Source organism: Caulobacter sp. CCUG 60055 (assembly GCF_022750545.1).
Taxonomy (GTDB): domain Bacteria; phylum Pseudomonadota; class Alphaproteobacteria; order Caulobacterales; family Caulobacteraceae; genus PUIC01.
Genome location: NZ_PUIC01000012.1, coordinates 57,672 through 99,278, shown reverse-complemented (window position 1 = coordinate 99,278; position 41,607 = coordinate 57,672). Strand labels below are relative to the sequence as shown.

The following is a 41,607-nucleotide window of genomic DNA, read 5'->3' as shown; positions in this document are numbered from 1 at the left end:
ATTTTCCACGCCGATTCACACACCGACATAGCGGACTGTTCCCGCAAACTGCTGCCCCGGCTGAGAGGGCAGGCGACCTTCGCAGGGGTCCGCACGGGCGGGCGTCGCCATCATTGAGAAAGCAAGGGCGCTGAGGGCGAACGCTACTGGGTTCATGGCGTCGGTGACACTTCGACCAAGAGATAATGAAGCGAAGTCGTACCCTCCGCCCACTGGAACTGGTAGTCGCGGGCTAGCGTGATGGGCGGGCCGAAGTCGCTGCCGGTGTTGTAGCTCAGGGTCTTTCCGGCCTGATATGTCGCTCCGTTGCGAAAGTCGAAGTCGCTAGTCGCTCCGGAATAGGCCTCGTTGCTGACGTAATGCAGATGGTCTGTGCCGACGATCATGAAGCCGACATCCGCGACGTCGCCGCAACTTTCAAGGCGCGCGATGTCCTTGAAAACCTCATAGCGATTGTTGGGTTCGCGGTGATTTTTGCGTTTGAAGAATTTCAGCTCGATCGCGCATCGCCACTGACGACCCTCGTCATCTGTGATCCGGAACCACACATCGATGCGGCCGCGTTTGCCACCTGCGCCGAGCAGGCGCTTTTCCAACTGGACCGAGAAGGTCTCGCGTTCGCTTATAATTTCGAGGTCGGCGGCCGTGGCGATGATACGCCCGAGGTGGAGCTGGAGGGTCGCTTCGCTCTCGCATTCCACGCGCCCACCCGCGATCTGGCGAAAGAGGGTCTGAACAGACAATTGGACGATATTGCGTAGGCGCTGGACAGACATTGGCTTTAATCCCCGCTCAACGGATGCCGGCTCGGTGTGCGGAGGCCGTCTATTGGTCCTGCCCTTCTAACTTCCGGTGTTTTCTCTGCAAGGGATTGGCAACGCGGCTGGATCGTTGCCGGCGGATTACGTTGACGCGGAGACGAGCCAGGCCTTGCCTGCCATCATCACGCCTTGTCCTTCGACATGATGGTGACCGAACACCGTGAGCAAATCTTCCCGAACGCGGTGCTGAAGACTCTCGTCCTCGTGTTGGACTAGACGGCCCGCAGCCAATGAAGACATGGCGAAGTTAACCGCGACATCCGGCGAGGCACCCACCCCACCAATCGGTTGCAGACCATGGTAGGCGATGATGTCGATATCGGCGAACCCCGCGTTTTCCAGGACGGTTCTTAAGTAATCCGTGTCCTCGAAGGCGAACGGCCCCGGCGCGCGAGGCACAGCCGGCGGCACGTCGATGTGACGTCGCAGTGCGGCCATCATTTCCATCATCCAGGGATTGTCACGAGGCGGACCCCAGACCGCGAGGTCAAGTCGACCGCCCTGCTTGAGGCAGCCGTGCAAATTGGAAAAGGCTTCGACCGGGTGCGGGAAGAACATGCTGCCAAGGCGGGAGACCATCCTGTCGAAGGCCGCCTCCGGCTTATAGGACGCCGCATCGCCGCATTCGAATGTCGCATTGCGAGTGTCGGCGGCTTCGGCCCGTTCGCGAGCTTTGGCGATCAGGTCGGGCGAGATGTCGATGCCGGTGACGGACCCTCCCGGGCCGACCGACTCTGCGATCGTAAGACTGTTCGCCCCGCCACCGCATCCCAGATCGAGGACGTGTTCCCCGGTCTTGAAAGACGCTCTTGCTAGCAGGGCGTCGCCGATCGGCGCGATCATCGATTCAAACTGGTCGATGCCGGCCAACCATCGGGTGCCCATTTCACCCGCCCAGTCCTCGGGCTGAGGGGTCTCGGAGGCGTCGGATTGGGCATTCGTCATGGGCGGCCTCACTTAATTGACAGAATGCAGAATCTAAGCGTTTAGCCAGGTCCTGATAACGAGCGCGACGATACCGAGGGCGGCGACGCTCATGGTCCAGATCGCGAACATCCATAGCAGCCGTTTCCAAAGAGGCACTTCGTCCATCAATGATACCCGTGCGTGCCGACCTTGCCGCGAAAGACCCAATAGGCCCAGGCGGTATAGGCGAGGATTATGGGGACGATGATCACGGTCCCGACCAGCATGAACAACTGGCTCGACGCGGGCGCCGCCGCGTCCCAGATCGTGATCTGGTCGGGCACGATGTAGGGAAAGAGGCTGATCCCAAGGCCCGCGAAGCCAAGCAGGAATAGGCCGAGCGCGATGGCGAAGGGCAGGCGTTCCGACCCCTTGTTCAGGCTGCGGAAGAAGAAGAGCCCCGCGATCACGACCAGGATCGGAACCTGAGCGGTCAGGAGAACCCCCGGCATCTCGAACCAGCGCTCCCAGTAGGCGTAGTCGAGGAAGGGCGTTGCGGCGCTGACGGCGGCCATGCCGCTGAGCGTCGCGACGCCGAGGATGCGCGCCAGCCGCACGGCATGACCTTGGGCCGTGCCCTCGACCTTCCAGATCAGCCAGGTCGCGCCCAAAAGCGCGTAGCCGGCGACCACACCAATGCCGGTCAGCAGGCTGAACGGGGTCAGCCAGTCGAGCCAGGCCCCGGCATACGCCCAGCCCCCGGCCTCGACGCTTTCGACGACGGTGACCCCCTGAAGGATCGCGCCCAAGATCATGCCTTGCGCCATAGCGGCGACGACCGAGCCGACGGTGAACGCGACGTCCCAGAGCGCCCGGTGGCGTGGATCGCGCCACCGGAACTCGAACGCGACGCCGCGAAACACGAGGCCCAGCAGCATCGCGATCATCAGCGGATATGTGGCGGGCAGGATGATGCCGTAGGCGAGCGGAAAGGCCGCGAAGAGCCCGCCGCCGCCCAGCACCAGCCACGTCTCATTGCCGTCCCAAACCGGAGCGATCGAATTCATGGCCTGATCCCGTTCCTCGCCCACGGCGAAGAAGGGAAACAGGATGCCGATCCCGAGATCGAAGCCGTCCATGACGACATAGGCAAACACGGCAAAGGCGATGATGAAGGCCCAGATGACCGTCAGATCGAGTGCATAGGTCATGGCTTACTCCGCCGGTCGGGGTGCGCCATCAAGCGCGGGTGCGGGTGTGATGCCAGCGGACCGAATCGGCGTTTGTGGCGGTTCGGTCTCATGGGCTTGGGGTGTGTGGCCCATCAGCTTCAGCAGATACCAGGCGCCAGCGCCGAACACGAAAAAGTAGACGACCACGAAGGCGATCAACGAAGCCGCAACGGCCGGGGCCGCGAGCGGGGAGTGGGATTGCCCCGTCAGCAGATGACCATAGACGGTATAAGGCTGTCGCCCCACCTCGGTCGTGATCCATCCCGCGATGACCGCCACAAAACCGGTCGGCCCCATCAGGATGGCGAGCCGGTGCAGCAGCGGCCAGTCGTATAGCGATCGACGGGTACGGGCGACGAGGCTGATCACCCCGAGGCCCAGCATCGCGAAGCCGAGGCCGACCATCACGCGGAAGGACCAGAAGACGATGGCGACCGGGGGTTCGCGGTTATCGGGGATCGTGTCCAACCCGGCCAGCGGCGCGTTCGAGTCATGTTTCAGGATCAGGGATGAGGCTTTGGGGATCTCGATGGCGTAGTCGACGCGCTTCTCGGCGCTGTTCGGAATGCCAAACAGGATCAGCGGCGCACCATCGGGATGGCTTTCATAGTGTCCCTCCATCGCCATGACCTTGGCAGGCTGGTGCTCCAGCGTGTTTAGGCCGTGCAGGTCGCCCGCGAAGATCTGGATCGGAGCCACGATGGCCGCCATCCACATGGCCATGGAGAACATCTTGCGGGCATAGGGGTTGTTGCGGTCCTTCAGCAGGTGCCATGCACCGACAGCCCCTACGACGAGCGAGGTTGTCAGGTAGGAGGCGATGAGGGTGTGCAGGAGTCTGTAGGGGAAGCTGGGGTTGAAGATGATCGTGAGCCATGATCCGGCCGGAACGAACTGACCCGCTGCATTGATTTCGAAGCCGGTCGGCGTCTGCATCCAGCTGTTCACGCTGAGAATCCAGGTGGCCGAAATGAAGGTGCCCAGCGCCACCATACAGGTCGCTGCAAAATGCAGCTTCCGGCCCACCTTGCTCATGCCGAACAGCATGACCCCCAGGAACCCCGCTTCAAGGAAGAAGGCGGTCAGGACCTCATAGGCCATGAGGGGGCCGAGCACTGGCCCGGTTTTGACCGAGAAGACCGACCAGTTCGTCCCGAACTGATAGGACATGACGATGCCGGAAACGACACCCATGGCAAAGACCACGGCGAAGATCTTCAGCCAGTATTTGAACAGGTCCAGATAGACGCTTTTGCCAGTCTTCAGCCAAAGCCCCTCGAGGACGGCCAGGTAGCTGGCGAGGCCGATGGAGAAGGAGGGGAAGATGAAGTGAAAGCTGACGGTGAAGGCGAACTGGATGCGCGCCAGTATGACGGGATCGAGATGATCAAACACTGGCGGTTGTCCCGAAAAATGCGCCCGCGCTCTTCCAGAGCATGTAGGCGGCAACAACGAAGATGAGCACTGAGAAGACCGTCGTCAGCAGGCCTGTGGTGCCCGAGAGCTTCTTGGCTGCGAGCGCGCCGCCGAAGCTGCCGACGAGGCCGCCGACGACAAAGATGCCCGCCAGGGGCCAGTCGATCAGGCCGGAGAAGGCGTAGTTGAGCGCCGTTGTCAGGCCGAAGGCCGTCACGGCGACGAGCGATGATCCGATCGCGTTGAGGATCGGCATCCCTGTCGAGGCGACCAGGCCGGGTACAATCAGGAACCCGCCTCCGATCCCAAAGAATCCGGAGAAGACGCCCGTGCCGAGACCATAGCCCAGAACCTTGGGTGCCTTCTCGCGGTTACATTCCGCACCTGGGTTGCCGATGTCGCCGCGGCCTCGCAGCATGAGGACACCCACAACCACCATGACGATCGCGAACAGGAAGAGCAGTTTCTGCCCGTCGAAGGCTTTGCCGACGGTGGAGCCTGCGAAGGCTCCGGCAATGCCGGCACCGGCATACATCAGCGCGCAGCGCCACTTTACGGTGCCGTTGCGCGCATGGTTCATCAGCCCCGCTGCTGCGTTCGCCGCGACTGCGAGTGCGCTGGTGCCGATCGCCACGTGCGGGCTGGGGACGCCGACCAGGTAGACCATCAGAGGGACGGCCAGGATTGATCCGCCTCCCCCCACCAGACCGAGCGTGAAGCCCACGAGACCCCCGGACAAGGCACCGAGGAGGTATTGAATCGGTTCGAGGGTCATGCGGCGTCACGGTGTTGGGGACCGGCCATCCATTCGCGGCCCTTTAGCATCGCATTCCAGTATATCCACGGCAGGCCTTCGGACTTCAGCAGCCAGGACAGGCGCTGCGGCTTCGTGCCCTCGATGATCCAGCTGGGGAAGCTGGGCAGCAGCTTGCCGCCATAGCCGAACTCGGCGAGCAGGATCTTGCCGCGCTCGACCGTCAACGGACAGGAGCCGTAGCCGTCGTAGATGGCGGTCGGAGCTTTGTTGGTGAGGACGGCGATCAGGTTCTCGGCCACGACCGGCGCCTGCTTGCGCGCCGCAGCCACGGTCTTGGCATTCGGGGTCGAACCGCCGTCGCCCAAGCCGAAGACGTTCGCATGACGGACATGCTGGAGGCTGGCCTGGTCGACATCGACATAGCCCGCCTCATTGGCAAGCGGACTACGCGCCACGAAGGCCGGGGCCTTCTGCGGCGGCGTGACATGGATCATGTCGAAGGACTTTGTGACCTCGCCCGCCTTCTCTCTGAAGGTGGCCGTGCGGTCGGAGCCGTTGACGGCGATCAGGGTGGACTCGAACTGAAGGTCGATCCCGTAGCGGCCGATGTATTCCATCAGCGGCGGCACAAACTCCTTCACGCCGAACAGGACGGCGCCCGCGTTGTGGAACTCGACGTCGATGTCCTTGAGCACGCCCGTTCGCAGCCAGTGGTCGCAGGACAGATACATCGCCTTCTGCGGCGCGCCGGCGCATTTGATCGGCATGGGCGGCTGGGTGAACAGGGCGCTGCCATGCTTCAGGGTCTGCACCAGGTCCCAGGTGTAGGGGGCGGTCTCGTAGCTGTAGTTGGAGGTGACGCCGTTCTTGCCGAGCGTCCCGGGCAGGCCGTCGATTGCGGCCCAGTCCAAGGTGTTGCCGGGCGCTACGACCAGGGCGCGGTAGCCGACCGTGCTGCCGTCCTCCAGCGTGACCTGATCGCGCTCCGGTTGGAAGCTGGCGACCGCGCCCTTGATCCAGCGCACACCCGCCGGGATCACCGACGCCTCTGCCCTGCGGGTGTCCTTCACGTCGAACACCCCGCCGCCCACCATGGTCCAGCCTGGCTGATAGTCGTGGGTCTCGCGCGGCTCGATCACCACGATGTTGAGCCTGTGATCGCGTTCCAGAAGCGAGGCGGCCGTGGCCAGACCGGCCGAACCTCCGCCGACAATGACCACATCGGCCTGCTCGGCCTGCGCGCCGATCGGGGCGGTCATCCGGGTTTCCAGCCGGGGACGCAGCGCTGAAAGATCATAGCCCGCTCCGGCAGCGGTCGCGATCAGGACTTCAGCCGGTTGAGCCCCCACCTGGGATAGAGCCCATAGCGTCGTCGAGCGTGTCCCGGTGCGGCAGTAGGCAAGCACGGGGCCATCAAGACGTGAAAGGGCGTGCGCCATCAGGGCGACGTCCTCGTCGCTGATCTTTCCGCCTACCGTTGGCACATGGGCGAAGCCCATGCCATGGGACGCGGCCAAAGCTTGCATCTCGGCCGCGCTCGGCTGACCCGGTTCCTCGCCGTCCGGTCGGTTGTCGATGATCGCGCGAAAGCCGTCGCGGGCCGCCTCGGCGAGGTCCGCTTCGCTGAGCTGTGGCGAAACCGAAAGAGAGGGAGTGAGGGCCTTGAACGGCATGACGATCGTCCTTGAACGGGGATGTTCGGATAATGGCTCAGCGGTGCCGGGGCCGCGTGGACAGGCCGAACGGCATGTAGGCCGGGCAGGTCGCGGTCAGGCTGGTCAGCAAAAGGACGACCGCGAAGGCTCCAAGAATCAGGGCGAGGGTCCCGCTGATGAGCCCCAGGCCATAGGCTCCGATGACGGCGGCGACGGCGGCGAGCCGGATGACCCGGTCGAGCGTTCCCATGTTTTTCACGGTGAGTGTCCTTGCGTTGGAAGCGAGCCGGCGCGTCCGTAGTGACCGCGCCGGCTCCGGGGGTCAGGCTGCGATCGGGCGGGTCGAGAAATACCAGTCAGTGTATTTGAAGCCCTCGCCCTCGCGGGCATTGGCCGCTTCCACGGTCTTCGGTGGCGAGACGATGGCGTCGTCGCCCGGCTGCCATCCCGCAGGTGTGGCGACGCCATTGGCGTCGCTCGTCTGCATGGCGGTGACCAGACGGACGATCTCGGGGATCGAGCGGCCGTTGCTCATCGGATAGTAGAGCATTGCCCGCAGCACGCCTTCGGGATCGATCACGAAGGTGGCGCGCACGGCTGAGGTGTCGCTGGCCCCCTCGTGGATCATGCCGTAGGCGCGGGCCACGTCCATCTTGAGGTCTTCGATGATCGGGAACGGGATTTCGACACCGAACTTCTCGGCGATGTTCCGTGTCCAGGCGATGTGGGAAAAAATGCTGTCGATCGACAGGCCCAGCAGTTCGCAGTTCTTGCCTTTCAGCTCAGCGGCCACTCCAGCGAAGCCGATGAACTCCGTGGTGCAGACGGGCGTGAAATCGGACGGGTGCGAGAACAGCACCAACCATTTGCCCTTGTAGTCGGCCAGCGAACGATCGCCGTGGGTGGTCTTGGCCGAGAAGTTCGGAGCGGGCGCGTTCAGGCGCGGCAGGCCGACGGCGGATTGGGTGTCAGACATTGGATGTCTCCAGGGTTGGCTGCTTCACAGGAGCGGCGGGCAGCAGGCGGTGCAGGATCATCCCGCCCAGCATCGCCACGACGAAGATGGCGGCGGGAACGGGGGCGATGGCGAGGTCGGCAATTGCGGGACCGGGGCAGAGCCCGGCGATGCCCCAGCCGATACCGAACAGGGCGGCCCCGCCGATCAGGCGGGGGTCGAGATCGCGCGCGGTGGGCAGGGCGAACCGATCAGCGGCCATGGGCGAAGTCATCCGCCTCTGGACTCGCCATGCGATGGCCATGGGGATCAGGGCACCGCCCATGACAAAGGCGAGCGTCGGGTCCCAGGCACCGAACAAATCAAGGAAGCCCCGCACGCGCTGCGGATCGGCCATGCCCGACACGGCCAGGCCGGCTCCGAACAGTGCTCCCGCGATCAGGGCGAAGACGATCGGGCGCTTCATTGTCCCAGCCCCATGGCGTTCATGACGGCGACGGTCGCGAAGCCCATGACCATGAATGTCGCCGTCGCCACCAGGGACCGCGCCGAGAGCCGCGACATGCCACAGACGCCGTGTCCGCTGGTGCAGCCGCTGCCGAGCCGGGTGCCGAATCCGACCACCAGGCCACCGATGACGAGAGCGGCCAAACCTTGCTCGAACCGTTCCTCGACGGGTCCAAGGATCAGGGCGACCAGCAGGGCACCCAGAGGGAGGCCGACCACGAAGGCGATTGCCAGCGGACGGGGCGCACCATCGACGGTGATCCCGGTGGCCCGCGCCGCCAGACCGCTGACGCCGGCGATCCGACCCAGGCCTAACAACATGATGGCGGAGGCCGTGCCGATCATCAGGCCGCCGATTAGCCCTTGGACCGGCATGGCGTTGGCGAAAACGTCACCCATCACAAGACATCCAGCGGAATCTTGAGGTAGCGGGTGCCGTTCGATTCCGGCTCGGGGAGATGGCCGCCGCGCATGTTCACCTGGATAGAGGGCAGGATCAGCTTGGGCATGGACAGGGTGGCGTCGCGCGCATCGCGCATGGCCACGAACTCGTCCTCGCCGACGCCTTCATGGACATGGACATTGCCCGCGCGCTGGGCCCCGACGGTGGTCTCCCAGGCGAAGGTGTCGCGTCCGGCGGCCTTGTAGTCATGGCAATGAAACAGGCGCGTGCGCTCGGGCAGCGCCATCAGGCGACGGATCGAGCGATACAGCTGGCGGGAATCGCCGCCGGGGAAGTCGGCGCGCGCCGTGCCGTAGTCGGGCATGAACAGGGTGTCGCCGGTGAACACAGCGTCGCCGATCACATAGGCCAGGTCCGCGGGCGTATGGCCGGGCACGTGAAGCGCGATGGCCTCCAGCCCGCCGATCTGGAACCGGTCACCGTCCTCGAACAGCCGGTCGAACTCCGACCCGTCGCGTGCGAACTCGGTGCCTTCGTTGAAGATCTTTCCGAAGACATTCTGGACGTGGATGATCTCGCGACCGATGGCGAGCGTGCCGCCAAGCTTGTCCTTGAGATACGGCGCAGCCGATAAATGATCGGCGTGAGCGTGCGTTTCCAGCAGCCAAGTTACCGACAGCTTCTCGGCCTGCACATAGGCGATGATGGCATCCGCCGACGCGAACGAAGTGCGACCCGCTGCAGGGTCGTAATCAAGCACGCTGTCTACGACGGCCGCTTCGCGGGTCGCTGGATCGTAGACGACATAGCTGACGGTGTTGGTGGGCTCGTCGAAGAAGCTCTTTACGACGGGGCGCTGACCGGAGCCGCCATGCGCGTCGCCGATGATAGCGGCTGCTTGCTCCAGATGGGGATCGCTCATGAGGTGCTCCGACTCGGAATTTATCAATTACAATATGTGTGTAATCGTGTATCTGAGTTGCGTCAATCCAATTGGGATGCCAACCAGCAATGATGACTGACTCGAATCTTCCCCCTGCAGCGTCCCTCCAGCGTCCCCTTCGCATTGGTGACACTGCGCCTGGGTTTCAGGCGCGCTCGACACTCGGCGAGGTTCGGCTGTCAGACTATCGCGGAAAGTGGCTGGTGTTCTTCTCGCACCCGGCTGATTTCACGCCGGTCTGCACGAGCGAATTCGTCAGCATCACGAGGGCTGCTGAAGCCTTTGCCGCGTTAGACTGCGGATTGCTGGGGCTGTCGGTAGACAGCCTCTATTCGCATCTCGCCTGGGTTCGTGCGATCCGACAGAAGTTCGCCGTCACCATCCCGTTTCCTATCGTCGAGGATCCATCCATGGCGATCGGCCGCGCCTATGGGATGATTGAGCCGCATTCGGACGATTCATCGGCGGTGCGGGCCACCTACTTTATTGATCCCGAAGGCGTGATCCGGGCGATGACGTGGTATCCCCTGAATGTCGGGCGCTCAGTCGACGAAATGCTCCGTATGGTCGCTGCGCTCAAGCGAACGGCTGCTGACGATGTGTTGGCACCCGAAGGCTGGCATCCGGGCGATGACCTGCTTGTCACTCCGCCGCAGGATCAACACGCCGTGCTGGCCGGAGACGACGAACACTGGTTCTATCAGACGACGGCGGACGCGAAGTGACGCTATATTCCTCTCGGTCTGCAGCAGATGTCGCCGCTGAGCGCCTCAAGATTTACGCCCAGCCGCAGCGGCTGATGATCCTGTCGCGGCTGATCGATGGCGAACACACCGTGAGCGAGATCGACGAGGCGACCGGAATCGGCCAGCCTGCGCTCAGCCAGCAGCTCGCCGAACTACGGCGCGCAGATATCGTGAAGACGCGTCGCGCCTCAAAGCAGGTTTACTATCGGCTCGCTGACGAGAACGTGATGGTTTGCGTCAAAGGCATCGAGGCGATGTTTGGTGGTGATGGCAACGCAGCGGGTGCGCTATCGCTTGCGCTGGTTGGTGCAAACCCTGTTCGGCCGGTCTCCCGACCGAAGGGTGCAGCAGCCTTCGCACGGGTGGGGTAGCATGGTCGTCAGGGCTATCGAGAATTCGGCACGCGCGTTAGTCTGTTTGCCACCGAAACAGACAATGGAGTGACGGTATTTTCAGACCGCATCTATGGTGTGGTCTAAGCCTTCCTAGCCGCCGAAAAAGCGACGAACGGGGCGAAAGGTAGCGATTGATCTGGAAATGCGAGTGTCTGGGAGGGGCGTAAAAATCCCAATGAAATCAACAGCCCGACTTTTTGACGGCATGTGCAGCGGCATTCGAAAACTGAAAAAATATTTTGATTAGGAAAATCAAGCAGTTATGGTGTCGGCGCACAATCGAGTGGGAGTAGGGGAGCGTAGAAAAGGGTGGGCGTGGGATCGTTAGGGATAGTGCTGCGAGATGGGATCACTCGATCATCGTCGATAGGCCTCTAACGTTATCCGCACATTTTGAATTTTCGCCGGCGGCTAAGGCCGCTCATGGCGCGGCTGATAAAGTCCGAGCGTGCCTCCCCCAGGGAATTTGATGCGGGTGGGCCGGTCAGGCCTGATCGTCCTCCATTCGGAGGTGGGTGATCGAAGATGGGACCGAGTTCGCCCACATGGTGCTGCACTCGACCTCGCCGTCGCGCTCGAACCAATGCGTCGCCCGGGGGATGAGATCGAAGGGCGCCGATTTTCGGCTCCGCGAGCTTTGTGGATGGATGCGGCAAACGCCCTTGCGCAAAGATCGTAAATTATCTATATAGTTAAATAACGATATAGATGGCTTGCGATGATCAATCTCAGCGACGCTTTTCAAGCTCTGGCCGACCCAACGAGGCGGGCGATACTCGCCCGCTTGTCTCGCGGCGATGCAACGGCCACCGAGCTGGCAAAGCCGTTTGCCTTGGCGCAGCCGACCATTTCGCAGCATCTCAAGGTTCTGACTGAAGCTGGCTTGATTGTCCGATCGGTCGACGGAACGCGTCGCCCGTGCCGCCTGGCGCGCGAGGGCATCGAAGCGGTCGATCAATGGCTGGGTGCGCTACGCGACGCGCTCGACGCCAACTACGACCGCCTCGATGCGGTCCTCGCCGAGATCACCCAACAACCCGAAGAGAAGAACCCATGAGCAAGCTGACGCTGACAACCGAGGGCGATCGCAACATCGTCATTAAGCGCCGCTTCGCTGCACCCCCCGAGGCGGTCTACCGGGCGCACATCGAACCCGCCCTGATCCAAGCGTGGATGCTTGGACCAGATGGCTGGACGATGCCCAAATGCGTCAGTGACCCGCGTCCGGGCGGCCAAATCCGCTACGAATGGTCCGACGGCAAGGGCCACGGCTTTCACCTCACCGGCGAGTTCATCGAACTCTCGCCGTTCCATCGGATCGTTCATGTGGAACGGATGCACCTGCCTGACCCGACGCCCGACAACCACGTGGAGACAACATTCGAGGCGGACGGCGCCGGCACGCTGATGACGGTAAGGATGACGCTGCCCGACGCTGACGTGCGATCGAAGATGCTCGCGACTGGAATGGAGCATGGCATGGAGGTCAGCTACAGTCGCCTCGATGGCGTTGCTTCGCGTTAATGGCGGGCGCCTCACCTCGGCTGCCCGCACCGAGATCGATGGCTTCACGGCCGACGCCAGATTCCGTTGCTGGCGATAGATGGCGAGATCTTGAAATAAAATCTCGCGGAAAAACCGTTGAAAATCAATAGCATAGGTTTTTGACGGCAACACCGGAGGCGTTCTGCTCGGCAGTGAGAATTTTCATGACCTTGTCGACGCCGTCCGGCGATATCCGTGCGCTGTCGACCCCTTCAGGTCCATGAGATCGGCGGCGTCCACCGTCTTGCCGACGGCCTGCGCGCCCGCCGCCGACGTCAGGAGAGCGAGGAGCGCCGCAGCCAGGGCCGCCAGCTTCATATCGACACTGCATGAACGTCGTTATGTTTCGGTCAGGGCTATCACGGCGGCGCCGGAATTCAAGGCGGGCGGCCCGCGTGGGCGGGCGGACCGGCCTCAGGCCGAGGAAAGCGCGGCCTCGCCGCTCAGCCAGTCTCCAAACAGGCGCACGATCGGCTTCACCACTTCGTCCTGCGACGTCACGAAGTAGTAGCTCCATGAGGTCGGGCGCGGCGGGGCGAGCAGCCTGACCTCGCCGCGCGCCAGCTCGGGCTCGATCATGAGGGTGTCGAGGACGCCGACGCCGGCCCCGGCCAGCACGGCTTCCACGACCAGTTCGCGCGTGGACACCGTCCGCGCCCCGGCTCCGGTCGGAAGATCCGCCCAAGCGGCCCATTCATCGACGCGGCCCTGCAGGAGGATGCGCGGCATCGCGCCGGGGTCTTGCCCCCCTCCGACGCGCGCGACCGGCCCCTCGCGCTGCGGCGTCAGCAGCCGCGCGGCGACGTTGGGCCAGCCGCCCGGGCCCAGGCGGATCGCGCAGTCGATGCGCTCGCGGCCAAGCTCGACCAGACGCGGCGTCGTGGAGAGCCGCAGGTCCACGCCGGGCGCGATGGCGTCGAAGCGGTGCAGGCGCGGCATCAGCCACCGCGCCGCGAAGGACGGCTGGACGGTGACGGTCAGGGTCGGCCGCGCGCTGCGAAGGCGGTCCACCGCAACGTCGATGTCGGCGAACGCCTGTTCGAGCTCGGCGGCGAACGCCGCGCCCCGTTCGGTGAGGGCCACGCCCCGTCCATGGCGGCGGAGCAGGGAAAGGCCGATGGCGCCTTCCAGGCCGCGCAGCTGGTGGCTGATCGCCGAGACGGTCAGACCCAGCTCGTCGGCCGCTGCGGTGAGGCCGCCCAGGCGCGCGACCGCCTCGAAGGTGCGCAGCGCCGGCAGCGAAAGCGTCAGGGACGCGCGAGCGGTCATACTTGAGCCTGCCTCAACAATCTGGCCAGCGTTCCGAATTGTCCCACGGGCCGCCGGTCGTCAAGAGCATGGCGCGGATGCCGCGATCCTGTCGGCTTCGTCAGCGCGGGGCGCCCTTCGGTGCAGTCTGGACGTTTGATCTTGTGGGGCGTGGTCGGCCTGCTGTCGTTCGCCGCCGCGCCCGCGCTGGCGCAGCGTGCGTCGGAGAACGCGGTCAAGGCCGCGGAAGACGCCTTCGGCGTCAGCGTCGGCCGCGAGACGGTGGGCCTTTACGATCCCGACAATGTCCGCGGCTTCTCGGCGCTGGACGCCGGCAACGCCCGCCTGGACGGCCTCTACTTCGATCCCGTGTGGCAACCTTCGCCGCGCCTGCAGCGCGCGACCACCATCCGCGTCGGCATCGCCGCTCAGGGCTTTCCGTTCCCGGCGCCCACCGGCGTGGTCGACTATGCGCTGCGGCGCCCCGGGGATGTCTTCAAGGCCAGCGGTTTCGTCTCGGCGGACAGCTACGGGTTCCTGACGGCCGAGTCCGACGCCGAACTCCCGCTGATCGAGGACAAGCTGTCGCTGGGTGCGGGTTTCGCGGGCTACCGCGAGAGCTACTACAACGACACCACCGACCTCACGCGGGCGGAGACGCTGATCCTGCGCTGGCGGCCGGCGGACTCGCTCGAACTGACGCCGTTCTGGAGCCATGCGGACGTCTACGCCTCGCAGGCGCCGCCCCTCTACCTGACGGCCGGCGACTACCTGCCGCCGCATATCGAGCGCCGCCGTTTCAACGGCCCCCTGTGGGCCGAAAGCCGCAGCGAGCGCTACAATTACGGGATTCTGGGCCGCTGGGCGCCCGGCCCGGAATGGCGGGTCGAGGCGGGGGTGTTCCGTTCGGGGCGCGACGATCCGATCGCGTTCGCAAACCTCCTCACCAGCCTCACCCCCGGCGGCCAAGCCGATCAGGTCGTGATCGTCGATCCGCACGCCTACAATGCCTCGACCAGCGGCGAGCTGCGCGTGTCGCGAAGCTTCGCCGGGGAGGCGTGGCGTCACGAGATCGTGCTGACCCTGCGCGGCCGCGACCGCGAGCGGACCTATGGCGGCGGCGACGTGATCGACCTGGGCCCGATCGCGCTGGGCCAGCGCCAGGCGGCGCCTCGGCCGACCTTCGTCTTCTCGGCGCAGAACCGCGACCATATCCGCCAGGGCACGGTCGGTCTCGCCTATGAGGGACGCTGGCGCGGGGTGGGCGAGCTGAGCGTCAGCCTCCAGAAGACCGACTACGCCAAGGATGTCGGCCTCGCCGGCGGAAGCTCGGCCTCGACCCACGCCGACCCCTGGCTCTACAGCCTCGCCGGCGCGGTCCACCTCAACCGGCGCCTCGACCTCTACGCCAGCTACGCCCGCGGCCTGGAGGACAGCGGCGCGGCGCCGAGCAGCGCCGCCAACCGCAACGAGCCCTTGCCCGCCATAAAGACCGAGCAGGCCGATGCGGGGCTCCGCCTTGCGTTGTCGCCGAAGCTTCGTCTCGTCGCCGGGGTGTTCGACCTGAAGAAGCCCTATTTCGAGTTCGACGCCGCCAATCGTTTCACCCTGCTCGGATCGGTGGAGAACCGGGGCGTCGAACTCAGCCTCTCGGGCGCGGCCGCGCCTGGCCTCGACGTCGTGGCGGGCGCGGTGCTGAGCGACCCCAAGGTCGAGGGCGCCGCCGTGCGTCTCGGGCTCGTCGGGACCGATCCGGTCGATAAGCCTCGCGTCCGTCTCGGCCTGAACGTCGAATGGCGCATGCCGTGGATCGCGGGCGTGTCGTTGGACGCGGGCGCGACCTATCTCGGCCGCCGCGCCGCCAGCACCGACGACCGCGTCCACGTTCCGGAGCGCACGCTGGTCGACCTGGGTTCGCGCTACGCCTTCACGATCGCCTCCCACCCCGCGCAGTTGCGGCTGGCGGTGACGAACATCGGCGGCGTCCACGGCTACGACCTTTACGGCGCCGGCGCCTACGACATCATTCCGGGCCGGGTGGCGCAGCTCAGCCTGGGCGTGGACTGGTGACGACGCGGGCGTTCGCCCGGCCCGCCGATGCTCGCCTTCGTCGGTTTCGGTGCTAAGTGTCCCCTCGATAAGCCGGCTTAACGAGGTGATCGAGCGTCCGCATGGGTCGATTCCAGACCTTCAAGGGCTTGGCGCCGTGCGCCGCCCGCCGGGCCTGCGGCGTTGTCCATGACGAGGGGCGCGGGTTTGCGCGGACGGGAGCCTCGAGGCGCCGTAACGTGTGCGGGCCTCGGCGACGGGCTGGCGTCGCAGCCCTGAGGCTGGCGGTCCTCCTCGTGATGCTGGCGGTCGCGGCGGATGCGGCCGCGCCTGGGGCGTCGGCGTCCGAAGCCGGCGCTTCGACGACGGAACGCAAGGTGCAGCTGTTCAACATCCCGGCTCAGCCGTTGGCCGCCGCGTTGCAGACCTATAGCGCGGTGACCGGCAACGAAGTGATCTGCGACAGCCGGCTGGCGGCCGGGCGAAGGTCGGCGCCTGTGGTGGGCCTGTTCACTCCCGAGGCGGCGCTGAGGATGCTCATCGCCGGGGCCGATCTGGCGATCCGTTACACCGGCCCCCAGGACGTCACCCTGCTGGCGGCGAGCACGGCGAACGCGACGGCGGGGGGCGGGGACGACGTCGCCGACCTGGGCGGCGGCCGCGTCGGCGTGATGGTCCTCGACACGCTGCATGTCGACCTGCCGGCGGGCGCCGAGCGCAAGCCGGATTTCAGCGCCTACGGCCATCAGGTCCTGCGCGAGGTCAAGCATGCCCTGGCGCGGGACGAGGAGATCGGCGCGCGGACCTTCGACCTTCAGATCGACATCTGGATCGACGCTGACGGCCGCGTCCGGCAGGCGCAGCTCCTTCGCTCGACAGGGCGGCCGAGGCTCGACGCCGCCATACGCCGCGCGCTGGAGGGGACGACGATCAAGCAGCCGCCGCCGGCGGATATGCCCCAACCAATCCGGATCGCCGTCGTCGCGCTCTGACCGGGCCGGGTTCGAAGGTCGCTCTTCTAGAAAATGTCACGTTTCATGACGCAATCCGTCACGAAAAAGGTCTTTACAAACGGGGACTTGACACTTGGTCGAGCCAGCCCTGTATCCGTGCGACATGCGCTTACTGGACCCTGTCGGAGATCCGCTGGAGCGACCTCGCCGGTCGCCTAAGCGCCCCGTTCTGGCCGGCGCCCTTCTGTCCCTGAGCGTCCATGCCGCCGTTCTCGCGGCGGCCGTCGCCCTGGCGCGAGGCGGCGAGCACGGCGCCAGCACGGCCGAGACGGACACCGCCCCCGCAATCAGCGTGACCCTGGTTTCGGCGCTGCAGCCGGTTTCGTCGACGGCGCCTTCGCGCGGCGCGCGGTCTCCGGACAAGGGGGCCGATGCGACGCCCGCGGCCGAGAGCCGGCCTTCGTCGGGGCCGTCGTCATCGCCGCCCGCTCCGCCCGCCGCCGGCGCCGCAGCAGCGGTTCAGACGGCCGCGCCGTCGCCGGCCACGGCCGTCGATCCGTCGGCGAGCGACGAGTATCGGCGGCGGCTGCTCGACCACATCTCGGCCTATCGGCGCGCGCCGGCGGCTTCCGCCGGGCGGCGCCCGACGGGCGTCGTGCTGATTCGTCTGGCGATCGACCGGCAAGGCGACGTCCTGTCGGTCCAGGTCGCCGGCAGCTCGGGCGCGCCCGAACTGGACGACGAGGCGGTGGCGACCGTCTGGCGCGCCCAGCCCATGCCCGCCATCCCGTCGCCCTTGCCGGAAAGGCTCGCCGTCATCTTGCCCGTCAGCTTCGATCCCGAGCGTTCGATGACGCGCGCGAGGGGCTTCTGACGGTGTCGGAATCGAGCTGGACGGCTCTGCGCCGGATGTTCGTCGACGAGTACGACGAACTCCGCCGACGCCTGGCGGTTCGGCTCGGCTCGGCGGACGCGGCGGGCGACGCCCTGCAGGACACCTTCCTGCAGCTCGCGCGCGAAGGCGGACGCGTGGAGACCATCCACAATCCCAAGGGCTATCTCTTCCGCATGGCGATGAACGTCGCCAACTCGCGGCGCCGCACCGAGCGGCGGCGGCTCAGCATCGTCGAAACCCAGGCCATCGAGGCGGCGCTGGAGACGCCCGACGACCGGCCCGGTCCCGCCGAGGTCGCCGAGGCGCGGTCGGACCTGCAGCTGCTGCGCAAGGTGCTGGACGAGATGCCGCAGCGGCGGCGCGAGATGTTCCTCGCCGCCCTGGTGGACGGGGCGAGCCACCGCGACCTGGCGGAGCGCTACGGTCTATCGATGCGGATGATCCAGATCGAGATGAAGAAGGCCGGCGACCTGATCGCCGAACGGTTCGGCAGGGCGAAGATAATCCATTTCGCTCCCGAGCCTCGTGAGACGTCTAAATCATGAAGGGGAGAGTTTGTTCATGGATGGCGGCGCCGGTGCGGCACGATAGATTCAGGCGGCCATGATCGACCGCGACGACAGCTTCGACCGGCAGGCGCTGGCTCGCGAGGCCTTCTCGTGGGTCTGTCGTCTCCGCTCGGGCGAAATGACCTCGGAGGAAGCCGACGCGCTGATGCGGTGGCGCGCGCAGGGGCTGGCCCACGCCCAGGCGCTGAGCGACGCTGTGAAGCTGCGCCGCCGGCTGGCCGAGGCGGGGCGCGCCATCGTCGAACAGGACGCGGTCGGCGAGGCGGGGCGGACGGCGCCCAAGGCTCGGCGTCGGGAGGTCATGGGCAGGCGGGCGTTCATGGCCGCCGCCGCCGCTTCGGTCGCCGGAGCGGCGATCGTGCGGCCGCCGCTCGGGCTGTGGCCTTCGCTGGCCGAGCTTCGCGCCGACTATCGCACGCGCGTCGGCGAGCGTCGGACCGTCCAGGTGGCCGACGGCCTCGCCGTCGAGCTCAACACCCGCACGAGCCTCGTGCGCAGGGACGACGCCCGGAACTATCGCCTCGAACTCGTCGACGGCGAGGTCGCCGTCGATGCGGCGGACCCCGCGCGTCCCGTCGCCATCGCGACCAGCGCGGGCGAAGCGATCGGACGGCGAGGGCGGTTCAGCGTCCGCCTGCTTGACGCGGGCGCCTGCGTCGCCTGCCTCGCGGGGAGCGTGAAGGTCGTCGCCCATCAGCAGGTCACCGAACTGAGCCCGGGCCAGCAGATCGTCTTCGACGGCCAGTCCAGGCGGGACGTCCTTCCGGTCGATCTCGATCGGGTCGAGGCCTGGCGGCGCGGCCTGCTGGTCTTCAGCGGCCAGCCCCTCGGCGAGGTGGTCGAGGAGATCAATCGCTACCGGCCGGGCAAGATCATCCTGGCCGCCGGCGCGCTGAAGGGCTTCCCGATCACCGGAACCTTCCAGCTCGCCCGCCTCGACCGGGCCGTGGCGCAGATCCGCCAGGTCGCCAACGCCAGCGTGACCAGCCTTCCGGGCGGCATCGTCGTTCTCAGCTGAGAAAAATTCGGAAAGACGTTTCGCGTTTTCGCCGGTGGTGACGACTTCCTTTTAGGAGGCGTTTCCAGTGTCGAATGCGATTGCTTTCCAGCCCCCTTGCGACGGCGAGGCCGGCTTTCGGGCTGCGCCGGTCAACGAGTATGGCGCGGCGGGCGCCCCGTCGCTGCGGCGCGTCGAGGCGCGAGCCGACGGCGAGGCGCCGAAGCCGGCTCGCGCCTACGGTCGGTCCGCCGGCCCGGCGCCGGAAGTCATCGTCGGCCGCCTTCGCAAATTTCTCGCCGCCCACCTCGACCATCGCTTGGACATGGCCGAACTGGCCGCCGCCATCGGCGTCAGCGAGAGCACGGCGCGCCGGGCCGTGCAGGCCCAGACCGGCGAGCGGCTGGCCCGGTTCGTGGTCAACGCCCGCCTCGACCAGGCGCGGGCCTGGCTGCTGACCAACCGCGAGGCGCGCACCCAGGCGGAGATCGCGGCGGCCCTGGGGTTCAGTTCGCCCGAGGTGTTCGCCCGCGCCTATGCGCGCCGGTTCGGCGAACCGATGTCCTTGACGCGAAGGAGGGCTGTGGTCGAGGGAGGATCGGATTCCGAGTATTAGAAGTATTGTTGTCCATAGAGATTCTCTTTTTTCGATATGTGATGCCTTTAAAAAGAATAAAATGATGAGTTCTGTGTAAATATTAGTGTCACAATGACTCTATAGAGAGGGGTTTAGCGAGAAGATCCGCCAATAAATCTCAATATTTGAGAGCTTGGTGTGGATTATATTCATCTCGCCGGGGTTTTGCCGCCTTGTATCGGGGTTGTTCGCAATGATGTTCTCTCTTGCTCCTGGCCGCCAGGGAGTGGGCGTCCTGCTGCTCGCCAGCGCGCTCGGCCTGACCGTCGCGCCGGTTCATGCGCAGGAGCAGGCGGCCGGGGCCGCCCCCGAAACGGGGCAGGGCGCGGCGTCGCGCCGCGTCGACATCAACGAGTACTTCGTCGAGGGCAACACCGCCCTGAGCGACCCCGAGATCGAGCGGACGCTGTATCCGTTCCTGGGCCCCGACAAGAGCCTGGACGACGTCGAGAAGGCCCGGGCGGCGCTGCAGAAAGCCTACGAGGCCAAGGGTCTGAAGACGGTCTTCGTCGAGATCCCCCAGCAGAACGTGGTCGGCGGCCGGGTGCGGCTGGCCGTGACCGAGGCGCGGATCGGCCAGGTGGCGATCAGCGGCGGCAAACACACCTCGCGGGACCGCGTGCTCGAGGGATTGCCGCAGGTGAAGCCGGGGACGGTCCCGAACCTCGACGCCTTCTCGGCCGACCTGATCGCGTTCAACACCCGTTCCTCGGACCGGCAGGTGACGCCGCAGTTGAAGGCCGGGGCCGAGCCCGGCACGGTCGACGTCGATCTCAAGGTCGACGACAAGCTGCCGCTGCACGGCTCGCTGGAGTTCAACAACCGCTACAGCCAGAGCACCACCAAGGACCGTGTGGCCGCCTCGCTGCGCTATGACGACCTGTGGGGCCGGGGCCATTTGTTGTCGGCCTATTACGCGATCGCGCCGCAGCGGCCGAAGGACTCGGAGGTCTATGTCGCCTCCTACGGCCTGCCGATCAGCAACACCCTGCGCCTGGACGTCACCGGCCTGGTGTCCAACTCCGACGTCAGCACGGTCGGGTCGACCAACGTGCTCGGCGACGGCCATTCGGTCACCGGGGTGCTGACCAAGACGCTGCCGGCGCCGAGCAGGCTCTATCACCGGCTGACCCTGTCGGCGGCCTACAAGGACTTCAAGGAAGACACCCGCTTCCTGGCCGCCGGCGGGGCGGCCAGCGTGAGCCGGGCGCCGATCACCTATTTCCCGCTGGCGTTGGGCTACGCCGGCACGTTGAGCGGGGACAGCGGCGTGCTCGGCTTCGACCTGACCGGGACGTTCGCCTTCCGCGGGCTGGGCAGCTCGCCCAGCCAGTTCGACACCAAGCGCTACCGGGCCACCGGCGGCTTCGCCTACCTCCGCGGCGGGGTCAACTACCTGTGGAACCTGCCCAAGGGGCTGCAGCTCTATTCCAGCGTCGACGGCCAGGTTTCGAACGAGCCGCTGATCTCCAACGAGCAGATGGCGATCGGCGGGGCCGGCTCGGTGCGCGGCTATCTGGTCAGCGAGGCGATCGGCGACAACGGCGTGGTCGGCACGCTGGAGCTGCGCTCGCCGTCGCTGGCGCGGCTGGGGCGGGGGCTGTTCGACGACCTGCGCGTGCTGACCTTCGTCGACGGCGGCCAGGTGTCGCTGAGCGATCCGCTGGCCGAGCAGAGGAGCGCCTACGGCCTGCTCAGCGTCGGGGCGGGCCTGCGTCTGCGGCTGGCCAACCACGTGTCGGGCGATCTCGACTTCGGCTGGCCGCTGGAGAAGGGCCAGGTCACCCGGGTGGGGGACACGCGCCTGCACTTCCGACTTTCCGCCGACTTCTGAACCAACCGGCTGGCGCGCCGGCCGAGAGCCCGCGCGCCGGCCCGACCCGAGACCTTCTGGGGGTAGAACGATGAAGAACAACATTGTCCGTCTGGCGCTGGGCGCGGCCCTGGCCGCGGCGCTGACCACGCCGGCTCTGGCGTGGTGGGACGGGAGCTGGTCGTACCGCAAGCAGGTGGCGGTGGACACGGCGGCGGCGAAGATCGCCGCGCCGGAGAAGCGCTTCCCGCTGCTGATCCGGCTGGACAGCTCGAACTTCCGCTTCGAGGACGCCAAGGCCGACGGCTCGGACCTGCGCTTCGTGGCCCAGGACGACAAGACGCCGCTGGCCTTCCACATCGAGCGGTTCGATCCCAAGGTCGGGCTGGCGATGGTGTGGGTGGACCTGCCGGAGCTGCCGGCCGGCGGCCAGGCCAAGCTCTATCTGTATTACGGGTCGCAGAAGGCCGAGCCGGTCGGCTCGGCGGCCAAGACCTTCGATGCGTCCTACCGGGCGGTGTTCCACTTCGCCGGCGACCTGGCCGACGCCACCGCCAACGCCACGGCGGCGCAAGGGACGGTGGGCTACGCGGCCGGGGCTGTCGGCCAGGCGGCGCGGTTCGACGGCCGGCCGCTGACCATCGCCGCGGCGCCGGCCAGCGCGGCTGGTCCGGCCGACGGCTTCACCTTCGAGACCTGGCTCAAGCCGGACGGCGCGCAGGACGCGGCGCTGTACAAGACGGGCGGCCTGGTGATCGGCCTGGCGCGGGGCGCGCCCTATGTCGAGATCGCCGGCCAGCGGGCGGCGGCGGGCTCGCCGATCGGCGACTGGTCGCAGCTGACGGTGTCGGCCGACGCCAAGGGGGCGCGGCTCTATGTCGACGGGGCGCTGGCGGCGCAGCTGGCGACGCCGCTGCCGGCGCTGTCGGGGGCGGCGAACCTGGGCGAGGGCTTCGTGGGCGAGCTGGACGAGACGCGGCTGTCGTCGACGGCGCGGGACCAGGCCTGGGCGCAGGCCACCTTCGCCAGCCAGGGGCGCGGCGGCAAGCTGGTCGGCTTCGGGGCCGACGAGAAGCCGTCAGGCGAGGGCTTCGGCTACTTCGGGGTGATCTTCAAGAACGTCACCATCGACGCCTGGGTGGTGATCGGGGTGCTGGCGCTGATGTCGCTGGCCTCGTGGGTGGTGATGTACGTCAAGGGGGCCTATGTCGGCCGGGCGGCGCGGGCCGACCGGCTGTTCACCCAGCTGTTCGAGCGCCAGCGCGGCGACATCCTGTCGGGCGGCTGGATGCAGGGGCTGGACGCGGCCACGCGCGGGGCGCTGGACGACAGCCCGCTGGCGCGGATCTACCGGGCGGGCGTGGCCGAGTTCGAGCAGGCGCGGGCGGAGGATGCGCAGGACGCCCTGGTCGAGGAGACGGTGGAGGCGATCCGGGCCAGCCTGGACGCGGCGCAGGTCGCCGAGACCCAGAGGCTGGGCCGGGGCATGGTGCTGCTGACCATCGCCATCTCGGGCGGCCCGTTCATCGGCCTGCTCGGCACGGTGCTGGGGGTGATGATCACCTTCGCGGCCATCGCCCTGGCTGGCGACGTCAATGTCAACGCCATCGCGCCGGGGGTGTCGGCGGCCTTGCTGGCCACCGTGGTCGGCCTGCTGGTCGCGATCCCTGCCCTGTTCGGCTACAACTACATCGCCAGCCGCAACGCCGAGGTCTCCGCCGGGTTGCAGGTCTTCGTCGACAGGCTGATCACCCGCTTCGCCAACCTCCACCGCCGCGCGCTGCGTCAGCAGCTGCGGGCGGCCGAGTAGGGGGGCGGGCCCGTGAAGATCAACACCGACGCCAAGCCCTACGACGACATCAACGTCACGCCGATGCTCGACCTGTGCTTCGTGCTGCTGGTCATCTTCATCATCATGACCACGGCCAGCGTGCAGGGCATCAAGGTCAACCTGCCCAAGGCCAGCTCGGCCGCGTCGCTGGCCTCGAACACCAAGGCGATCACCATCGATCCGGCGGGGCAGGTCTATTACGAGGCTTTCCCGGTCTCGATGGGCGAGCTGGAGGACCGGCTGCGTTCGCAGCAGGCCCAGACGCCGGACTTTCCCGTGGTGGTCAAGGGCGACGGGGCGGTGCAGTACGCCAAGGTGGTCGAGGTGCTCGACCTGCTGCGGCGGCTGGACATCACTAAGTTCGGCCTGGTGACCGGCAAGGCCCAGGGCCGGGTGGGGGGCTGAGCCATGCTGGCAGCCTCGCCATCGGGCTATAGCGTGCGCCGGCCGCTGGGGCCGCGGCTCCTGGGCGGGGCGGCGCTGCTGGCGATCGTCGCCGGGGTGTGGTGGGCCTCGACCCAGCAGTCGACGACGACGCGCCAGGCGGCGGCGGACTCGGTGCTGATCCCGGTCACGCCGCCGCCTCCGCCGCCGCCGCCGCCCGAGGTCAAGCCGCCCGAGCCGAAGCCGGAGGAGGTTCCGCCCCAGCCGGTCAACCAACCGACGCCGAGCCCGCAGCCGCCGAGCCCGAGCCCGCAGGCGGCGGCTTCGCCGGGCCAGGCCATGTCGATCAACGGCCCGGCCCAGGCTGGCGGCGACGCCTTCAACATCGGCTCGGGGCCGGGCGGCGGCATGAACGGCTCGGGCCGCATCGGCTCGGGCCTCGGCGGCTTCAACCGCGCCGCTTACGCGGCCTATCTGGAAGGCGAGTTCCGCCGCGCCTGGGAGAGCGACAAGACCCTGCGCGGGGCGGCGCTGCACGCCAAGGTGCGGGTGTGGATCGAGCCGGGCGGCAAGATCGCCCGCGTCCAGGTCGAGGGCGGAAGCCACGCCGACCTGGTCGAGGCGGCCCTGGTCGGCCGGGCGGTGCGCCCGCCCGATCCCAGCCTGGCCATGCCGGTCAACCTGGCTCTCGACCTGCGGAGGCCGGGATGACCCGGCAGGCCGCTTCCGTCCTCGCTTTCGCATCCGCCTCCGGCGCCCGCGCGCCGACCTGCACAACCCGGCGCGCCGCGCCGAAAGGGGAAACCTCCTCCATGTCTTGCAAGTACGTCCCCGGCCGCGCGCGCCGCGCCGCGCTCCTGGCGGCGCTGTTGGTGTCGACCGCTTTCACCGCGACCGAGGCCCTCGCCCAGGGCGACGGGGCCTCGCAGATCGCCACGGTCAACCTGATCAACGCCCTGGTGAAGAAGCGCATCCTCAGCCGGGCCGAGGCCGACGCCATGATCGCCCAGGCCGAGGCCGAGGCGGCCCAGGCCCGCGCCACCGCCCAGACGGCGCAGAGCGCGGCGCAGTCGGCCCAGACCGCCCAGACCAGCGCCCAGACGGCGGTGGCGGCGGTCTCGCCGGCCTCGGCCGCGCCGGGGACCAGCGTGCGCTATGTGCCCGACTTCGTGCGCGCCCAGATCAAGGAAGAGGTCAAGCAGGAGGTGCTGGCCGACGCCAGGAAGGAGGGCCTGGTGGCGCCCGGCGCGCTTCCCGAATGGGTGCGCGGCGTCAGGATCAGCGGCGACTTCCGCTACCGCGACGAAGGCCGCTTCCTCGACGGCGGCAACGCCGGCGACTTCGTCAATGTCGGCGCCGTCAACGGCGGCAACCCGTACGATCCGAACAACACGGGCGGGGTCAATCCGCCGATCCGCAATTCGCGCACCGACCGCAATATCCAGCGCATCCGCGCGCGCCTGGCGCTGGAGGCCGACATCGACCCGTCGGTCACCGCCTATTTCCGCATCGCCACCGGTTCGCAGACCAATCCCGACAGCACCAACCAGACCCTGGGCGGCTACTTCACCGACAAGGGCATCTGGCTCGACCGGGCCTATGTCGACATCCACCGCTTCGAAGGCCAGCACCTGTGGCTTGGCCGCATGGCCAATCCCTTCCGGCAGACCGAGCTGGTCTGGAGCTCCGAGGTCAATCTCGACGGCGTCGCCGCCAGCTATGAGCGGCCGCTGCCGGTCGTCGAAGGGCTCAGCGCCCACGTGATCGCCGGGGCCTTCCCGCTGTCCTACGCCCCTGACGACGAGCCGACCACGGGCCTGGCCAAGACCCCCGACTCCAAGGGAAGCAAATGGCTGTTCGCCGGCCAGGCCGGCGCCGACTGGAAGCCGACCGACAGGCTCGCCCTCGCCCTGGACCTCGCCTACTACGGTTACGAGAACGTGGCCGGGCGGCTGTCGCCGGCCTGTCTCAACACCTCGGCCTTCTGTCTCACCGACGGCTCGCGGCCAGGCTATCTGCAGGCGGGCAACACCCTGTTCGCCCTGCGCGACATCATCACCGCCGACCCCAACAACACCGCCGCGCCGCAGTATTACGGCCTGGCCTCGAAGTTCCGGGTCCTCGACGTCTCCGCCGCCGTCGACTACGCGGTCAACGACCGGGTGCACCTGAACCTGGCCGGCCACTACGCCTACAACCTGGCCTACGGCGCCGGCGACATCCAACGTCGCGGCTTCAACACCGCCTCGGGCCTGTCGCAGATCATCAACAACAACGAGACCTGCTCGGTCGCCCTGGTCGGCGGCCAGTGCCCGGCCGGCAAGGCCCTGTTCCAGTCGGGCGGGACCGCCTGGCTGGTGCGCGGCACGGTCGGCCGTCCGAAGATCGAGAAGTTCGGCGACTGGAGCGTGTCGGCCTCCTATCGCCACATCGATCCGGACGCCCTGCTCGACGCCTTCACCGACCAGGACTTCCACCTGGGCGGCACCAACGCCAAGGGCTGGACCCTCGGGGCCGAGTACGGCCTCTTCCGGCACACCTCGATAGGCGCGCGCTGGATGAGCACCGAGGAGGTCTATGGGCCGCCGTTGAAGATCGACCTGTTCCAGGCCGACCTCAACGTGAAGTTCTGAGGCGGGGCGGGCGGTCGTGCGCGCTGAAAGACCCCTTGGAGGGCGCGGCGCCGCCGGGCCTCGGGTCGGGGCGCGGCGGGGCGTTCCCGCGGCCGCCCTCGCCCTCGCCATCGCCTGGGCGATGATCGCGGGCGCGTCCGCCGCCGCCGAACCGTCCGCGCCGGCCCCGGTCGACGAGGTGGTCGTCAACGGCCGGCGCCCGGACGCCTGCCTGCCGGCCGCGCCCGCCGGCGGCCACGGCCTCGACCTGGCCTGTCTCGACCGGCAGGTGAAGGCCGCCGCCAGCGCCGGCCGGCCGCCGCCGCTCGCCGGCGCCCGCGACGCCGCCGTCCGCGACGCCCAGGTCCCCAGCCGGGCCGGAACCTTCAGCTTCTCGGCGGTCGCCCAGCGCATGGGGCCCAATCTCGGCAAATCCGCCGAGCCCTATCGCCCGCCGCCGCCCGTCTACGCCAGTCCGATCGCACCCCGGCCGCCGAAATGACCGGCGCGGCCGACCGTTCATCGCCATCCGGAGCATGCGCCGTCGCCAGACCGTCGCGCGTCTCCCTTATCCGTCCACGGGGACTTTAGGTTCGTCATGTCCAGCACCGTCTCCTTCCGCTCCCGCCGCCTGCTGCTGACCGGCGTCAGCGCGCTGACCCTGTTCGCCGTCCAGTCCGCCCACGCCCAGGTGCTCTCGACCATCCGCGCGACGCCGGCGACGGCGCAGTCGGGCGGCGGCGGGACGGCGGCCGGCCTTCCCGGCGCCGCCCCGCGCGTGATGAGCCCGAGCGACGCCCAGCAGAAGACGGCGCGTTCGGCCGCCGACCTCGCCGCCGCCGTCGCCGCCGTGCGGACCCAGCTGTCGGCCCAGGCCCAGGCCCGCGTCGCCGCCCAGTCGGCGACGTCCTCGGTTCCCAACGGCCTAGCCCCCGGCGGGTTGGCGCCCGCCGCCGCGATCTCCGCGAACCCCTTGCTCTGGCAGAACGCCAAGGCGCCGGCCCAGGCCGTCGACGCCGGCGGCCAGACCACGGTCACCATCGAGCAGACCGCACAGAAAGCGATCCTGACCTGGGACAGCTTCAATATCGGCAGGGACACCACCGTCCACTTCGACCAGACCGGCGGGACCCAGGCCAACGGCGCCAACAACTGGATCGCCCTCAACCGCGTCGTCGACCCGTCCGGCAAGCCCAGCCAGATCCTCGGCCGGATCAAGGCCGAGGGCTCGGTCTACCTGATCAACCAGAACGGCATCCTGTTCGGCGGGGCCTCCCAGGTCGACACCCACGCCCTGGTCGCCTCGTCGCTGTCCTTCCTCGGCGAGAAGACCGCCGGCCTGACCCCCGGCACGGCCGCCTGGGACCAGGCCGTCGCCAACTCCAACCTCACCTTCCTCGCCACCGGCGTCGCCGGGCCGGAAGCCACCGGCGGGACGGGCAACAGCAACCTGGTCCTCGGCCTTGGCGGCGCGGTCAATATGAGGCCCGGGGCGGCCTATCAGCCGGCCGGCGACATCACCATCGCGCAGGGCGCCAGCATCTCGACCCACGGCAACGGCGCCCAGGGCAATGGCGGCTATGTGTTGATCGCGGGGACGAACGTCTCCAACGCCGGTCAGATCAGCACGCCCGACGGCCAGGCCATCCTGGCCGCCGGCGTCGGCGTGGGCTTCTGGCGCAATCCGGTCAATGGTTCGGCGGTGCTGCTGCCCAAGCTCACCGGCCGGATCGTCAACGCCGACTCCAGCGACGGAACGCCGATCTCGACGCTGACCAACACCGGTCTCGTCCAGGCGTCTCGCGGCACGGTCAACCTGTTGGGCACGAACGTCGCCCAGAACGGCGCGGTGCTGGCGACGACAGGGATCAGCTATCCTGGGCGCATCGTCATCTCGGCGGTCGACGAAACGATCGTCGGCGCGGATTCCACCGATCAGCAGCCGCATCGGATCGGCCTCGTCTCCTTCGGGAGCGGCTCGGTGACGGCCAACCTGCCGGAGGAGGACGGCGAGACCGCCACCTCGTCCCCGACCTCCAGTTTCACGCCGGGGCGCATCTCGGTCACCGGCGGCGCCGTCTGGTTCAAGAACGGCTCCCTGCTCGAAGCGCCCGGCGCCGCCGTTTCGGTGGCGGCCATGACGACCACCGGCGCCGGCGCGATGCCGAATTTCGAGACGGGCCTCAACGCGATCCCCGGCCGCGTCTATGTCGACAACGGCGCGACCATCGACGTCGCTGGCCTGACCGACGTCCAACTGCCCGCCAGCGCCTCGCTGGTCACCATCAAGCTGATCACCCAGAACGAGATCGCCGACGATCCCAACCAGACGGGCCTGCTCAATCTTCAGTACATCGTGCTGGATTCGACGCTGGCCGGGACCACCGCCGACGGCAAGGCCTGGGTCGGCAGTCCGATCCTCAACGCCGCCGGCTACGCCCAGCTCATTCCGCGCAAGATCGACCAGCTGCTGGTCAACGCCGGCTCGATCACCCTGGCCGGCGATCAGGTTCTGACCGCCGCCGGCTCGCTGCTCAACCTCGACGGCGGCTACGCCCATTATCTGGGCGGTTCGGTCGCCACCACCCGGCTGATCGACTCCACCGGCCACATCGTCGCCATCGGGGCCGCCAATCCCAACAACGTCTATGTCGGCGTCGCCGGCGTCAGCACGGTCGATCACCGTCGCTGGGGCGTCACCGACACCTTCTCCAATTCGCTGTACGGCGCGGCCAGCAGCTACCGGCCCGAAAGCATCGCCGGCGGGAACGGCGGCGCGCTCACCGTCTATGGCGAGCACGTGGCGGTGCTGGACGGAACGATGTCCGCCCAGGCCGTCGCCGGGATCAACCAGGCCGTCGCCGGCCGCGCGCCGGCTGGGCCGGCGGCCGGCGGCGGGTTTCTGCCGACCGGCGGCGCCTTGGATTTCGGGAGCGGATCGAGCCTCATCACCTCCGGCGTCGACGCCTTCTACGGCGGCCCCGCCAGCGCTATCGGCACGAAGGCGTCGATCATCATCCAGGACGCCGCGCCGGCCCTGTCGCGCTACGCCGCGAACTTCGACATCTCGACGGCGTTCGACGCCAAGGCGTTGGGCGCGCTCGATCCGAACGACCCGAACAACGTGCTGGGCTGGCAGGCCATCCCCGCCAAGATGCTGAGCGCGGGCGGCTTCGCCAAGGTCACGATCAATCCGCTCACCGCCTCCGGCTCGGCGCGGAACCTCGTGGTCGCCGAGGGGACGACGCTGAGCGTCCAGCCGGGCGGGACGATCAGCTACAAGGCGCCCTACGGCGGCGACATCACCGTGCTGGGCCGGCTGATCGCGCCGTCGGGCTTGATCTCGCTGGAAACCGACGGCGTGGACGCCGCGATCGCCGGGCCGGCCCAGAACTTCCGTCCGGGCGACATCAGGGTCGGGCCTGGCGGGGTGCTGAGCACCGCGGGGCTTTGGGTCAACGACAGCGGCCTGCTCACCGCGCCGGGCGCCGACGCCTTCGTCAACGGCGGCGGTGTCAGCCTGTCGGCGGGCCTGGGCGCTTCGATCACGCTCGACAAGGGCAGCCTGATCGACGTGTCCAGCGGCGGCGTGCTGCTGGCCGGCGGCCTGCTGACCAAGAACGGCGTCGCGGTCGGCAAGGGCGGCGACGTCTCGCTCACCACCTGGAACTTCCACCCCACCGACGCCTATGGCGCGGTCCTCCCGCCGGCGCAGCCGACCGCCGGCGCGCTGGCGATGAACGGGACGATCCGCAGCGCCGGCTTCTCGGGCGGCGGCAAGCTGACCCTGCAGGCGCTGGGCTTCCAGATCGGCGGCGATCCCGCGGCCGCCCACGCCTGGGACCTGGCGCTGCCTGAGACCTTCTTCGCCGGCCAGGGCTTCGGCGCCTATCAGCTCAACGCCATCTACGACACGACCGTCGCCGACGGCGCCCAGGTGCGGCTGACTCAGAAGACCCTGATCGCCGATCCCGCCGCCCTGGCGGCCGCGCCGAGCGGGACCGACCTCGCCGCCGCCGGCCTGGTCGGCCTCGGCCAGCTCGACGCCTATCACCGCCAGGCGACCAACCTGACCCTGACCGCCGGCGGCGACGTGGTCTGGGGGGCGCTGCAAGCCTATGCGGGCGTCTCCAACCGGACCATCCTCGGCAAGGGCGCGACGATCGACGCCGATCCCGGCGCGGCGGTGACCCTGGGCGGCGTCGGCGGCGTCACCGTGCTGGGGGCCATCCGCGCGCCGGGCGGGGCCGTGACGCTCACCGGCGACACCGGCAGCGTTTACGCCAAGGCGGCGGGCATGTCGTCGGGCATCGACTTCACCACGCCGGACAAGTCGGTCTGGCTCGGCTCCAACGCGGTGCTCGACGTCTCGGGCGTGGCGCTGACCGATCCCTACGCCAAGCCGGTCAACATCGGCGGCGCCCTGGTCCAGCCGACCATCGGCAAGGTGCTGAACGGCGGGACGGTGACGCTGTCCGACGCCGCCGGCTACGTGGTGGCCGAGGCGGGCTCCCTCATCAACGTCTCGGGCGCGTCGGCCGTGTTCGATCAGTTGCAGGCCGCGCCCGACGGGACCACGCGCTACGCGCCGGGGCCGGCATGGAGCAACGCCGGGGCGATCACCCTGGGGGCGGGGAACGGCCTGTTCTTCGACGGCGCCTTCAAGGCCGCGGGCGGCGCGCCGCAGGCGCAGGGCGGCGCGCTGACCCTGCTGCCGGAGACCCTCGCGAACAATGGCGCGACGACCTATCAGGGGCAGATCAGCAACGCCGCGGGGGCGAGCGGGCTGATCCTGCAGCAGAGCGGAGCCCTGGTCCCGGCCGGCCTGACCCCGGGCCAGGCCATCGTCAATCCCGGCCAGGGCGCGGTCGTCTTCGCGGTCGACCGCCTCAAGGGCTCGGGGATCGACACCCTGGTGCTCGGCGGCCCCTCGTCCAACCGCGACGCCAGCCCGATCGTGGCCTTCGCGGGCGGCGTCGACCTGAACCTCGGCCGCGCCGTCGTCGTCAACGCCTCGCAGATCCTGGCGCTGCCCGCCGGCGCCGTCGCGATCCCGCAGCTGGCGGCCGGGACGGCGAACACCGGCGGAGCGTCGGTGTCGATCGCCGCGCCCTATGTCGCCCTGGCCGGCCGCGTCGACAGCCACGCGGCCTCGCTGGTCAACACCGCGGCGATGCTTGGCGATGCGACGCTCTCGATCAACGCCGGCTTCATCGACATCTCGAACCAGGCGGCCCTCGGCGATTTCGCCAAGACCAGCCTGGTCAGCCGCGGCGACATCCGCCTGTCCTCGACCGGTTTCACCACCGACCAGAAGGGGCTGGCGGCGGGCCTGCTGTTCACGCCCGGCGACCTGACCCTGCAGGCCGCCAGCGTCTATCCGGCCAGCGGCGAGCGCTTCGTGCTGGCGGCGGTGGGGCCGAACCCGACCACCATCACCTTCCAGGCGGGCGGCGCGTCCTCGACGCCGCTGTCGGCCGGCGGCGCGCTGCTGGTCGATGCGACCAACATCGTCCAGGGCGGCGCGCTGCGCGCCCCGTTCGGAGCCATCGTGCTCGGCGTCGGCGACCCGACCGACGCCTCCGTCCAGGCCGCCTTCGGCGGCGCGCCGCTGACCGCCACCCAGAGCGTGACCCTGGCGGCCGGGGGGCTGACCTCGGTGTCGGCGGGGACGGCGACCTTGCCCTACGGCGTGACCACCGACGGGACCAACTGGAGCTATCCGGGCCAACCCAACGGGGTCGCCCCGACGCTGACCGCGCCGCCGGCCAAGGTGGTCACCCTCAACGGACGCAGCGTCTCGCTCCAGGCGGGCGCGAACGTCGACCTGTCCGGCGGCGGCGTGCTGCAGGCCAGCGAATGGGTTCCCGGCGCCGGCGGCACGCGCGACCTGCTGTCGGCGTACAACGTCAGCTACGCCGGCGGCGCCACCGGCGCGACCGTTCCGCTCTATCCCGACGCGCGCAACGTCTATGCGGTCGTGCCGGGCTATTCGGCTCCGGTGGCGGCCTACGATCCGGTCTTCGCCCAGCAGGCGGACCCGACCAGCCCTGGCCGCACCACCAGCCTCGGCGTCGGCCAGGCCGGCGCGGGCGACCTCGTCGGCAAGGCGGTCTACCTGTCCGGCGTCCCAGGCCTGCCGGCCGGAATCTACACCCTGCTGCCGGCCAAGTACGCCACCATGCCCGGCGCCTTCCGGGTGGTGCAGCAGACCGGCGCGGCCAATGTCGCGGCCGGGCAGGGGAGCGTCCTGGCTGACGGGACCAACGTCGTCGCCGGCTACTTCGCCGACGCCCTGAGCGGCGCGCGCAGGGCCACGCCCAGCTTGTTCAGCGTTCAATCGGCGGCGGTGTGGGGCAAGGCCTCCGAATACCGCCTGACCGACGCCGACAGCTTCTTCGCCGCCCAGGCCAAGGCGGCGGGGACGGTCGCACCCGCCCTGGCGCGGGACGCCGGCCAGCTGGTGCTGGCGGCGACCGGATCGCTCAGCCTGGGCTCGACCCTGAACACCGCCGCTGGCAAGGACGGCGCCGCCGGCAAGGTCGACATCGCCTCGCAGGACATCCAGATCGTCGGGGCCGGCCAGACCGCGCTCGCCGGCTATCTGCAGCTTTCGGCCAGCGACCTCGACGCGCTGGGCGCCGGCAGCCTGCTGATCGGCGGCGTGCGCAGCCAGACCGCCAAAGGCGTGGCGATCAACGTCGTCTCCAACAGCGTGGTGGTCTCCAACGACGCCGCCCATCCGCTGACGGCGCCGGAAATCCTGCTGGTCGCCAAGAGCGACCCGACCGCGACCGATCCCAACGCCGCCAACGGCCTTTGGGTGCAGTCGGGCGGCGTGATCGCCGCCAGCGGAAGCCTGCCCGCCGGCGGCGCGCAGCCGATCCTCATCGGCGACGCCAGCCACAGCGGCGACGGCGCGCTGCTGCGCGTCTCCAACGGCGGCCAGACCGGCGTCATCCGCAGCAACGTCGGCGCAAACCCGCAGGGCCTGCTGACCGTGGCGGCGGGGGCCTCCATCGACGGCGGCGCGGCGCTGACCCTCGACTCCTCGGGGGGCCTCAACTTCGATCCGGCCGCCCGCTTCGCCGGGAGCGAGATCGCCGTCGACGCGCCGACCATCACCTTCACCAACGCGGCCAACCCCGCCGGCCTGTCCGGCTTCGTGGTCGGGCCCAACGGCCTGGCCCAGTTCGCCAGCGCCAAGCAGGTCGACCTGCGCAGCTTCGGCGACGTCGTCTTCGACGGCGACGTCAGCCTGAATTTCGGCCAGGCCGTCGACCTGTCGGCCGGCCGCTTCGTCGGCCGCGGCCAGGTGTCCCTGACCGGCTCCAAGATCGCGTTCACCAACGACCTCGGGGCGCCGACCACGGCCGTGTCGGCGGGCGCGAACACCGGCCGGCTGACGGTCGCCGCCGCCGAGATCGACCTCGGGGCGGGGAGCAAGAGCCTGGCGGGCTTCGGCGCCGTGACGGTCGCCGCCGCCGGCGGCGTCATCGGGCAGGGGAGCGGCGCCTTCGACCTGGGCGGGGCCGATGCGACCTTCGCCGCGCCGGTCTTCCTGGCCGACACCGGCTCGGCGACCAGCCTGACCACCACCGGTGCCCTGACCTTGAACGGGGCCGGCGGGACGGCGCTCGCCCTCAAGCCGATCGGCGGCGCGTTCAGCTTCAAGGGCGGCGCGGTGACGGTGAACGGCGCGACGCTGTCGGCGCCGGCCGGCAATGTCAGCCTCGAGGCGACCAGCGGCGACCTGGTCGTCGCCTCGGGCTCGACCCTGAGCTCGACCGGCCTGGCCAAGACCTTCTACGACACCGTCCAGTACGCGCCGGGCGGGATCATCAAGCTGACGGCCGACAAGGGGCTGCTCGACGTCCAGGCCGGCTCGACGCTCGACGTCTCGGGCGCGGCGGGCGGCGGCGCGGCGGGCGGCCTGACCCTGTCGGCCCCTGGCCGCACCGTGCAGCTGGCCGGCGTCATCAAGGGCGCGGCGGCGGCCGGCTACGCCGGCGGCTCGCTCAGCCTCGACACCGGCGGGGCGGTCGACCTCGACAACCTGGCGGGCCTGCTGGCCGCCAGCGGCGTCAACAGCGCCGTGACGGTCCACACCCGCGCCGGGAACCTGACGCTGTCGGCCGGCCGGACGATCCGGGCCCAGGCCGTCTCGCTCACCGCCGACGGCGGCGCCGGCGGCCAGGACCCGAGCGGCGGCAACATCCTCGTCGCCGGGACCATCGACGCCTCCGGGAGCAAGGGCGGCCAGATCAAGCTCTACGGCAAGAGCGGGGTCGATCTCGAAGGCGCGCTGCTGGCGACCGGCTCCAGCGCCGTCAAGCGCGGCGGCTCGGTGGAGATCGGCACGGTCGGAGTCCCCGACACTGTCGGCGGCGTGGTCCAGCTCGACCCGACCTACGGCTACGAGCTGGTCTCGGCGGCGAATTCCGGGGTGATCCGGCTGGGGGACCACGCCCTGATAGACGTCTCGGGCGGGGCCGCCGGCGGCCTGTCGGGCGGGGTGGTCAACATCCGCGCGCCGCTGCTGGCCAACGGCGACGTCAATGTCGTCGTCTCGCCGAGCGCCCAGATCAAGGGCTCGCGCGCCACCACGCTGGAAGCCTTCGCCGTCTGGAGCACGACCGACCCGCTGACCTACGGCGGCGGCAAGCACTTCGACGGGCTCGTCGATCCGGCCGGCTGGTACAACGCCGACGGCTCGATGGCGGCCGGGACCTGGACCGACCAGAGCGGCAATGCCCTGGCCAGCCCGACGCCGGACCAGCTGGCGAGCTATCTCAGCCAGTACTACTTCACCCCGACCGCGCCCAACGCCGCGCACCAGAGCTTCTACGGCTACCTGAACGGCGACGCCGCCCAGGGCTCGGGAACCCTGATGGGCTATATTCGGAACCTGCCGGTCGGTCCGGCGGTCAACGCCCGTTTCGCCAACGTCGCCAACTTCCAGGTCGCGCCCGGCGTCGAGCTCGCCAACCCCGACGGGACCGTCAACGGCGGCGGCGTCACGGTCCTCAGCAACTGGAACCTCGGCGCGGGGCGGCCGAACAACAGCGGCTCGATCACGCCCGCCTATCGCTACAAGGACGCCATCGCGCCCTACATCTCGTTCCGCGCCGTCGGAGACTTCGTCGCGAAGGCGAGCATCACCGACGGCTTCTTCCAGAGCCAGGTGGCGAGCATTCTCGGCGCCGCCGGGTCGGCGGGGGGCGGCGGCACCTACGACCAGGCCCAGTCGCTGTTCCAGCAGCTGTCCGCCACGGACAATCCGGCCTCGGTGACCGTGCAGTTCGCGGACGGTACGAACCAGTCGCTGACGGGGCTCGATCCGAACGCGCTCCTCGGCGCGCCGCTCAAGAACCAGGCGCCCGCCTATTACGGAAACTATCTCCAGTACGCCAACGCGTGGGGCGCCGACATGAGCGCCTGGGCGGATCCGAAATATGCGGGCTTCATGCTGCCGATCACGCCGCTTCGCATCGCGGCGCCGATCCCGACGAACTACGCTTCGTATACGGAATATCTGACCGCCTATTACGGCGACCTGTCGCAATCGGGCGTGAACAATGGCGGCTGGCTGTTCGGATACAGCCGCTTCACCGTGACCGGCGGCGCCAGCGGGATCTTCGCAAAGAACTTCCCCCGGTTCGGAACGCCGACAGCGCCGGTGTTGTCCAGCAATCCAACCGACTACGCCGCCTATGTGCACGTATATCTGGGCTATCTGGACGTCCTCACCATGACGCGGAGTTTCCAGAACCCAAACATCACCAAGCCCTGGAACAGTTACAACATCTGGTTCGCGCCGGACGCGCCGCTGTCGATACCCTATACGGGCGTCAACATCGGCGATCTGCCCGGCAACGCGCCGGCGGCCGTGGCGTCGTTGAACAATCCGTTGCCGATCGCCTTCGCCAGTCTGCTCGGGGGGCAGAGCTCCTCCTATCGCATCGTGGCCGGCGCGAACGCGGCCAGCGCCGATCCGCTGGGGGTCCAGGCGGTCTCCAGCGCGGCGGTCGCCGGGAAGGGCGACGTCTCGCTCGACGGACATTTCGCCTATGTCGACAGCAACAGCCAGACCCTGTACGGCCCGACCACGATCCGGACCGGGACCGGCTCGATCGCGGTCGCCGCCGCCAACGACATGAGCCTGCTCGACCAGACCGCGCCGGGCGTCATCTATACGGCTGGCGCGCCGGCGGCCGGCGCTCCGGTCGGGACCGCCGCAAGCATCGTCAAGAGCAACGGCTTCGGCGTCTTCGACCTGCTGGCCACCACCAGCGTCAACCCGGACTCGGCGGGCGACGTCAGCATCCGCGTCGGCGGCGACATCCTGGGCGTCGAGAACGTGCAGCCGAGCGGCAACAGCGGCCTGGCGACCGGCCAGTTCTGGCTCCAGTGGATGCAGACCGGCAACGTCCGCTCGGGCGGCAAGGTCACCCAGTCGTCGATCAACTTCGGAGCCTTCGACCAGGGGGTGATGAGCGTCGGCGGCGACGTCGCCATCTCGGCCGGCGGCGACATCCAGAACCTTTCCGTGTCCCTGCCGACCACCTGGTACCTGTCGAACGGCGGCCAGACGGCGAACACCGTCGGCGGCGGCGACCTGAAGGTCACGGCGGGCGGCGACATACTGGCGGGCGCCTATTTCGTGGCCAAGGGAACCGGCGTGATCGCCGCCGGCGGCCAGATCGCCTCGGGCGGCCTGACGACGCCGGCGTCGCAGGCGGGCGCGGCCCCCATCGGCGTCTCGACCATCCTCGCCGTCCAGGACGGGGCGCTCAACGTCGTCGCCCGCCAAGGCGTGGACATCGGCGCGGTGGTCAATCCCTCGTATATCCAGGGCTCGGGGCTGACCAGCGGCTACAGCCCGTCGGCCGGGCCGGCCTGGCTCGCCGACGCGCAGAGCTATTCGGGCGCTTCGGCCGTCAACATCGCCACGACCACGGGCGACGTGGTCCTGAACAGCCTGCCCAGCCTCAGTCTGCTGGGCGCGGGCCGGCCGGGCACGGCCAACAGCGACGCCAGCAACATCCTGCCCGCGACCGTGGCGCTGACCGCCTTCGACGGCGGCGTCACCATCGCCCGGGCGGGGCAGCTCTATCCGTCCGCCGTGGGCCAGCTCAGCCTGATCGCCGACCGGTCGGTCGTGCTGTTGCAGTCGGTCGCCGGCGGCGGCAACGCGGCCGATCTGCAATTCGGCCTGATAGACGCTTCGCCATCGACCCTGCCGTCGCCGCTCAGCCCGAGCCCGATCGCCCTCAACACCGCTTCGGGCGTGTTCGACTTCAACCTGACCTCGGCCGCGTTGGTCGATCACTCGCCGACGCCCCTGCACGCGAACGACGCCCAGCCGGTGCGCATCTACAGCCTGAACGGCGACATCGTGGACGGCCTCAAGGAGACCACCGGCCCCAGCGCCGGCTTCTACGACCGGTTCGTGACCGTGGTCGTCGACAAGCCGGCGCAGATCTATGCGGGCGGCGACATCGTCAACCTCGACTTCCTGGGCCAGAACCTTCGTCAGAACGACATCACCCGCATCGTGGCCGGCGGGGACATCGCGGCGGTCAACCCGCTGTTCAACCCGTCGGGCATGAACACGCTCAATCTGGCGGGGCCGGGCGTGTTCGACGTGGAGGCCGGCCGCAACATCAACCTCGCCAATCCCTACGAGCTGAGCGCCGCCAACCCCTACGCCAACTTCACAGTCTCGTCCGTCGCGGCAAGCGGGATCATCGCCGTCGGCAACGCCAAGAACCCCTATCTGCCGCACGCCGGCGCCGACATCGACGTGCTGTTCGGCGTGGGGCCGGGCGTGGCCAACGACGCCTTCGTCAAGGCCTATGTCGACCCCGCCGTGGCGGGACCCGACGTGCAGAAGGCGCTGGTCGCCTACATGAAGGCCTGGGACGAGGGGACCGGCGTCTATACCGGCCTGGTCAAGGACCAGCCGTCGGTGACGATGAACCTGGACAAGGCCTGGAGCGAGTTCCAGGCGCTGCCGGCGGCGGCGCAGCAGCGCTTCAACCGCCAGGTGCTGTTCTCGGTGCTGGCCAAGGTCGGGATCGACTACAACGACCCGGCCAGTTCCTATTTCCACCAGTACGCCCGCGGCTATCAGGCCATCAACACGCTGTTCCCGGCGGCGATGGGCTACACCGCCAACAGCCTGAGCGGCGGGGTGCAGGGGGCCCTGACGCCGGTCCGCACCGGCGACCTCGACCTGCGCGGCTCCACCGTCCAGACCCAGCAGGGCGGCGACGTCTCGATCCTGGGGCCGGGCGGGCGGGCCCTGATCGGCGCCAGCGCCGCGCCGGCGGCTTATGTCAACACCGACGGGATGGTCGTCGCGGGGCCCTCGAACATGGGCGTGCTGACCCTGGAGCAGGGGACGATCAGCATGTTCACCGACACCAGCGTGTTGCTGGCCCAGAGCCGGATCTTCACCGAGCAGGGCGGGGCGATCATGATCTGGTCGTCCAACGGCGACATCAACGCCGGCAAGGGCTCGAAGACCACGGCCGACATGCCCGAGCCGATCTATGTCTGCGACGCCGACTTCTACTGCACCCGCGACGCGCGGGGGGCGGTCACCGGCGCCGGCATCGCCACGCTGCAGACCATCCCCGGCGCGCCCTCGGCCGACGTCGAGACGGTGGCGCCGCGCGGCACGGTCGATTTCGGCGCCGCCGGCATCCGCTCGTCCGGCAACCTGATCGTCGCGGCCCAGTTCGTCGCCAACGTCGCCAATGTCGACGTCAAGGGCCAGACCGTCGGCGTGCCGACCCAGGTCGCCAACGTGCTGGGCAACCTGTCGGCGTCCAGCGCCGCCGCCTCGGCGGTGCAGGAGGCGGCGCAGGCCATGCAGCAGAGCCGGCGCAACGAGCGGCCGTCGATCATCTCCGTCTCGATCATCGGCTTCGGCCTGGCCTCCGGCGACTGTGATCCCGCCGGCGGCTGTCCGCCGCGATGAGCGCAGGGGGACCTTTGTTGAACCAGGACCGAACCATGGCCTCGAAGTCCAAGACCGACCCGCAGCCGGGGACGGCGGCGGCGACCTTCCCCCTGTTCTACGCCGAACCGCAGGCGCTGACGGCCGAGGCGCACGGCGCCCTTCGCCTGAAGAACGGACAGGATTTCCGTTTCGCGGCGGGGACCAACGCCGTTCCGATCATGGCGGCCGAGTTCGTCGAGGGACAGAGGGCCTATCCCATCGTCTTCGTGGGCGAGCCGGCCCATCCGGCCGTGGTCCTGGGCCTGGCGGAGGAGAACCTCTATGTCGAGGCGGACGGCGGCTGGGCCGAGGGGCGCTACATCCCCGCCTATGTCCGGCGCTATCCGTTCGTGTTCATCGAGACGGCCGACAAGACCCAGTACGCCCTGGGGATCGACGTCGCCTGTTCGCGCCTGGCCGCCACGCCGGGGGACGGGGAGGGGCAGGCGCTGTTCGTGGACGGCCAGCCCAGCCCGCTGACCCAGGAGGCGCTGCGTTTCTCGGCCGCGCTGCAGGCCAGCCAGCAGGACACGCGCGCCTTTTGCGACGCGCTCGTCGAACGGGATCTTCTGGTCGAACAGCAGGCCCAGGGGGCGCTGGCGGACGGCGAGCCGTTCAATGTGCGGGGGTTTCGCACCGTCGACGCCGCGCGCCTGCACGCCCTGCCGGACGAGGTGGTGCTGGACTGGCGTCGCAAGGGCTGGCTGACCCTGATCGATTTCCACCTCGCGTCGCTGTCGCTGTGGCGCGACCTGCTCGGCCGCCAGGGCGCGGCGGTCAAAGCGCCTTGAGCTTGGCCTCGACCGCCTCGCGGTGGGCGTTGCCGCCGCTGGCGTAGGTGGTCATCGCCTCGTTGAGGCGGGCCGGATCGCGCTGGTGCAGGGCGTCGACCAGCGCCTTGTGGTTGCGGTCGTCGAAGCTGGTGTCGGCGCGGACCTCCGGGGCCAGCCAGCGATAGCGTTCGAGCTGGTCGACGAGGCCGTCGATGAAATCGGACAGGGTCGGCGAGCCGGCTCCGGCGACCATCTCGCGGTGGAAGTCCCGGAAGGCCGCGTCCCATTCGTCGTAGAGCTCGGGCTGCTGTTCGGCCTTGGCCCAGTCGAATTTGAGCGTGCGGTAGAGCGCCAGCACCAGCCGCTTCTCCCAGGCCTCGTCGCCGTTGGTCAGGGCCATGTGCAGCGCCATCGGCCATAGCCGGTTCATCACCGCGCGCACGTCCATGTAGTTGGCCAGCGACACCGGGGTCACGCGAAAGCCCCGGCGGTCCTCCTTGGCCACCAGCCGGGTGGCGCACAGCAGGGACAGGGCCTCGCGGATCGGGCTGAGGCCGACGCCGTAGCGCCTGGCCAGCTCCTCGATCTTGAGCCGGCCGCCAGCCGGCAGGACGCCGCGCACGATATCGCGCCGGATCCTCTGCTGAGTCTGGTCGATCAGGGACGACGCGGACGTCTTTCCCCCACGCAGCCTTTGCTCGGACACGTTCATCACGACCCCAATGCCCGTCGCGAACCGTCAAATCAAGCGGTTGGCAGAAAAATCGATTATATTGTTGCTTGCATAAAAAAATCGATTATCAAATCCGCCAACGAAAACGCTTGGGAAGGCTCCCAAGGCGTGAACTGGGAGAGCGTCGTGGCGTATTGGCGGGGGCGTAAGGCGGCGAAGGCCGCCGGCCGCGTGGCGTGCGGGCTGGCGTTGGCCGGGGCGATCGGGGCTGCGGCGTCCGCCGAGCCGAGCGCGGTCGTGAAGGTCGACGCGGGCGAGCTGCAAGGCGTGCGCAACGGCCAGGTCCAGATATTCAAGGGCGTGCCCTACGCCGCGGCGCCGGTCAGCGACCTGCGCTGGCGGCCGCCCCAGCCCGCCGCGCCCTGGGCCGGCGTCAAGCAGGCCGCGCGCTACGGCGCGGACTGCATGCAGAACCGCGTGTCCTGGGACACCAGCCAGTCGACCCAGCCGGTCAGCGAGGACTGCCTGACCCTCAATGTCTGGACGCCGGCCCAGGCCGGGGCCAAGGGCAAGCTGCCGGTCATGGTCTGGATTCACGGCGGCGGTTTCGTCAGCGGCTCGGCCTCGCAGCCGGTGTTCGAAGGGACCAAGCTCGCCCAGCGCGGCGTGGTGCTGGTCACCTTCAACTATCGCCTGGGCCGTTTCGGTTTCTTCGCCCACCCGGCGCTCAGCGCCGAAAGTCCCGACGGGCCGCTGGGCGACTACGGCTTCATGGACCAGATCGCCGCGCTGAAGTGGGTCCAGAAGAACATCGCGGCCTTCGGCGGCGATCCGGCCAACCTCACCATCTTCGGCGAGTCCTCTGGCGGCGGCTCGGTCAACG

General features: G+C 68.6%; 34 protein-coding genes (1 of these 34 cut by a window edge). 19 read left to right on the top strand and 15 right to left on the bottom strand.

What is annotated here, in order from left to right; all coding sequences use genetic code 11:
• Window positions 1–152 precede the first annotated feature (152 nt).
• From C5708_RS15965 to C5708_RS15910, 12 genes are all read right to left on the bottom strand, one after another.
• Window positions 153–776, bottom strand: a complete 624-nt coding sequence (locus C5708_RS15965; protein ID WP_242922650.1) for a hypothetical protein — start codon at window positions 774–776, stop codon at window positions 153–155.
• 126 nt (window positions 777–902) lie between these two features.
• The gene (locus C5708_RS15960; protein WP_242922648.1) at window positions 903–1,766 is read right to left on the bottom strand and encodes a class I SAM-dependent methyltransferase; all 864 of its coding nucleotides are present in this window, start codon (window positions 1,764–1,766) and stop codon (window positions 903–905) included.
• 33 nt (window positions 1,767–1,799) lie between these two features.
• Window positions 1,800–1,913, bottom strand: coding sequence for a DUF2474 domain-containing protein (locus C5708_RS19495; RefSeq protein WP_278254008.1), 114 nt, complete (start codon window positions 1,911–1,913; stop codon window positions 1,800–1,802).
• Window positions 1,913–2,938, bottom strand: a complete 1,026-nt coding sequence (gene cydB / locus C5708_RS15950) for a cytochrome d ubiquinol oxidase subunit II (protein ID WP_242922646.1) — start codon at window positions 2,936–2,938, stop codon at window positions 1,913–1,915. The genes C5708_RS19495 and cydB overlap by 1 nt, the downstream gene beginning before the upstream one ends.
• Window positions 2,939–2,941: 3 nt before the next feature.
• Window positions 2,942–4,354, bottom strand: coding sequence for a cytochrome ubiquinol oxidase subunit I (locus C5708_RS15945; RefSeq protein ID WP_242922644.1), 1,413 nt, complete (start codon window positions 4,352–4,354; stop codon window positions 2,942–2,944).
• Window positions 4,347–5,150, bottom strand: a complete 804-nt coding sequence (locus C5708_RS15940; protein WP_242922642.1) for a sulfite exporter TauE/SafE family protein — start codon at window positions 5,148–5,150, stop codon at window positions 4,347–4,349. The genes C5708_RS15945 and C5708_RS15940 overlap by 8 nt, the downstream gene beginning before the upstream one ends.
• Window positions 5,147–6,805, bottom strand: coding sequence for a bifunctional protein tyrosine phosphatase family protein/NAD(P)/FAD-dependent oxidoreductase (locus C5708_RS15935; RefSeq protein ID WP_242922640.1), 1,659 nt, complete (start codon window positions 6,803–6,805; stop codon window positions 5,147–5,149). The genes C5708_RS15940 and C5708_RS15935 overlap by 4 nt, the downstream gene beginning before the upstream one ends.
• A 37-nt stretch (window positions 6,806–6,842) precedes the next feature.
• Complete coding sequence (locus tag C5708_RS15930) at window positions 6,843–7,037, bottom strand: DUF2892 domain-containing protein (RefSeq protein WP_242922658.1); 195 nt, start codon at window positions 7,035–7,037, stop codon at window positions 6,843–6,845.
• A 72-nt stretch (window positions 7,038–7,109) separates the two neighbouring features.
• Window positions 7,110–7,763 carry a peroxiredoxin gene (locus C5708_RS15925; protein WP_069321259.1) on the bottom strand — a complete coding sequence of 218 codons (654 nt, stop codon included), beginning with the start codon at window positions 7,761–7,763 and terminating at the stop codon, window positions 7,110–7,112.
• Window positions 7,756–8,208 carry a DUF6691 family protein gene (locus C5708_RS15920; RefSeq protein WP_242922638.1) on the bottom strand — a complete coding sequence of 151 codons (453 nt, stop codon included), beginning with the start codon at window positions 8,206–8,208 and terminating at the stop codon, window positions 7,756–7,758. Before C5708_RS15920 ends, C5708_RS15925 begins: the two co-directional genes overlap by 8 nt.
• The gene (locus tag C5708_RS15915) at window positions 8,205–8,648 is read right to left on the bottom strand and encodes a YeeE/YedE thiosulfate transporter family protein (protein ID WP_242922637.1); all 444 of its coding nucleotides are present in this window, start codon (window positions 8,646–8,648) and stop codon (window positions 8,205–8,207) included. Before C5708_RS15915 ends, C5708_RS15920 begins: the two co-directional genes overlap by 4 nt.
• Window positions 8,648–9,574, bottom strand: coding sequence for an MBL fold metallo-hydrolase (locus tag C5708_RS15910; protein WP_242922636.1), 927 nt, complete (start codon window positions 9,572–9,574; stop codon window positions 8,648–8,650). The genes C5708_RS15915 and C5708_RS15910 overlap by 1 nt, the downstream gene beginning before the upstream one ends.
• A gap of 89 nt (window positions 9,575–9,663) precedes the next feature.
• On the opposite strand from C5708_RS15910, the gene C5708_RS15905 reads away from it, so the two are divergent.
• From C5708_RS15905 to C5708_RS15890, 4 genes are all read left to right on the top strand, one after another.
• Entirely contained in the window at window positions 9,664–10,320 is a 657-nt protein-coding gene (locus C5708_RS15905) for a peroxiredoxin (protein ID WP_066667254.1), read from the top strand.
• Window positions 10,317–10,712, top strand: coding sequence for a metalloregulator ArsR/SmtB family transcription factor (locus C5708_RS15900; RefSeq protein ID WP_066667256.1), 396 nt, complete (start codon window positions 10,317–10,319; stop codon window positions 10,710–10,712). The genes C5708_RS15905 and C5708_RS15900 overlap by 4 nt, the downstream gene beginning before the upstream one ends.
• 742 nt (window positions 10,713–11,454) lie before the next feature.
• Window positions 11,455–11,793: a metalloregulator ArsR/SmtB family transcription factor gene (locus C5708_RS15895; RefSeq protein WP_242922635.1), complete on the top strand. Its 339-nt coding sequence runs from the start codon at window positions 11,455–11,457 to the stop codon at window positions 11,791–11,793.
• Window positions 11,790–12,260 carry an SRPBCC domain-containing protein gene (locus C5708_RS15890; RefSeq protein ID WP_242922634.1) on the top strand — a complete coding sequence of 157 codons (471 nt, stop codon included), beginning with the start codon at window positions 11,790–11,792 and terminating at the stop codon, window positions 12,258–12,260. The genes C5708_RS15895 and C5708_RS15890 overlap by 4 nt, the downstream gene beginning before the upstream one ends.
• 183 nt (window positions 12,261–12,443) lie before the next feature.
• Here the strand turns inward: C5708_RS15890 and C5708_RS15885 are convergent, their stop codons facing one another.
• Together C5708_RS15885 and C5708_RS15880 are read right to left on the bottom strand one after the other, a co-directional pair.
• Entirely contained in the window at window positions 12,444–12,599 is a 156-nt protein-coding gene (locus tag C5708_RS15885) for a hypothetical protein (RefSeq protein WP_242922633.1), read from the bottom strand.
• Window positions 12,600–12,695: 96 nt separating this feature from the next.
• Window positions 12,696–13,550: a LysR substrate-binding domain-containing protein gene (locus C5708_RS15880; protein ID WP_242922632.1), complete on the bottom strand. Its 855-nt coding sequence runs from the start codon at window positions 13,548–13,550 to the stop codon at window positions 12,696–12,698.
• Between the two features lie 120 nt (window positions 13,551–13,670).
• On the opposite strand from C5708_RS15880, the gene C5708_RS15875 reads away from it, so the two are divergent.
• From C5708_RS15875 to C5708_RS15810, 14 genes are all read left to right on the top strand, one after another.
• Window positions 13,671–15,599, top strand: a complete 1,929-nt coding sequence (locus C5708_RS15875) for a TonB-dependent receptor (RefSeq protein WP_242922631.1) — start codon at window positions 13,671–13,673, stop codon at window positions 15,597–15,599.
• A 278-nt stretch (window positions 15,600–15,877) separates the two neighbouring features.
• Window positions 15,878–16,570 carry a TonB family protein gene (locus tag C5708_RS19490; protein WP_278254007.1) on the top strand — a complete coding sequence of 231 codons (693 nt, stop codon included), beginning with the start codon at window positions 15,878–15,880 and terminating at the stop codon, window positions 16,568–16,570.
• Window positions 16,571–16,664: 94 nt separating this feature from the next.
• A complete protein-coding gene (locus C5708_RS15865; RefSeq protein WP_242922630.1) occupies window positions 16,665–17,405 on the top strand; it encodes an energy transducer TonB in 741 nt (246 codons plus the stop codon).
• A 2-nt stretch (window positions 17,406–17,407) separates the two neighbouring features.
• Complete coding sequence (locus C5708_RS15860) at window positions 17,408–17,971, top strand: RNA polymerase sigma factor (protein WP_242922628.1); 564 nt, start codon at window positions 17,408–17,410, stop codon at window positions 17,969–17,971.
• Window positions 17,972–18,029: 58 nt separating this feature from the next.
• A complete protein-coding gene (locus C5708_RS15855; protein ID WP_242922626.1) occupies window positions 18,030–19,013 on the top strand; it encodes a FecR domain-containing protein in 984 nt (327 codons plus the stop codon).
• 67 nt (window positions 19,014–19,080) lie between these two features.
• The gene (locus C5708_RS19575) at window positions 19,081–19,608 is read left to right on the top strand and encodes an AraC family transcriptional regulator (RefSeq protein ID WP_242922624.1); all 528 of its coding nucleotides are present in this window, start codon (window positions 19,081–19,083) and stop codon (window positions 19,606–19,608) included.
• 214 nt (window positions 19,609–19,822) lie between these two features.
• Window positions 19,823–21,463, top strand: a complete 1,641-nt coding sequence (locus C5708_RS15845; RefSeq protein ID WP_242922623.1) for a ShlB/FhaC/HecB family hemolysin secretion/activation protein — start codon at window positions 19,823–19,825, stop codon at window positions 21,461–21,463.
• Between the two features lie 70 nt (window positions 21,464–21,533).
• The gene (locus C5708_RS15840; protein WP_242922622.1) at window positions 21,534–23,252 is read left to right on the top strand and encodes a DUF2341 domain-containing protein; all 1,719 of its coding nucleotides are present in this window, start codon (window positions 21,534–21,536) and stop codon (window positions 23,250–23,252) included.
• A 12-nt stretch (window positions 23,253–23,264) separates the two neighbouring features.
• Entirely contained in the window at window positions 23,265–23,678 is a 414-nt protein-coding gene (locus C5708_RS15835) for a biopolymer transporter ExbD (protein WP_242922621.1), read from the top strand.
• Window positions 23,679–23,681: 3 nt separating this feature from the next.
• On the top strand, window positions 23,682–24,368 hold the full coding sequence (locus C5708_RS15830) for a hypothetical protein (RefSeq protein ID WP_242922620.1): 687 nt from the start codon (window positions 23,682–23,684) through the stop codon (window positions 24,366–24,368).
• 101 nt (window positions 24,369–24,469) lie between these two features.
• Complete coding sequence (locus C5708_RS15825; protein ID WP_242922619.1) at window positions 24,470–26,290, top strand: putative porin; 1,821 nt, start codon at window positions 24,470–24,472, stop codon at window positions 26,288–26,290.
• Between the two features lie 16 nt (window positions 26,291–26,306).
• A complete protein-coding gene (locus C5708_RS15820) occupies window positions 26,307–26,771 on the top strand; it encodes a hypothetical protein (protein WP_242922618.1) in 465 nt (154 codons plus the stop codon).
• A gap of 96 nt (window positions 26,772–26,867) precedes the next feature.
• A complete protein-coding gene (locus C5708_RS15815; protein WP_242922616.1) occupies window positions 26,868–39,257 on the top strand; it encodes a filamentous haemagglutinin family protein in 12,390 nt (4,129 codons plus the stop codon).
• A gap of 35 nt (window positions 39,258–39,292) precedes the next feature.
• Window positions 39,293–40,069 carry a SapC family protein gene (locus C5708_RS15810; protein WP_242922614.1) on the top strand — a complete coding sequence of 259 codons (777 nt, stop codon included), beginning with the start codon at window positions 39,293–39,295 and terminating at the stop codon, window positions 40,067–40,069.
• Here C5708_RS15810 and C5708_RS15805 read toward each other — a convergent pair.
• Window positions 40,056–40,763: an FCD domain-containing protein gene (locus C5708_RS15805; RefSeq protein ID WP_278254006.1), complete on the bottom strand. Its 708-nt coding sequence runs from the start codon at window positions 40,761–40,763 to the stop codon at window positions 40,056–40,058. The genes C5708_RS15810 and C5708_RS15805 overlap by 14 nt on opposite strands.
• Before the next feature lie 258 nt (window positions 40,764–41,021).
• Between C5708_RS15805 and C5708_RS15800 the strand changes: the two genes are divergently transcribed.
• Window positions 41,022–41,607, top strand: the start of a protein-coding gene (locus tag C5708_RS15800) for a carboxylesterase family protein (protein WP_242922610.1). The gene runs 917 nt beyond the window's last position; 586 of the gene's 1,503 nt are visible here — the first part of the coding sequence; it begins with the start codon at window positions 41,022–41,024; its stop codon lies off the right edge, out of view.

Coding starts and splice junctions, on each gene's coding strand:
- C5708_RS15965 (WP_242922650.1), bottom strand. CDS start 776: ATGTCTGTCCAGCGCCTACGCAATATCGTCCAATTGTCTGTTCAGACC.
- C5708_RS15960 (WP_242922648.1), bottom strand. CDS start 1,766: ATGACGAATGCCCAATCCGACGCCTCCGAGACCCCTCAGCCCGAGGAC.
- C5708_RS19495 (WP_278254008.1), bottom strand. CDS start 1,913: ATGGACGAAGTGCCTCTTTGGAAACGGCTGCTATGGATGTTCGCGATC.
- cydB (WP_242922646.1), bottom strand. CDS start 2,938: ATGACCTATGCACTCGATCTGACGGTCATCTGGGCCTTCATCATCGCC.
- C5708_RS15940 (WP_242922642.1), bottom strand. CDS start 5,150: ATGACCCTCGAACCGATTCAATACCTCCTCGGTGCCTTGTCCGGGGGT.
- C5708_RS15935 (WP_242922640.1), bottom strand. CDS start 6,805: ATGCCGTTCAAGGCCCTCACTCCCTCTCTTTCGGTTTCGCCACAGCTC.
- C5708_RS15930 (WP_242922658.1), bottom strand. CDS start 7,037: ATGGGAACGCTCGACCGGGTCATCCGGCTCGCCGCCGTCGCCGCCGTC.
- C5708_RS15925 (WP_069321259.1), bottom strand. CDS start 7,763: ATGTCTGACACCCAATCCGCCGTCGGCCTGCCGCGCCTGAACGCGCCC.
- C5708_RS15920 (WP_242922638.1), bottom strand. CDS start 8,208: ATGAAGCGCCCGATCGTCTTCGCCCTGATCGCGGGAGCACTGTTCGGA.
- C5708_RS15915 (WP_242922637.1), bottom strand. CDS start 8,648: ATGGGTGACGTTTTCGCCAACGCCATGCCGGTCCAAGGGCTAATCGGC.
- C5708_RS15910 (WP_242922636.1), bottom strand. CDS start 9,574: ATGAGCGATCCCCATCTGGAGCAAGCAGCCGCTATCATCGGCGACGCG.
- C5708_RS15905 (WP_066667254.1), top strand. CDS start 9,664: ATGATGACTGACTCGAATCTTCCCCCTGCAGCGTCCCTCCAGCGTCCC.
- C5708_RS15895 (WP_242922635.1), top strand. CDS start 11,455: ATGATCAATCTCAGCGACGCTTTTCAAGCTCTGGCCGACCCAACGAGG.
- C5708_RS15890 (WP_242922634.1), top strand. CDS start 11,790: ATGAGCAAGCTGACGCTGACAACCGAGGGCGATCGCAACATCGTCATT.
- C5708_RS15885 (WP_242922633.1), bottom strand. CDS start 12,599: ATGAAGCTGGCGGCCCTGGCTGCGGCGCTCCTCGCTCTCCTGACGTCG.
- C5708_RS15880 (WP_242922632.1), bottom strand. CDS start 13,550: ATGACCGCTCGCGCGTCCCTGACGCTTTCGCTGCCGGCGCTGCGCACC.
- C5708_RS19490 (WP_278254007.1), top strand. CDS start 15,878: ATGCTGGCGGTCGCGGCGGATGCGGCCGCGCCTGGGGCGTCGGCGTCC.
- C5708_RS15855 (WP_242922626.1), top strand. CDS start 18,030: ATGATCGACCGCGACGACAGCTTCGACCGGCAGGCGCTGGCTCGCGAG.
- C5708_RS15845 (WP_242922623.1), top strand. CDS start 19,823: ATGATGTTCTCTCTTGCTCCTGGCCGCCAGGGAGTGGGCGTCCTGCTG.
- C5708_RS15840 (WP_242922622.1), top strand. CDS start 21,534: ATGAAGAACAACATTGTCCGTCTGGCGCTGGGCGCGGCCCTGGCCGCG.
- C5708_RS15830 (WP_242922620.1), top strand. CDS start 23,682: ATGCTGGCAGCCTCGCCATCGGGCTATAGCGTGCGCCGGCCGCTGGGG.
- C5708_RS15825 (WP_242922619.1), top strand. CDS start 24,470: ATGTCTTGCAAGTACGTCCCCGGCCGCGCGCGCCGCGCCGCGCTCCTG.
- C5708_RS15815 (WP_242922616.1), top strand. CDS start 26,868: ATGTCCAGCACCGTCTCCTTCCGCTCCCGCCGCCTGCTGCTGACCGGC.
- C5708_RS15810 (WP_242922614.1), top strand. CDS start 39,293: ATGGCCTCGAAGTCCAAGACCGACCCGCAGCCGGGGACGGCGGCGGCG.
- C5708_RS15805 (WP_278254006.1), bottom strand. CDS start 40,763: ATGAACGTGTCCGAGCAAAGGCTGCGTGGGGGAAAGACGTCCGCGTCG.